Origin of the sequence: Ruegeria spongiae, assembly GCF_023502395.1 — a bacterium.
GTDB lineage: Bacteria > Pseudomonadota > Alphaproteobacteria > Rhodobacterales > Rhodobacteraceae > Ruegeria_C > Ruegeria_C spongiae.
On sequence record NZ_JAMFMB010000015.1, the window covers coordinates 1 to 55,556 of the forward strand.

General features: G+C 62.7%; 55 protein-coding genes, 1 tRNA gene and 1 riboswitch (1 of these 57 running past the window's edge). Of the genes, 25 read left to right on the forward strand and 31 right to left on the reverse strand.

Annotation, left to right across the window (positions count from 1 at the left end):
• Positions 1-409 (reverse strand): site-specific integrase (locus M3P21_RS12510; RefSeq protein ID WP_505973657.1); only part of this gene is annotated, 409 nt, incomplete at its 3' end.
• A gap of 141 nt (positions 410-550) precedes the next feature.
• Positions 551-637: transfer RNA gene (locus M3P21_RS12515), tRNA-Leu, on the reverse strand.
• A gap of 137 nt (positions 638-774) precedes the next feature.
• Here M3P21_RS12515 and M3P21_RS12520 point away from each other — a divergent pair.
• Both M3P21_RS12520 and lipB read left to right on the forward strand, forming a co-directional pair.
• A complete protein-coding gene (locus tag M3P21_RS12520; protein ID WP_249710370.1) occupies positions 775-1,434 on the forward strand; it encodes a DsbA family oxidoreductase in 660 nt (219 codons plus the stop codon).
• Positions 1,435-1,473: 39 nt separating this feature from the next.
• Entirely contained in the window at positions 1,474-2,151 is a 678-nt protein-coding gene (gene lipB / locus M3P21_RS12525; RefSeq protein WP_249710371.1) for a lipoyl(octanoyl) transferase LipB, read from the forward strand.
• A 14-nt stretch (positions 2,152-2,165) separates the two neighbouring features.
• Here the strand turns inward: lipB and M3P21_RS12530 are convergent, their stop codons facing one another.
• Positions 2,166-2,642: a hypothetical protein gene (locus tag M3P21_RS12530; protein WP_249710373.1), complete on the reverse strand. Its 477-nt coding sequence runs from the start codon at positions 2,640-2,642 to the stop codon at positions 2,166-2,168.
• 114 nt (positions 2,643-2,756) lie between these two features.
• Complete coding sequence (locus M3P21_RS12535) at positions 2,757-3,173, reverse strand: HIT family protein (RefSeq protein ID WP_249710374.1); 417 nt, start codon at positions 3,171-3,173, stop codon at positions 2,757-2,759.
• Between the two features lie 444 nt (positions 3,174-3,617).
• Between M3P21_RS12535 and ctaD the strand changes: the two genes are divergently transcribed.
• Positions 3,618-5,291: a cytochrome c oxidase subunit I gene (gene ctaD, locus M3P21_RS12540; protein WP_249710375.1), complete on the forward strand. Its 1,674-nt coding sequence runs from the start codon at positions 3,618-3,620 to the stop codon at positions 5,289-5,291.
• An 89-nt stretch (positions 5,292-5,380) separates the two neighbouring features.
• On the opposite strand, the gene M3P21_RS12545 is transcribed toward ctaD, so the two are convergent.
• The gene (locus M3P21_RS12545) at positions 5,381-5,770 is read right to left on the reverse strand and encodes a hypothetical protein (protein WP_249710376.1); all 390 of its coding nucleotides are present in this window, start codon (positions 5,768-5,770) and stop codon (positions 5,381-5,383) included.
• Positions 5,771-5,922: 152 nt separating this feature from the next.
• On the opposite strand from M3P21_RS12545, the gene M3P21_RS12550 reads away from it, so the two are divergent.
• Both M3P21_RS12550 and M3P21_RS12555 read left to right on the forward strand, forming a co-directional pair.
• On the forward strand, positions 5,923-6,522 hold the full coding sequence (locus M3P21_RS12550; RefSeq protein WP_249710377.1) for a 2-hydroxychromene-2-carboxylate isomerase: 600 nt from the start codon (positions 5,923-5,925) through the stop codon (positions 6,520-6,522).
• A 47-nt stretch (positions 6,523-6,569) separates the two neighbouring features.
• Entirely contained in the window at positions 6,570-7,052 is a 483-nt protein-coding gene (locus tag M3P21_RS12555) for a DUF2244 domain-containing protein (RefSeq protein ID WP_249710378.1), read from the forward strand.
• A 6-nt stretch (positions 7,053-7,058) separates the two neighbouring features.
• Here M3P21_RS12555 and M3P21_RS12560 read toward each other — a convergent pair whose 3' ends face one another.
• Positions 7,059-7,535 carry a GatB/YqeY domain-containing protein gene (locus M3P21_RS12560; RefSeq protein WP_249710379.1) on the reverse strand — a complete coding sequence of 159 codons (477 nt, stop codon included), beginning with the start codon at positions 7,533-7,535 and terminating at the stop codon, positions 7,059-7,061.
• Between the two features lie 183 nt (positions 7,536-7,718).
• Between M3P21_RS12560 and carA the strand changes: the two genes are divergently transcribed.
• Both carA and M3P21_RS12570 read left to right on the forward strand, forming a co-directional pair.
• Entirely contained in the window at positions 7,719-8,885 is a 1,167-nt protein-coding gene (gene carA, locus M3P21_RS12565) for a glutamine-hydrolyzing carbamoyl-phosphate synthase small subunit (protein ID WP_249710380.1), read from the forward strand.
• Between the two features lie 77 nt (positions 8,886-8,962).
• Positions 8,963-10,828 (forward strand): glycosyltransferase, encoded by a 1,866-nt coding sequence (locus M3P21_RS12570; RefSeq protein ID WP_249710381.1) that lies wholly within the window; start codon positions 8,963-8,965, stop codon positions 10,826-10,828.
• Here the strand turns inward: M3P21_RS12570 and M3P21_RS12575 are convergent.
• Positions 10,825-11,475 (reverse strand): GntR family transcriptional regulator, encoded by a 651-nt coding sequence (locus M3P21_RS12575; RefSeq protein WP_249710383.1) that lies wholly within the window; start codon positions 11,473-11,475, stop codon positions 10,825-10,827. The genes M3P21_RS12570 and M3P21_RS12575 overlap by 4 nt on opposite strands.
• Before the next feature lie 100 nt (positions 11,476-11,575).
• Here M3P21_RS12575 and M3P21_RS12580 point away from each other — a divergent pair, with 100 nt between their 5' ends.
• The 3 genes from M3P21_RS12580 (at position 11,576) to M3P21_RS12590 (ending at position 13,835) form a co-directional block, all read left to right on the forward strand.
• Entirely contained in the window at positions 11,576-12,220 is a 645-nt protein-coding gene (locus M3P21_RS12580) for a pyrimidine 5'-nucleotidase (protein ID WP_249710384.1), read from the forward strand.
• Positions 12,221-12,304: 84 nt separating this feature from the next.
• Positions 12,305-12,565: a hypothetical protein gene (locus M3P21_RS12585; protein ID WP_249710386.1), complete on the forward strand. Its 261-nt coding sequence runs from the start codon at positions 12,305-12,307 to the stop codon at positions 12,563-12,565.
• Between the two features lie 73 nt (positions 12,566-12,638).
• Positions 12,639-13,835, forward strand: coding sequence for a UbiH/UbiF family hydroxylase (locus M3P21_RS12590; RefSeq protein ID WP_249710387.1), 1,197 nt, complete (start codon positions 12,639-12,641; stop codon positions 13,833-13,835).
• Between the two features lie 7 nt (positions 13,836-13,842).
• On the opposite strand, the gene M3P21_RS12595 is transcribed toward M3P21_RS12590, so the two are convergent.
• Positions 13,843-14,970, reverse strand: coding sequence for an aminotransferase class V-fold PLP-dependent enzyme (locus M3P21_RS12595; RefSeq protein WP_249710388.1), 1,128 nt, complete (start codon positions 14,968-14,970; stop codon positions 13,843-13,845).
• Between the two features lie 306 nt (positions 14,971-15,276).
• Here M3P21_RS12595 and hutC point away from each other — a divergent pair, with 306 nt between their 5' ends.
• Positions 15,277-15,936, forward strand: a complete 660-nt coding sequence (hutC, locus tag M3P21_RS12600; RefSeq protein WP_249710389.1) for a histidine utilization transcriptional repressor HutC — start codon at positions 15,277-15,279, stop codon at positions 15,934-15,936.
• Here the strand turns inward: hutC and M3P21_RS12605 are convergent.
• Both M3P21_RS12605 and M3P21_RS12610 read right to left on the reverse strand, forming a co-directional pair.
• Positions 15,881-16,393 (reverse strand): Lrp/AsnC family transcriptional regulator, encoded by a 513-nt coding sequence (locus tag M3P21_RS12605; RefSeq protein WP_249710390.1) that lies wholly within the window; start codon positions 16,391-16,393, stop codon positions 15,881-15,883. The two genes, hutC and M3P21_RS12605, sit on opposite strands and share 56 nt — an antisense overlap.
• A complete protein-coding gene (locus tag M3P21_RS12610) occupies positions 16,390-16,845 on the reverse strand; it encodes an Lrp/AsnC family transcriptional regulator (protein ID WP_249710391.1) in 456 nt (151 codons plus the stop codon). The genes M3P21_RS12605 and M3P21_RS12610 overlap by 4 nt, the downstream gene beginning before the upstream one ends.
• A gap of 132 nt (positions 16,846-16,977) precedes the next feature.
• On the opposite strand from M3P21_RS12610, the gene ilvC reads away from it, so the two are divergent.
• Both ilvC and M3P21_RS12620 read left to right on the forward strand, forming a co-directional pair.
• Positions 16,978-18,000: a ketol-acid reductoisomerase gene (ilvC, locus tag M3P21_RS12615; protein ID WP_249710392.1), complete on the forward strand. Its 1,023-nt coding sequence runs from the start codon at positions 16,978-16,980 to the stop codon at positions 17,998-18,000.
• Positions 18,001-18,098: 98 nt separating this feature from the next.
• The gene (locus M3P21_RS12620) at positions 18,099-19,016 is read left to right on the forward strand and encodes a DMT family transporter (protein WP_249710393.1); all 918 of its coding nucleotides are present in this window, start codon (positions 18,099-18,101) and stop codon (positions 19,014-19,016) included.
• Here M3P21_RS12620 and glmM read toward each other — a convergent pair.
• From glmM to M3P21_RS12660, 8 genes are all read right to left on the reverse strand, one after another.
• Complete coding sequence (glmM, locus tag M3P21_RS12625) at positions 19,013-20,374, reverse strand: phosphoglucosamine mutase (protein ID WP_249710394.1); 1,362 nt, start codon at positions 20,372-20,374, stop codon at positions 19,013-19,015. The genes M3P21_RS12620 and glmM overlap by 4 nt on opposite strands.
• 39 nt (positions 20,375-20,413) lie before the next feature.
• A complete protein-coding gene (gene folP, locus M3P21_RS12630) occupies positions 20,414-21,412 on the reverse strand; it encodes a dihydropteroate synthase (protein WP_249710395.1) in 999 nt (332 codons plus the stop codon).
• Positions 21,409-22,329, reverse strand: coding sequence for a dihydroneopterin aldolase (locus M3P21_RS12635; RefSeq protein ID WP_249710397.1), 921 nt, complete (start codon positions 22,327-22,329; stop codon positions 21,409-21,411). Before M3P21_RS12635 ends, folP begins: the two co-directional genes overlap by 4 nt.
• Before the next feature lie 184 nt (positions 22,330-22,513).
• Positions 22,514-23,149 (reverse strand): cell wall hydrolase, encoded by a 636-nt coding sequence (locus M3P21_RS12640; RefSeq protein WP_249710399.1) that lies wholly within the window; start codon positions 23,147-23,149, stop codon positions 22,514-22,516.
• 186 nt (positions 23,150-23,335) lie between these two features.
• Positions 23,336-25,888 (reverse strand): putative PEP-binding protein, encoded by a 2,553-nt coding sequence (locus M3P21_RS12645; protein WP_249710514.1) that lies wholly within the window; start codon positions 25,886-25,888, stop codon positions 23,336-23,338.
• A gap of 100 nt (positions 25,889-25,988) precedes the next feature.
• The gene (gene glyS / locus M3P21_RS12650; RefSeq protein ID WP_249710400.1) at positions 25,989-28,439 is read right to left on the reverse strand and encodes a glycine--tRNA ligase subunit beta; all 2,451 of its coding nucleotides are present in this window, start codon (positions 28,437-28,439) and stop codon (positions 25,989-25,991) included.
• Between the two features lie 7 nt (positions 28,440-28,446).
• Positions 28,447-29,649: a sodium/glutamate symporter gene (gene gltS, locus M3P21_RS12655; RefSeq protein ID WP_249710401.1), complete on the reverse strand. Its 1,203-nt coding sequence runs from the start codon at positions 29,647-29,649 to the stop codon at positions 28,447-28,449.
• The gene (locus M3P21_RS12660; RefSeq protein ID WP_249710402.1) at positions 29,646-30,176 is read right to left on the reverse strand and encodes a DUF6446 family protein; all 531 of its coding nucleotides are present in this window, start codon (positions 30,174-30,176) and stop codon (positions 29,646-29,648) included. Before M3P21_RS12660 ends, gltS begins: the two co-directional genes overlap by 4 nt.
• A 93-nt stretch (positions 30,177-30,269) precedes the next feature.
• Here M3P21_RS12660 and M3P21_RS12665 point away from each other — a divergent pair, with 93 nt between their 5' ends.
• Entirely contained in the window at positions 30,270-30,902 is a 633-nt protein-coding gene (locus M3P21_RS12665; protein ID WP_249710403.1) for a MarC family protein, read from the forward strand.
• 14 nt (positions 30,903-30,916) lie between these two features.
• On the opposite strand, the gene M3P21_RS12670 is transcribed toward M3P21_RS12665, so the two are convergent.
• Entirely contained in the window at positions 30,917-31,846 is a 930-nt protein-coding gene (locus M3P21_RS12670) for a glycine--tRNA ligase subunit alpha (RefSeq protein WP_249710404.1), read from the reverse strand.
• Between the two features lie 208 nt (positions 31,847-32,054).
• On the opposite strand from M3P21_RS12670, the gene M3P21_RS12675 reads away from it, so the two are divergent.
• Entirely contained in the window at positions 32,055-33,776 is a 1,722-nt protein-coding gene (locus tag M3P21_RS12675) for a serine protease (RefSeq protein ID WP_249710405.1), read from the forward strand.
• Positions 33,777-33,828: 52 nt separating this feature from the next.
• Complete coding sequence (locus M3P21_RS12680; protein ID WP_249710406.1) at positions 33,829-34,500, forward strand: carbonic anhydrase; 672 nt, start codon at positions 33,829-33,831, stop codon at positions 34,498-34,500.
• 24 nt (positions 34,501-34,524) lie between these two features.
• Here M3P21_RS12680 and M3P21_RS12685 read toward each other — a convergent pair whose 3' ends face one another.
• The 5 genes from M3P21_RS12685 to metZ form a co-directional block, all read right to left on the reverse strand.
• Positions 34,525-36,099, reverse strand: coding sequence for a 5-guanidino-2-oxopentanoate decarboxylase (locus M3P21_RS12685; RefSeq protein ID WP_249710408.1), 1,575 nt, complete (start codon positions 36,097-36,099; stop codon positions 34,525-34,527).
• Positions 36,099-37,547 carry a TrkH family potassium uptake protein gene (locus M3P21_RS12690; RefSeq protein ID WP_249710409.1) on the reverse strand — a complete coding sequence of 483 codons (1,449 nt, stop codon included), beginning with the start codon at positions 37,545-37,547 and terminating at the stop codon, positions 36,099-36,101. Before M3P21_RS12690 ends, M3P21_RS12685 begins: the two co-directional genes overlap by 1 nt.
• A gap of 51 nt (positions 37,548-37,598) precedes the next feature.
• The gene (locus M3P21_RS12695) at positions 37,599-38,372 is read right to left on the reverse strand and encodes a hypothetical protein (protein WP_249710410.1); all 774 of its coding nucleotides are present in this window, start codon (positions 38,370-38,372) and stop codon (positions 37,599-37,601) included.
• Positions 38,373-38,651: 279 nt separating this feature from the next.
• Positions 38,652-39,755 (reverse strand): GTP cyclohydrolase FolE2, encoded by a 1,104-nt coding sequence (gene folE2 / locus M3P21_RS12700; protein WP_249710411.1) that lies wholly within the window; start codon positions 39,753-39,755, stop codon positions 38,652-38,654.
• Between the two features lie 188 nt (positions 39,756-39,943).
• Positions 39,944-41,134: an O-succinylhomoserine sulfhydrylase gene (gene metZ / locus M3P21_RS12705; protein ID WP_249710412.1), complete on the reverse strand. Its 1,191-nt coding sequence runs from the start codon at positions 41,132-41,134 to the stop codon at positions 39,944-39,946.
• 66 nt (positions 41,135-41,200) lie between these two features.
• Positions 41,201-41,278: riboswitch (SAM riboswitch) on the reverse strand.
• 134 nt (positions 41,279-41,412) lie between these two features.
• Here metZ and M3P21_RS12710 point away from each other — a divergent pair.
• Complete coding sequence (locus M3P21_RS12710; protein ID WP_249710413.1) at positions 41,413-42,348, forward strand: alpha/beta hydrolase; 936 nt, start codon at positions 41,413-41,415, stop codon at positions 42,346-42,348.
• 27 nt (positions 42,349-42,375) lie between these two features.
• The gene (locus tag M3P21_RS12715) at positions 42,376-43,071 is read left to right on the forward strand and encodes a glutathione S-transferase N-terminal domain-containing protein (protein WP_249710414.1); all 696 of its coding nucleotides are present in this window, start codon (positions 42,376-42,378) and stop codon (positions 43,069-43,071) included.
• A 6-nt stretch (positions 43,072-43,077) separates the two neighbouring features.
• Here the strand turns inward: M3P21_RS12715 and M3P21_RS12720 are convergent, their stop codons facing one another.
• Both M3P21_RS12720 and M3P21_RS12725 read right to left on the reverse strand, forming a co-directional pair.
• The gene (locus M3P21_RS12720) at positions 43,078-43,680 is read right to left on the reverse strand and encodes a pyridoxamine 5'-phosphate oxidase family protein (protein WP_249710415.1); all 603 of its coding nucleotides are present in this window, start codon (positions 43,678-43,680) and stop codon (positions 43,078-43,080) included.
• 107 nt (positions 43,681-43,787) lie between these two features.
• Positions 43,788-44,234 (reverse strand): nucleoside deaminase, encoded by a 447-nt coding sequence (locus tag M3P21_RS12725; protein ID WP_249710416.1) that lies wholly within the window; start codon positions 44,232-44,234, stop codon positions 43,788-43,790.
• Between the two features lie 243 nt (positions 44,235-44,477).
• Here M3P21_RS12725 and M3P21_RS12730 point away from each other — a divergent pair, with 243 nt between their 5' ends.
• Together M3P21_RS12730 and M3P21_RS12735 are read left to right on the forward strand one after the other, a co-directional pair.
• A complete protein-coding gene (locus M3P21_RS12730; protein ID WP_249710418.1) occupies positions 44,478-44,801 on the forward strand; it encodes a 2Fe-2S iron-sulfur cluster-binding protein in 324 nt (107 codons plus the stop codon).
• Entirely contained in the window at positions 44,801-45,589 is a 789-nt protein-coding gene (locus tag M3P21_RS12735) for an FG-GAP repeat domain-containing protein (protein ID WP_249710419.1), read from the forward strand. Before M3P21_RS12730 ends, M3P21_RS12735 begins: the two co-directional genes overlap by 1 nt.
• A gap of 119 nt (positions 45,590-45,708) precedes the next feature.
• Here the strand turns inward: M3P21_RS12735 and purD are convergent, their stop codons facing one another.
• The gene (gene purD, locus M3P21_RS12740; RefSeq protein WP_249710420.1) at positions 45,709-46,971 is read right to left on the reverse strand and encodes a phosphoribosylamine--glycine ligase; all 1,263 of its coding nucleotides are present in this window, start codon (positions 46,969-46,971) and stop codon (positions 45,709-45,711) included.
• An 85-nt stretch (positions 46,972-47,056) separates the two neighbouring features.
• Between purD and xseA the strand changes: the two genes are divergently transcribed.
• Positions 47,057-48,544, forward strand: a complete 1,488-nt coding sequence (gene xseA / locus M3P21_RS12745; RefSeq protein ID WP_249710421.1) for an exodeoxyribonuclease VII large subunit — start codon at positions 47,057-47,059, stop codon at positions 48,542-48,544.
• On the opposite strand, the gene M3P21_RS12750 is transcribed toward xseA, so the two are convergent.
• Complete coding sequence (locus M3P21_RS12750; RefSeq protein ID WP_249710422.1) at positions 48,541-48,939, reverse strand: hypothetical protein; 399 nt, start codon at positions 48,937-48,939, stop codon at positions 48,541-48,543. The genes xseA and M3P21_RS12750 overlap by 4 nt on opposite strands.
• Before the next feature lie 155 nt (positions 48,940-49,094).
• Here M3P21_RS12750 and ftsY point away from each other — a divergent pair, with 155 nt between their 5' ends.
• The 4 genes from ftsY (at position 49,095) to M3P21_RS12770 (ending at position 52,576) form a co-directional block, all read left to right on the forward strand.
• Positions 49,095-50,201 carry a signal recognition particle-docking protein FtsY gene (ftsY, locus tag M3P21_RS12755; RefSeq protein WP_249710423.1) on the forward strand — a complete coding sequence of 369 codons (1,107 nt, stop codon included), beginning with the start codon at positions 49,095-49,097 and terminating at the stop codon, positions 50,199-50,201.
• Positions 50,202-50,287: 86 nt separating this feature from the next.
• The gene (locus tag M3P21_RS12760) at positions 50,288-51,190 is read left to right on the forward strand and encodes an EamA family transporter (protein ID WP_249710424.1); all 903 of its coding nucleotides are present in this window, start codon (positions 50,288-50,290) and stop codon (positions 51,188-51,190) included.
• Between the two features lie 16 nt (positions 51,191-51,206).
• Positions 51,207-51,833 carry an inner membrane-spanning protein YciB gene (locus M3P21_RS12765; RefSeq protein ID WP_249710425.1) on the forward strand — a complete coding sequence of 209 codons (627 nt, stop codon included), beginning with the start codon at positions 51,207-51,209 and terminating at the stop codon, positions 51,831-51,833.
• Positions 51,834-51,907: 74 nt separating this feature from the next.
• Positions 51,908-52,576 carry a Crp/Fnr family transcriptional regulator gene (locus tag M3P21_RS12770; RefSeq protein ID WP_249710427.1) on the forward strand — a complete coding sequence of 223 codons (669 nt, stop codon included), beginning with the start codon at positions 51,908-51,910 and terminating at the stop codon, positions 52,574-52,576.
• 263 nt (positions 52,577-52,839) lie between these two features.
• Here M3P21_RS12770 and M3P21_RS12775 read toward each other — a convergent pair whose 3' ends face one another.
• From M3P21_RS12775 to hflC, 3 genes are all read right to left on the reverse strand, one after another.
• Complete coding sequence (locus tag M3P21_RS12775; RefSeq protein ID WP_249710515.1) at positions 52,840-54,276, reverse strand: Do family serine endopeptidase; 1,437 nt, start codon at positions 54,274-54,276, stop codon at positions 52,840-52,842.
• A 190-nt stretch (positions 54,277-54,466) separates the two neighbouring features.
• The gene (locus M3P21_RS12780; protein ID WP_249710429.1) at positions 54,467-54,664 is read right to left on the reverse strand and encodes a DUF2065 domain-containing protein; all 198 of its coding nucleotides are present in this window, start codon (positions 54,662-54,664) and stop codon (positions 54,467-54,469) included.
• 121 nt (positions 54,665-54,785) lie between these two features.
• Positions 54,786-55,556, reverse strand: the 3' portion of a protein-coding gene (gene hflC / locus M3P21_RS12785) for a protease modulator HflC (protein ID WP_249710430.1). 105 nt of this gene lie beyond the right edge of the window; 771 of the gene's 876 nt are visible here — the last part of the coding sequence; its start codon lies beyond the right edge, outside the window — the gene reads right to left on this strand; its stop codon occupies positions 54,786-54,788.

Below are 55,556 nucleotides of genomic sequence, written 5' to 3' on the forward strand. Positions count from 1 at the left end.
AGCCCCACTCTTTGCGGGCAGTATTCAAGACAGATGACATAAGCTGCATTTCTCGGATCACCGAGGCTGGCGCAACTTCCCTAAGCCTTCGGTCTCGCCAGTCTGCGAAGTCCCCCGCAGCCAAATCCTCAAGCTGAATCTTTGCGATGCTGTCGCGACCCAACTTCTCAAGCCGTATCGTCTCCCATCGCGCGCCTCTTTTGCGGGGCGAAACCTCGCGGGCGTACCGGTCGAACAACGCGCCAAGCTCCATCCTGGAGGCAATCTTGTCGCCGTTCATTATCTTGTATTCGGTATCGGTCGCCCACTCCTTGGCGTCACGTCGAGTCGCAAACACCTTGGATTTACGCACACCTTTACGCGCGACTTCAGCGCGATATCCTGTCTTTAGTTTTCGTATTGAGGCCATGATTTACGCAATATGCGGGAAATTTGCGTAATTGGTTGCACAGTTTTGACGCTCATGGATACCCAAAACTGAACGGGCGCGGTCGAGGAGGCCCTATTTTAATAGTTTTTGATGGTTTTTGATATCTGGTGATAAAGTTCTTGGTGCGGTCGAGAAGACTCGAACTTCCACGGGTGTTACCCCACAGCGACCTCAACGCTGCGCGTCTACCAATTCCGCCACGACCGCACTGTCAGGCTTGGTAGAGCGGCATATAGACGAGGGGTGCAGGGATGTGAAGAGGGAAATCCACACTTGAGTTTGATTTCCGCCAACCCGCGAAACTTGCTATCCAAATGCCTGTAGCACCACAGGAAACCCCTACCATGAGTGATCCCCGACACCGTCCTGTCATCCAGATCGATATCGTCTCGGACGTGGTCTGCCCCTGGTGCATCGTGGGGTTCAGGCAGCTGGATCAGGCGCTTGCCCAGTCCGGCGTTCTGGCGCAGCTCAGATGGCATCCGTTCGAGCTGAACCCCGACATGCCGCCCGAGGGGCAGAACCTGCGCGAACATATCGCCGCAAAATACGGCACCACTACCGACCAGAGCCAGCAGATGCGCCAGCACCTGACCGGGTTTGGGCAGGACTTGGGGTTCACGTTCAACTTCCATGAGGACAGCCGCATCGTGAACACGTTTCAGGCGCATCAGGTGCTGGATTGGGCCGAGGCGCAGGGGCGGCAGCATCCGTTGAAGCTGGCTTTGTTCGAGGCGTATTTCACCGATGGTCAGGATGTCTCGGACCCCGAGGTTCTGATCGCGGCCGCAGACCGGGCCGGGCTGGAGTCCGATGCCGCGCGGGCCGTGCTGGCCGCAGGCACTCACGCGGCGGCTGTGCGAGAGAAGCAGCAGTTCTGGACCAGCCGGGGCATAACCGGCGTGCCTGCGATGGTCTTTGGCGGCAAGTACCTTCTGACCGGCGCGCAGGGCCGCGAGACCTATGCCGAGATATTGCAGCGCTGTCTGGCCGAGGTCGCCTGACCCCTTCCCTCGCCAGCGATCCGGGGGTAAGCACGGGCCATGGATTGGATCACTTCAGACGGCTTGACCGATTACGACGAGGCAGTCGCCTTTATGGAGGCCCGCGCCGCGGCAATTGCGACCGGCGAGGCCGAGGAATGCATCTGGCTGCTGGAACATCCGCCGCTTTATTCTGCCGGCACCTCGGCGCGACGCGAGGATCTGACCGATCCGGACCGGTTCCCCGTCCATGAGAGCAAGCGCGGCGGGCAATATACTTATCACGGGCCGGGCCAGCGCGTCATCTATGTGATGCTGAATCTGGGCGAGCGCGGCAGGGATGTGCGCCGCTTCGTGCAGCAGCTTGAACATTGGGTGATCGCCACCTTGGACGAATTCAACCTGCGCGGCCATATCCGCGAGGGGCGTGTCGGTGTCTGGATCGAGCGGGACGACAAACCGCTGACCGCAACCGGCACCAAACCCGAGGACAAGATCGCCGCCATCGGCATCCGCCTGCGCAAATGGGTCAGCTTTCACGGCATATCGATCAATGTCGAACCCGATCTGAGCCATTTCGACGGGATCGTGCCCTGCGGTATCGCCGAACACGGCGTGACCTCGCTGGTCGATCTTGGGCTGCCGGTCACTATGGCTGATCTGGATGTCGCGCTGCGCAAGACCTTCGACGAGGTCGTTGGGGATCTGCCTGAAGAGGCGCTGGCGCAGGGCGACTGAAACCGCCCGGTGCGTCAAGGAAGCGTGATCGCCCCCGTTACATCGTTGCGATAGTTGCCGTCGTCGCGGATGCCGGCCCGGAACGCCCCCCCGCCCGAGGCGCGGTCCCATTTGCCGGTACCGCCCTCGACCGACCAGATGCCGAGTGTCAGACCGTCGCGCCCGATCCCCTGCGGCACCCAGCTGATGATCGCCATGTCGCCATCGTGATCGGTATAGTTGCACACGCCCCCGCCCGAGACCTGCCCGGCCTTGATCATGATCGCTCCGAAACAGGGCCCCTTGACCGTTGTCAGCGGGTTCTGCGGATCGACGGTATCGAATTTCTCGTAGTCGGTATGAACATCGACAACAACAAGACCTTCGGAAACCTTGGTGGTAACCGAGCTTGATGTGGCGATCCCGGTGCCATGGGCGTCATAGGAATTCGCCCATGCCACCTGGGAAAACACTGTAAAAAAGGACACCAACAACAGCTTTGAACTATGCATCGTAAACCCCTAAGAAATCACTCTGATTGCCCGCCAAATCAAAAACGGCGGCTGCCGCGAGGGTAGCATAGTTTCAAGTTGAGATAAATTTCGCTGCGGCGGTTTGCGAAAATCTTAATCTAACGCTGCGCGAATTTTCCCGGCATGCTCCGCGATCAGGTCAAAATCGCCCATAGTCCCGGGTGGGCGCAGCGATTTCCCCTCATGCCGGGGCAGCACATGGACGTGCAGGTGGAACACCTCCTGCCCGCCTGCGGCTTCGTTGAATTGCTGGATCGTGACACCGTCGGCCCCAAACGCCTTCATCACGGCTTGCGACAGTTTCTGCGTGGTCGCGATCACCGCCGAGAGTTGTTCGGGCGATGCATCCAGCAGGTTGCGGCATTGGGTCTTCGGGATCACCAGCAGATGCCCGTCGGCGCGCGGCATGATATCCATGAAGGCCAGCGTCTGCGCGTCCTCATAGACGCGGTTGGCCGGAATCTCCTCGCGCAGGATCTTGGCGAAGATGTTGTCGGGATCGTAAGCCATGGCGCACCTGATTGAACTGTTGATGATTCTGTTTCTGACAGCCGGGGGCGCAAGGTCAACCCGTCATCGGGCCTCGTCGACTTCAAAGCGTTCTTTTGCAGAATCGGCAAGACGAACGCGTATTGAGGCTGGCACGCTGCCCGAACCCTTCTGTTGCGAGGCGTGAAAGCCTGATCGTTCTGCGTGGTGCTGCCATCGGCGCGACGTCCCTCTTCGACGTGATCCTGCTGCGTGCCCGGCACAACGTGGCATGGCCTTCAGGCAACCAATCGCCCGACCGAAAGGTCAAAGCAGCCCCTGATTCAAGGGGGTGCGGCCATTTTACTTGATGCAGATCAAACTCTGCCATTGAAGGGGACGCCGCCACCCACTAAAACCGGCTGGAATCCGCGCGGTCCGGAGCCAACCGGCTGCGCGTCAAAGTCGCAACAGGAGGCACCTATAATGGCAGATGCAGCCATTCATGGTCACGAGCATGAAGATCAACGCGGGTTTTTCACCCGCTGGTTCATGTCAACGAACCATAAGGATATCGGGATTCTCTACCTGGTATTCTCGGCACTTGCTGGTTTCATCTCGGTCGCACTGACCGTATTCATGCGGCTCGAACTGATGGAGCCGGGGGTGCAGCACATGTGCCTCGAAGGGTTCCGCCTGTTCGGCAGCGGTGCCGAGGTCTGTACCCCGAACGGCCATCTGTGGAACGTGATGATCACCTATCACGGCGTCCTGATGATGTTCTTCGTGGTCATCCCCGCCCTGTTCGGCGGTTTCGGCAACTATTTCATGCCGCTGCAGATCGGCGCGCCGGACATGGCCTTCCCGCGGATGAACAACCTCAGCTTCTGGCTTTATGTGGCCGGGACCTCGCTGGGGGTTGCGTCGATGCTGTCACCGGGCGGCAATGACCAGCTTGGGTCTGGTGTCGGATGGGTTCTCTACCCGCCGCTTTCGACCACCGAAGGCGGCATGTCGATGGATCTGGCGATCTTTGCGGTGCACGTATCGGGTGCCTCGTCGATCCTGGGTGCGATCAACATGATCACCACCTTCCTGAACATGCGGGCCCCGGGCATGACACTGTTCAAGGTGCCGCTGTTTGCCTGGTCGATTTTCATCACAAGCTGGCTGATCCTGCTGTCCCTGCCGGTTCTGGCGGGCGCGATTACCATGCTGCTGATGGACCGCAACTTCGGTTTCACCTTCTTTGATCCCGCTGGCGGTGGCGACCCGATCCTGTATCAGCACATCCTGTGGTTCTTCGGCCACCCGGAAGTGTATATCGTGATCCTGCCCGGATTCGGCATCATCAGCCATGTGATCGCAACCTTCTCGCGCAAACCTATCTTCGGCTACCTGCCGATGGTCTGGGCACTTATCGCAATCGGTGTTCTGGGCTTTGTCGTCTGGGCGCACCACATGTACACGGTCGGCATGACGGTGAACCAGCAGGCCTATTTCATGCTGGCCACGATGGTGATCGCGGTGCCCACAGGCGTGAAGGTGTTCAGCTGGATCGCCACCATGTGGGGTGGTTCGATCGAGTTCAAGACGCCGATGCTGTTTGCCTTCGGTTTCCTGTTCCTGTTTACCGTGGGCGGCGTGACCGGCGTTGTGCTGTCTCAGGCGGGCGTCGACCGGGCCTATCACGACACCTACTATGTGGTTGCACACTTCCACTATGTGATGTCGCTGGGCGCGGTGTTCGCGATCTTTGCCGGGGTCTACTTCTATTTCGGCAAGATGACCGGGCGGATGTATTCCGAGTTCTGGGGCAAGATCCATTTCTGGCTCTTCTTCATCGGTGCGAACCTGACCTTCTTCCCGCAGCACTTCCTGGGCCGTCAGGGCATGCCACGCCGGTATATCGACTACCCCGAGGCATTTGCCTACTGGAACTACATCTCAAGCTGGGGTGCGTTCATTTCCTTCGCCTCGTTCCTGCTGTTCTTCGGCATCGTCTTCTACGCGCTCTTGCGTGGCGCCAAGGTGACCGAGAACAACTACTGGAACGAATATGCGGATACGCTGGAATGGACCCTGCCGTCGCCGCCGCCTGAGCATACGTTCGAAATCCTGCCCAAGCAGGAAGACTGGGACAAGGGCCACGCCCACTGATCCCCGCCGATACCCCGAAAAGCCCCGCCTTCGAGCGGGGCTTTTTCTTGCGCGGGTCGGGGGACCGCCCAGGTCCGGTCGCGCCCCGTTCAGCGCGACGGCAGCGCCTTGACGCGCCGCTGAACCTCGGCCCGGAACGCCATGTTGTCCTGGAATTGCTGCTTCTGCCGGTACTGAATGAAGATCACGGTTGCCACGCTGCCAATCAGGGCCGCGCCCATCTCGAACACCAGGTCCGACACGACGTTGAAGAAAAAGAGATCGAATTCGTCGCCATAGGACACCGACAGAATCTTTGAGACGCTGACCAGAAACACAGCGATCCAGAGGATGCGCCAGAGATTGCGCAACCCCAGCGTCTCACGATCGCCGATAAGGTCGAGCATTTCGGGGTGGTCGCGAAAATACCCGATCTGTTCATCGGTGAGACTGGATGCGTCCTCTGAAAACAATAGTTCGCTGATGGCGGATGTGGTCACTGGTTTTCCTCATGTTGTTGTCCTGTCGGACAGGCGGCGTCACAGGCCGCCAGGGACGAATCGCCCGTCCGCCGCCATCATCGCAAAGAACCATCGAAATTGGCGACGATTTGGCTTACCATGGCGTCGCCCTTAAGTGCCGGAGCAAACCCATGCCCGAGATCGATTTCTGGTTCTCCATCGGCAGCACCTATTCCTTCCTGACGGTGATGCGTCTGCCCGACTGGGCGCGCGAGCGCGACGTGACCCTGCGATGGCGGGTCTTCAACGTACGCCATGTCATGACCGAGCAGAACAATATCCCCTTCGCCAACAAACCGCAGAAATCGGCCTATATGTGGCGCGACATCCAGCGGCGCACCGCGAAATACGGGCTGCGCTGTACCCTGCCCGCGCCCTATCCGATTTCAGACCTGCCGCTGGCCAATCGGGTGGCGCTGCTGGGCTTGCGAACGGAGTGGGGCATCCCCTTTGTGCGCAACTGCTATCGCCTGTGGTTCGAAGACGGGGTCGAGGCAGGGTCCGAGGCCAACCTGACCGAGGCGCTGCACCGTGCCGATCAGGACCCGATGCAGGTCCTGGCGCGGGCGCAGGACCCCGAAACCGTCGCGGCCCTTGCTGCCGAAACCGAGGCCGCCACCGCCTTGGGCGTGTTCGGCGCGCCCAGCTTCGTGGTGCGCGACGAAGTGTTCTGGGGGGATGACCGGCTTGAGGATGCACTGTCCTGGTCGCGCCTTGGACATGTGGCCTGAGCGACTTTCCCCTTCGACCTGTGGTGCCGCCATGCTAGGCCACTCCAATGCCGTATCGCTGGACATCTTCGTCTGAAACCACTTCCGAACTGCGCCTCTGGCCGCATAACTCGCTACCAGCCAAGGGTTTCGCGGCGACCGTTCTGGCAATCTTCGCACTGGCCACGGTGCCGCTGATCATGCTGCTGGGGTCGGTCCTGCTCTGGGGGCTGCTGCCTTTTGTCCTGCTGGCCGTTGCCGGGATCTGGTGGGCGCTGCAGGCGAATTACCGCAGCCGCCGCATTCTCGAGATTCTGACGCTCTCGGATGCCGATGCCCGTCTGGTCCGGCACGATCCCGGCGGCAAGGTGCAGGAATGGCACTGCAACCGCCACTGGGCGCGACCCGCGCTGCATCCCGATGACGGCCCGGTGCCAAATTATGTGACGCTGAAAGGGGCCGGGCGCGAGGTTGAGATCGGCGCCTTTCTGTCCGAAGACGAGCGCAAGGCGCTCTACGACGATCTGCGGGCCCGTCTCAGGCCCGCCTGAGGCAGATCACCCCGCAGATGCGCAGAGGTGATCCTTGACCATCGGGCCAACCTTGCCGAAATCCATCCGGCCGGTATAGCGCGACTTCAGCTCGCCCATGACCTTGCCCATGTCGCGAATCGAGCCCGCGCCGGTCGCAGTGATGGCGGTCTGAATCGCCTTGGCGACCTCATCCTCGTCCAGTTGCTTGGGCAGGAATTCCGCGATGATCTCGACCTCGCGGGTTTCCCGCTCGGCCAGATCCAGCCGCCCGCCCTCTTCATAGGCGCGCGCGCTTTCCTGCCGCTGCTTGGTCATTTTTCCAAGGATCGCAAGCACATCACCCTCTTCGCAGCCGGTCGCCTCTTCGGCACCGGCGCCGCGGGCGGCGATATCCTTGTCCTTGATCGCCGCGTTGATCAGCCGGAGCGTCGAGACACGCTCGCTGTCCTTGTCTTTCATCGCCTGTTTCAGGGCCGCATTGACCCGAGACCGCAGATCCATCTGTTTGTCCATCCCCATGGAAACGCCAGACCTGACCATACCCAAAGAAAAACTCTGACACAACCGGAAGCGGCATCACCTAACGTGTTGAAATTAAAGGATAGCCCAAAAAACCACTGCTCTTGACCGGGGCGATGAACCCCCTTAGGAACAAGCCGGTTTACCCAACAGGAGAGTCGCGCCATGGCCCACCCCGCCCCGTCAAAGCCCACCGCATGTCTGGCATTGGCGGATGGGACGCTGTTCTATGGCATCGGCTTCGGCGCAACCGGCCAGACCGTGGCCGAGCTGTGCTTCAACACCGCGATGACCGGGTATCAGGAAATCATGACCGACCCCTCTTATGCGGGCCAGGTCGTGACCTTCACCTTCCCCCATATCGGCAACGTCGGTGTGAACGCCGATGATGACGAAACCGCCGACCCGGTGGCCGAGGGGATGGTGGTCAAATGGGACCCGACCACATCCTCGAACTGGCGTGCCACGGAAGAGTTGAAGGATTGGCTGGCCCGGCGCGGTCGCATTGCCATCGGCGGTGTCGACACAAGGCGGCTGACCCGCGCGATCCGCCAGCAAGGCGCGCCGCATGTGGCGCTGGCCCATGATCCCGAGGGCAATTTCGATATCGCCGCGCTGGTTGCCGCCGCCCGCGCCTTTGCCGGGCTCGAAGGCATGGATCTGGCAAAGGAGGTCACCTGCGCGCAATCCTATCGCTGGGACGAGATGCGTTGGGCCTGGCCCGAGGGTTATACAAGGCAAGAGGCCCCGCAGCACAAGGTGGTCGCCATCGATTATGGCGCGAAGCGCAACATCCTGCGCTGCCTGGCCTCGGCGGGCTGTGATGTGACCGTCCTGCCTGCCACGGCAAGCTCGGCCGAGGTTCTTGCCCACAAGCCCGACGGTGTCTTCTTGTCCAACGGTCCCGGCGATCCGGCGGCCACCGGCGAATACGCGGTGCCGATGATCCGCGAGATCCTCGACAGCACCGATCTGCCGGTCTTCGGCATCTGTCTCGGTCACCAGATGCTGGCGCTGGCGCTTGGTGGCGAGACCGTCAAGATGAACCACGGCCATCACGGTGCCAACCACCCGGTGAAGGACATGGAAACCGGCAAGGTTGAGATCACCTCGATGAACCACGGCTTCGCAGTGGATGCGCAGACCCTGCCCGAAGGCGTGGTGGAAACCCACCGCTCGCTCTTTGACGGCTCGAATTGCGGGATCCGCCTGACCGACAGGCCGGTCTATTCGGTGCAACACCATCCCGAGGCCTCGCCCGGACCGCAGGACAGCTTCTACCTCTTCGAACGCTTCGCCAGCGCCATGTCCGCCCGCAAAGCGGCAAGCTGACGCGCTCCGGACGTAGTTAACCCAGCGTTAACCTTGGTGAGAGAGCCTGCCATCCGGGGGCTTTGCCGAGGCACGCGATGAGCGATCTGAAATTGAACTTTCAGCGGAGGGCCGCAGCCGTTCCCTCCGCTGCGCCGCATGTGCCGCTGGGGCGCATTCTGGTCAGGAACGGCGCGATCACCCACGCACAGCTGCACGCCGCGCTTGAGCTGCAATTGCGGCTGAACGCCCCGATTGGCGAGATCATCGTGGCCGAAGGCTGGGCCAGCGAGGATCAGGTGCAGGCCGCCCTGGTCGAGCAGCGCGGCCTCGCGGTGGTCGACCTGTGCCGGGACCGGCCCGAACCCACGCTCTGGGATCTGCAGCCACGCGAGTTCTGGCAGCGCACCCGCAGCGCGCCCTTCAAACGGACCGGCGCGTTCCTGCAGGTGGCAACCGCACGCCCGGACCGCTTTGCCGAGGTTGAGGCCGGATTTTCCGAAACCGGTCTGATCCCTCTGCCGGTCCTCGGACATGCGGCCGCAATCGACACCGTGTTCGCCGATCACTTCGCAGGCCCTCTGGTACACCGGGCGGAAACCCGGGTCGCGCCCGAATTCAGTTGCCGCGGCTACGCCAGAACCTATGGGCTGTGGGGCGGTGGCGCGCTGGCTGGTCTCGCTGCGATCGCGTCGATTGCGCCCGCAGCATTGGCCGTCGCCGCCTTTGCCGCTGCCTGCCTGACCTTGCTGATGTTCTTTTCGCTGCGCTGCGTCGGGTTTCTGGCCCATATCCTGGCCCCAACCGCCGATACCGATGGCGATCTCATCCGGGCGAAGCTGCCGAAGGTCTCGGTCATCGTGCCGCTTTACAAGGAGCGCGAGATCGCAAACGCGCTGATCCGGCGGCTTGGCCGCCTGACCTATCCAAAGGCGCTGCTCGATGTGATCCTGGTGCTTGAGGCCAAGGACGCGGTCACGCGCGCCGCACTTGAAGACCTCGTCCTGCCCCACTGGATGCGGGTTCTGGAAGTGCCCGATACCGGTGGCCTGACCACCAAGCCACGCGCGCTGAACTATGCGCTGGACTTCTGCGCCGGTGAGATCGTCGGCATCTGGGACGCAGAAGACGCGCCCGAATCCGACCAGATCGAAAAGGTGGTACAGCAGTTTGACCGGGCCGGACCGGATGTCGCCTGCCTGCAGGGCATTCTGGATTACTACAATCCACGCACCAACTGGCGCGCGCGGTGTTTCACCATCGAATATTGCAGCTGGTTCCGCGCCGTGATGCCCGGTATCGCCCGGCTGGGACTGGTGGTGCCGCTGGGTGGCACCACGCTGTTCATGCGCAAAACCGTACTGGAAGAGCTTGGCGGCTGGGACGCCCACAATGTCACCGAAGATGCCGATCTGGGCGTGCGGCTGTGCCGGGCGGGCTATCGGACCGAGTTCATCCGCACCAGCACCTATGAAGAAGCGAACCACCGGCTCTGGCCCTGGGTCAAGCAACGCTCGCGCTGGCTCAAGGGGTTCATGATCACCTATCTGGTACATATGCGGGCGCCGCGCCAGCTTTGGCGCGACCTGGGGGTATGGCGTTTTCTGGGTGTGCAGGCCTTTTTCCTTGGCACGCTGGGGCAGTTTCTGCTGGCACCGGTGCTCTGGACCTTCTGGCTGGGCGCACTGGGTGCGCCGGGTCCGTGGACCGGTCTGATCGACACGCAGGTGCTGACCATCGCAGCGACTTTGCTGCTGGCGGTCGAAGGGATCAGTTTCGCCATCGCCGCCACCGCCCTGTCCACACCGGGTCGACGCTTTCTGCTGCCCTGGATCCTGGCCATGCCGCTTTATTATCCGGCGGGAGTCATCGCCGCCTATAAGGCGCTCTATGAACTGGCGGTAAAACCCTATTTCTGGGACAAGACCCAGCACGGGCAAGTGGTTGAGGGCGTCACCCCTTAGGAGCGTTCACGTTCATCCGCATCCTGCTTGAGCCGGGTCACGAAGGCGACCGAGATATGGTCCTTGAGCGCGCGGCCCGCCGCCTCTTCGTCACGCGCGGCAATCGCCTCGACGATGGTTTTGTGTTCGGCCTGCGCGATCTCGCCCCGGCCCTGCGCCGCCAGCGAAGTGGTCGCCATCAGCGCCATGGTGCGATGCACCAGGTCCAGTTGCTGCACCAGATAACGGTTATGCGAGGCCAGGTGAATCTGCTCGTGGAACCGCCGGTTGGCGCGGCTGAGCGCGGGCGGATCATCGACCAGCGCATCGTCGGCCTCGACCATTTCGCGCAGCACCTTGATTTCCTCTTCGGTGGCGTGGCGCGCGGCAAGGCTGGCGGCCAGCCCCTCCAACTCGCTGCGCACCACATAAAGCTCGGCCATCTGGTTGTGGTCCAGCGACGCGACGATCAGAGAGCGGCCGTCGCGTTCCAGCAGCGATTGCGTCTCGAGCCGCTGCAACGCCTCGCGGATCGGGGTGCGCGATACGCCGAAACGCTCCGCCAGATCGCTCTCGACCAGCCGGTCACCGGGTTTGAACACCCCGACATCAATGGCTTCGAGCACGAGGTGATAAGCATCTTTCTGGTTGGAATGGGTGCGGTTCATTCAGGCGGCTTTCCTTGTTCGGACCTGTCTAGCGCCCCCTGCCCCCGCCAATCAAGCCAAAGCGTTGAAAACCTGCGCCGACTGGCCTAGACCCGGCCCCATGGTCAGGCACAATTTCTCACATGTGGCGCATTGGGTGTTCGATCTGGACAACACCCTCTACCCGCCACAGATGCAGCTTTTCGATCAGATCGAAGTGCTGATGACGCAATATGTGATGCAGGCGCTCTCGGTCAGCGAGGCCGAGGCCGACCGGCTGCGCAGCCATTACTGGCACACTTATGGCACGACACTGGCGGGGCTGATGCGCGAGCATGACCTGGATCCGGACCCCTATCTGCATGCGGTCCACCAGATCGACACCACTCATATGGTACCCGATGCAGAACTGGCCGCGCATATCAGCGCGCTGCCCGGGCGGCGTATCGTCTATACCAACGGTTCTGCGCCTTATGCCGAACGTGTGCTGGCCGCGCGCGGGCTGAGCGGGCTGTTTGACGCCATCTACGGGGTCGAACATGCCGGATATCGCCCCAAGCCCGAGCGTGCCGCATTCGAGGCGATCTTTGCCCAGGACGGAGTCACGCCCAATGCCGCTGCCATGTTCGAGGATGATCCCCGCAATCTGGCGGCCCCTTTCGAAATGGGCATGCGTACCGTTCACGTCGCGCCAAACCCGACCGGGGCACAGCATATTCACCATCATACCGATGACCTGACCGGGTTCCTCGCAGGGCTGGTCTGAGCGCCAAACCGCTACGTCATTCCGCACCGCCGCCTTGCACGAAATCGGGTGTTGTGAGAAAAAGATGTATCAGAGAGGTTTCTTATGAGCACCAGCACACCCCATCCCCCGGTCTCCTTTTTGCGTCGTGTGGCCATGGCGCTCCCGTTTGGCGCTGGCATCGTCAGGCAAATCGACGCGGGCACGCTTGACCGCGGCGCGGCAAAGGCCTGGGGTCTGGTGGCCGCCGGGGTGGCGATCTGGGCGTGCTCGACTGCCCTTTTCGGCGTGCCCGGCTTCTATATTCCGGCGCTGATCATGGTGCCGGTCATCTGGGCCATCCTCCTCATCATCACGCTGGGCTAAGCACCGGGACAGCTTGTCGCTTGGCCTTGTCCCACGGCGCGGATTACAGTCCGCCCGAACGGAGGGCCGTACGATGGCTGAGACCTGCGATATCCTGATTTCCGGCGGCGGCATCGCCGGTCTGACCGCTGCTGCCGTCTTTGGCGCGGCAGGCTTTGACGTGACCTGCGTCGACCCCACCCCGCCGGTGACCGAACGCGATGCAGCAGGCTCAGACCTGCGCACCACCGCGTTTCTGCAGCCTGCTCAGGCGCTGCTGGAACACTGCGGGCTCTGGGCGCGGTTGTCGGATCATGCCGCCCCGCTGCAAATCATGCGGATCGTCGATGCCGGCGGCGAGGTGCCGGAACCGCGCATTGTGCGCGATTTCAACGCCGCCGACATCTCTGATCAGCCTTTTGGCTGGAACCTGCCGAACTGGCTGCTGCGCCGCGAGATGATCGCCCGACTGACCGAGTTGCCGAATGTCGATTTCCGGCCCGGCACCGGCACCACCACGCTGTTCACGCGTACCAGCGAGGCGCGGGTGGGTCTGAGCGATGGCACCCTCCTGCGCTGCAAACTGGTCCTTGCTGCGGACGGGCGCAACTCGCCCATGCGCGAGGCCGCCGGGATCAATGTGAAAACCACTCGCTATGGGCAAAAGGCGCTGGCTTTTGCCGTCACCCACCCGACTCCGCATGACAATGTCTCGACCGAGATTCACCGCTCCGGCGGGCCGTTCACCATGGTGCCGCTGCCCGACTGGCATGGATCGCCCTCCTCCGCGATTGTGTGGATGGAGCGCGGACCGGTGGCACAAGACCTGCTTGTCATGCCAGATGCAGGCTTCGAGGCGGCGATGACCGAACGCTCCTGCGGGTTGCTCGGGCCGCTGAAACTGGCCTCGCGCCGCACGATCTGGCCGATCATCAGCCAATCCGCCACCCGGCTTGCGGGCGAGCGGATCGCGCTGATGGCCGAGGCCGCCCATGTGGTGCCTCCGATCGGCGCGCAGGGGCTGAACATGTCGCTGAACGATCTGCGCAGCCTGCTGGATCTGGCCGAGGCGCATCGCGACGATCTCGGCAACGCCACCATGCTCGAGGCCTATCACAAGGCCCGCATCCGCGACGTGGAATTGCGGGTCACCGGGATCGACCTGCTGAACCGCGCCTCGATGGTCGAGGCCCGGCCGCTGCGCGACGTGCGCGCCCTGGGTCTGGACGCGCTTTATGCCCTGCCCGCCGTGCGCCGCACGCTGATGCAGATGGGACTGGGCGTGCGCTGAGCGGGTCCTACAAAACCTTGTCCAGCACCCGCTTCAATCGGGCAATGGTGCCATCCACGTCATAGAGCTTGTCGAGGCCGAACAGACCCAGCCGGAAAGTGCTGAAGCCTTCGGGTTCGTCACATTGCAGCGGCACCCCGGCAGCGATCTGCATGCCTTCGGCGGCGAACTTCTTGCCGCTCTTGATGTCGGGATCACCGGTATAGCTGACCACAACCCCCGGCGCACCGAAGCCCTCGGCGGCAACCGAGGTCACGCCCTTGTCCTTGAGCATCGCGCGCACGCCATTGCCCAGCGCCCATTGCGCCTCGCGCAGCTTTTCAAAGCCGTAATCGCGGGTTTCCAACATCGTGTCGCGGAACGCTTTCAGCGCATCGGTGGGCATCGTGGCGTGATAGGCATGGCTACCATTCTCATACGCCGCCATGATCTCGCGCCATTTCTTCAGGTCCACCGCGAAACTGTCCGAGGTGGTTTCCTGCAGGCGCTGCTCGGCACGGTTCGACAGCATCACCAGCCCGGCACAGGGCGAGGCGCTCCAGCCTTTTTGCGGGGCCGAGATCAGCACGTCGACCCCGGTGGCCTTCATGTCGATCCAGATGCAACCCGAGGCGATGCAATCCAGCACCATCAGCGCGCCAACCTCATGCGCGGCGGCGGCCAGCGCGGTGACATAATCGTCCGGCAGGATCACCCCGGCCGAGGTTTCCACATGCGGGGCAAAGACCACATCCGGCTTCTGCGCGCGGATCGCGGCGACAACCTCGTCGATCGGGGCGGGTTCAAAGGGGGACGGGCTTGCATTGCCGGTCTGGCGCGCCTTCATCACCGTGGCGTTTGCCGTCAGCCCGCCACATTCGATGATCTGGCTCCAGCGGTAGGAAAACCAGCCATTGCGCACCACCAGCACATTTGCGCCGCGCGCAAACTGCCGCGCGACAGCTTCCATCCCATAGGTGCCACCGCCTGGGATCACCGCCACACCATCGGCGTTATAGACCGATTTGAGCAGGTCCGAGATGTCGTGCATCACCTGCTGAAAATCGGCGGACATGTGATTGAGCGAGCGGTCCGTGAAAACAACGGAGAATTCCTCAAGCCCGTTTGGGTCGACAGTATCAAGCAATGCAGGCACGGCAGCGATCCTTCTGATGTATTCAGCCTTGTAGTTACCGGCTGTTTGACGTTAGGGAAACCGGGAAACGCGAAGAGCGACAGGTCTTTCGCGCAATCGCATTACCATCATTGTCATGTGAACAATCTGACAGAAACGTCAATATCAATCATGAAATAGGGGCTTCCCCAAGGGCATGACGCCAATTAGTGTCAATTTAACTTTACACCATAAGATGTTTGCGAACAGATTAGCACACGCAAAGAAAGATAAGGTCGTAGCCAGTTGCAGGAACGTAAAAGAACCAGCTTCCAAGCGGTTCGCCAGTTGGTACAGAGCAGGATTGAAAAGGGTATCTGGCCGCAAGGCACATTGCTTCCCACCGAGTCGGAACTGGCCGAGGAATTCGGCTGCGCCCGCGCCACGGTGAACCGGGCCCTGAGGGAACTTGCCGATGGCGGCTTTGTGGAACGCCGCCGCAAAAGCGGAACACGGGTCACAACCGCGCCGGTCAAACTGGCCAAATTCGAGATCGCGCTGGTCCGCAAAATGGTCGAAGAACAGAATGCGGCCTATCGCTATGCGCTGGTGAACCGCTCGATCGATCCGGCCCCGGCCTGGTTGCGTTCGCGGCTGGGTTTGTTGCCCGATCGCCGTGTCCTGCACGTGCTCTGTATGCATTATGCCAATAACCGTCCCTTCCAGTTCGAGGAACGATGGGTCAATCTGGATGTTGTGCCTGGGATCGAACAGGCCGACCTGTCCCAGGCAGGTCCGAATGAGTGGCTGCTGGCCAATGTGCCCTTCACCGATGCCGAGATGATCCTGTCCTCGGTACCAGCCGATGCCCGCATAGCCGAGTTTCTGGCCACTTCGGCGGGCACTTCGGTCATGCAGATCGAACGGACCACCTGGAAACAGGGGGTCCCGGTCACCTTCGTGCGGATGACGCACCATCCGGGGTTTCAGGTCCGGGCGCGCTACTGACCCCGATCGGGCCGGGCAGCCGTTCTTCGCTCAGCAATACATTTGCCTCAACGTCACCGGCACCGGGCAGAGTCATGATCCGGCGACGCAGCACCCGTTCGAAATCGGACAGGTCGCGCGCCACGACGCGCAGGCGATAATCATAAAGCCCCAGAACATGCTCGACGGTCTGCACCTCGGGAATGGCGCTGACGGCGCGTTCGAAATCCTCGAGGCTGATCTGCCCCTTGCGGGCCAGCTTGACCCCCAGAAAGACGGTCACGCCAAATCCCAGCGCCTCGGCATTCAGCCGTAGCCGACGGCCCTTGATCGCACCGCTCTCATGCAACCGCTTGATACGGCGCCATGTGGCGGGCTGCGACAGACCAAATCGCCGCCCCAGCGCGCCCGCGCTTTGGGTGGCGTCCTGGGTCAGCGCGTGCAACAGCTTGCGGTCGATCTCGTCAAACTCGATCATACCGGCAGCGCCTCGTCCCGCTTCACCCGTGCGATATGCATCAGCGCCTCGATATCGGCGATATGCGGCAGGGTCAGGATGCGGTCGCGATAGATCTGCTGGTAATGCGACATATCCCGCGCAATGACGGAGAGCCGCACATCAACCCGTCCAAGAAAGGTCTGGATCTCGATCACCTCCGGAACCCCACGCGCCTGCGCGGTAAACTCATCAAAGGCCCGCGCCTGCGTCTTGTCCAACGTCACCCGCAGCGACACCTCGACCGCATAGCCCAACGCCGTCCAGTCGATCACCGCCTCCTGCCCTTGGATGATACCGTTTGCCTCCATCTTCTCGATCCGCCGCCAGCAGACACCCGAGGTGATACGGCAGCGCTCGGCCAGTTCCGCCGTGGAAAGGCTGGGGTCGCCCTGAAAGTGACGCAGAATGCGCCTGTCGATATCATCAAGCATGATTTTGTCAGTATCACTTACATCGGAGAATGAAAATCTCATTTCAAGTGCAAATTTGCCGGTAATCACCCTCCAATCCCGCCGCTGCCTGACCTAAAACGACGCCAGACATTCACATGGAGGAACGCCGATATGCGCGTCTATTACGATCGCGATTGCGACATCAACCTGATCAAGGACCTGAACGTGGCCATTCTGGGCTATGGCAGCCAGGGCCATGCCCACGCGCTGAACCTGCGCGACAGCGGTGCCAAGAACCTCGTTGTTGCCCTGCGCGAAGGCTCGGCCTCGGCCAAGAAAGCCGAAGCTGAAGGTCTGCAGGTCATGGGCATCGCCGAGGCCGCAGCCTGGTGTGACGTGATCATGTTCACCATGCCCGACGAATTGCAGGCCGAGACCTACAAGAAATACGTGCATGACAACATCAAGCCGGGTGCTGCCATCGCGTTCGCCCACGGCCTGAACGTGCATTTCGGCCTGATCGAGCCGAAAGAAGGCATCGACGTCATCATGATGGCCCCCAAAGGCCCCGGCCACACCGTGCGCGGCGAATATGTCAAAGGCGGCGGCGTGCCCTGCCTGGTGGCCGTTGACCATGACGCCACCGGCAAAGCGCTGGAAATCGGCTTGTCCTATTGCTCCGCCATCGGAGGCGGTCGTTCGGGCATCATCGAGACCAACTTCCGCGAAGAATGCGAAACCGACCTGTTCGGCGAGCAGGCGGTTCTGTGCGGCGGCATCGTCGAACTGATCCGCATGGGCTTTGAAACTCTGGTCGAGGCCGGTTACGCGCCCGAGATGGCCTATTTCGAGTGTCTGCACGAGACCAAGCTGATCGTCGACCTGATCTATGAAGGCGGCATCGCCAACATGGATTACTCGATCTCGAATACGGCTGAATACGGCCAATATGTAACCGGCCCGCGCATCCTGCCCTACGAGCAGACCAAAAAGGCGATGAAAGAAAGCCTGGCGGATATTCAGAGCGGCAAGTTCGTGCGTGATTTCATGTTGGAAAACGCCGTGGGGCAACCGACCATCAAGGCCGCGCGTCGCGCCAACGACGAGCACCAGATCGAGGTAGTCGGCAAGAAGCTGCGCGACATGATGCCCTGGATCTCGGCTGGCAAACTGGTGGACCAGGAAAAGAACTGATCTGTCCGCTCCTGTTGTGACAGACAAAAGGGCGGGCCTGCGGGTCCGCCCTTTGTTTCTGCGCAATCTGCGCAGGTTGAAACGCGCGAGGCAATTGAATGACGCAAGCCCCTGACATCACCGCCAAAAGCTGGCTGATGATCGCAACGCTGGGGTTGGTCTGGGGCGCGACGTTCATGGTGATCGAACTGTCCCTGCGCGGGATCACGCCGTTCTGGCTGGCCACCGCGCGGATCAGCTTTGCGGCGCTTCTCACACTGACGATCTGGCGGATAATGGGTGGGCGCATCTGGCTTGGCGAAGGCAGCGCCTGGGGGGCGCTCGCCGTCACTGGTGTGCTGAGCACCGCCCTGCCCTTCATGCTGCTCAGTTGGGGGCAGCAATATGTGACCAGCGGATTTGCCGGGGTGTCGATGGCGGCGGTGGTGCTGATGGTGCTGCCGCTGGCGCATGTCTTCGTGCCCGGCGAGCGCATGACCCAGCGCCGGGTGCTGGGCTTTCTGATCGGCTTCGCCGGTGTGGTTGTGCTGATCGGCGGTCAGGCTTTCGATACCACCGGTGCGAAGCTTGAGGGCTGGGGTCGCCTTGCCTGCCTGTCGGCGGCCTGCTGCTATGCGACCAGTTCGGTGATGATGCGCAAACTGCCCGCGATCGACCCTTACGCGCTGGCCGCGCTGCAATTGAGCATCGGGACTTGCGTTGTTCTGCCCGCCGCGCTGATTGTCGAGGGCCCGCCTCCGCTGCCCTCTTCCGAAACCCTGTTCTATCTGGCGTTGCTCGGCCTTGTTCCCACGGCGGCGGCCAACCTGTTGCGTGTACTGGTGATCCGCAGCGCCGGGCCGGTCTTCATGGGGCTCACGAATTATCAGGTGCCGCTCTGGTCGGTCATTCTGGGAGCCGTTTTTCTGCACGAACCCCTGCCCCAGAGCCTTTTGTTGGCGATGATCCTGATCCTTGGCGGCATGGGGCTCAGCCAGTATGGCGCACTGAAACGGCTCTTCTTCGCAGGGCGCTAAGCCACCGGAGTTTCAACCCCAACCGCCTGTTCGACCGCGTCCACAACCGAACCGACGCTCGCTTCCAACAGCGCCTCATCCTCGCATTCGGCCATCACACGGATCAGCGGTTCGGTGCCCGATTTGCGGATCAGCAGGCGGCCCTTGCCAATCAGCGCCGCCTCGGCGTCCCTAATCGCGGTTTTTACAATCGCCAATTCCAGCGGAGCCTGCCCCTCGGCAAAGCGCACATTGCGCAAGAGTTGCGGCACCGGCTCGAACCGGCGCGCAAGCTCGGAAGCCGGTTTGCCGCTGCGCACCATCTCGGCAAGGAAATGCAGCCCCGCCATCAGCCCGTCGCCAGTGGTGGCAAAATCGCTCATCACGATATGGCCGGATTGTTCACCGCCCAGGTTAAACCCGCCTTCGCGCATCCGTTCGACCACATAGCGGTCGCCAACCGCCGTGCGCTCCAGCCCGATGCCCTGCGCCGCCAGATGACGCTCGAGCCCGAGATTGGACATCACCGTCGCCACCAGCGCCCCGCCCGAGAGCATGCCATCGGCGTTCCAGCGCTCGGCCAGCAGGGCCATCAGTTGATCGCCATCGGCCACGCTGCCGGCCTCATCCACCAGGATCACCCGGTCCGCGTCGCCATCCAGCGTGATGCCCACATCTGCGCCATGCGCCACAACCCTCTCGGCGGCGGCCTCGGGATGCGTGGAACCGCAGCCGAGGTTGATGTTCAGACCATCCGGCGCCACGCCGACCGGAATGACCTCGGCGCCCAACTCCCAGAGGATCTCGGGGGCGGCCCGGTGTGCCGCGCCATTGGCGCAATCGATCACCACCTTAAGCCCATCCAGACGCAGCGCTCGCGGCAGCGAGGATTTGACCCGCTCGCCATAGCGGAACCTTGCATCATCGACCCGGCGCGCCCGGCCGATATTGTGCGCCTGCGCGGGGTGGACCCCGGCTTCAAGCAGTGCCTCGATCTCTTCCTCGGCCTGATCCGACAGCTTGAACCCGTCGGGACCAAAGAACTTGATCCCGTTGTCTTCGGCCGGGTTGTGACTGGCCGAGATCATCACCCCCAGATCAGCCCGCATCGAGCGGGTCATCAGCCCGACAGCAGGTGTCGGCACCGGCCCCAGCAGCAGCACGTTCATGCCGGTCGAGGTCAGCCCGGCGGTCAGCGCGCTTTCGAACATGTAGCCCGACAGTCGTGTGTCCTTGCCGATCACCACGCGGTGCACGCCCTTGGCGTCGCGCCGGAAGTACCGACCGACAGCCGCACCAAGACGCAACGCCAGATCGGCGGTCATCGGATGGGTGTTGGCCGTGCCCCGCACCCCATCGGTTCCAAAAAGCTTCCGCATCCTGCCCCTCGCCGAGTGTTCTTGTTTCTCTGCCCGAAATTAGCGGACGGCGGACCACAGGCGCAAGGCCTGAGCGGTCTCACCCACGTCATGCACGCGAATGATCTGCACCCCCTGCGCCAGCGCGGCCAGCGCGACGGCGATCGAACCCGGTGCACGCGCGTCAGCGCGCGGTTCCCGAGCAATCGTGCCAATGAAGCGTTTCCGCGACGCGCCCAGCAGGATCGGCACGCCCAGATCATGAAACAGGCCGATATTGCGCAGCAGCGTCAGGTTATGATCAAGCGTTTTGCCAAAGCCGATTCCGGGATCGGCAACGATCTGCCCGCGCGGGACGCCCATGGCTTCGAGATGGCTGATGCGATTGTTCAAGAAATCGAACACATCCAGCAGGACATCGTCATAATGCGGATCGTCCTGCATCGTTTCCGGGTCGCCCTGCGCATGCATCACGCAGACCGGAATGCTGCGTGTCGCGCTCAGCGGTGCGAGACCGGAATCGAAGGTGAATCCCGACACGTCATTGACCATGCCGGCGCCCGCATCCAGCGCGGCGGCGGCGACCTCGGATTTTCGGGTGTCGATGGAAATCAGCGTGTCACTCTCGGCAGCTATGGCCGATATGACCGGCGCGGTGCGCGCGATCTCGGTCTCTACGGGCACGAAATCAGCGCCGGGCCGGGTGGATTCGCCGCCAACGTCCAGAATACTCACGCCCTGCGCAACCATCTGACGCGCTGCGGCGCGTGCGGCCTCGACCGTGGCATGCTGGCCACCATCGGAGAAACTGTCCGGCGTGGCGTTCAGGATACCCATGATATGCGGTCGACCCATGTCCAGACCAGCGATCGGCGCACGGGTGCCGGACAATCGTGCCTGTATGTCACTGGCCAGGTCCAGCGCCGCGACCACACGGGGATCACCCTGCCGCGACAGAATCTCGACATGGGTGAACCAGAGCGGGCCACCGGCAACTGGCAGCGCTTCCGCCGGGCGTGCGGACCCGTGCTGGACAATCGGCCGGTGATACGCGCTCACAGGTCAGCCTGATCTGCCGCGCTGTGAAGCAGGGCGACGCCAGTTTCATCCGGCAATTCTGCCCCGATCACCAGCATCTCACCCGCCTCGAAGGTCGCAGCAAACCAGGCGGCCAGCGCAACCGCGTCCGAAGGGTGCGCCGAGGGGCCATCCACCGCGTCCAGAACCACCTTGGAGGGCGCCCAGACGCTGATCTGGCCGTTCTTCATCGCCCAGTCCAGCTCGGTCCGGGTCGAGACCACGACACAGCGCGGATCGCGCGCCGCCAGCACCCACGCGTTCTGTTCGATGGCCAGCAGGTCGATCCGCCGCTGGGTCATGGCATGACCGGTCTGCGGCGCAGCCAGGTCCGAGGCCCCGACACACAGGATCAGCGGGCGCGCGCGCGCCTCCAACTGGTCGATCCAGCCGGGCAGATAGGGTGAAGCAATGGCCGGGTTCGACAGATAGACCAGGCGCGGATGCGGGCGGTCTTCTTCCTGCGGTTCGCTTTGCGCTTTGTCGCGGGCGCGCACGATCTCGACCCCCAGCGCGCCGGGGCCACGGTCCAGTTTCTCGATCCGGACAAAGGCGCGCACCGCCTGCGGTTCCAGCAGGATGCGTTCGGCAACGCGTTCGGCCAGCGTTTCCAGCAGGTTCAGCCGTTCTTCCGACAATTCATGCGCAATCGCTTCGGTCACGCGGTCATAGGACAGAATCCGATCAACATCATCGTCGATCGGCCCGGTCAGAGGCGTCACCTCGACCACAACATTGAAGCAGATGCGCTGGGTGTTGCCACGTTCGGCCTGAAACGCCCCGATCTCGACCTCGACGATGTGGTCGCGCAGGGAAATCCGGTCGAGTGGCGCACGGGGTGCCGTGGCCTCGGACCGCTCCGAGGGATGCGCAAAGGCAAGGCGGATTTCCGAACTCATGAAAGGGTCCTTCGGCTATGCGGCGATCACCGGTTCGGCGGGCTATAGCAGCCCGCGCGCGGTTACGCCAGCATAGGAAATCGGCCCGACATCGGAATTCGCGATCCCGCGTCTGCGGGTCAACACCGCCTGCCTAGACGCGTCACATCAGCAGGCCATGCCAGCCTGCTGATTTCCAAAGGTTTCAGTTGCTCGCAGTGCGATAGTTGTGGCGGTAGAACAGGTGTACGCCGATCTTCGCCGTCCGCTTGTAAACGCGCGACCACTTCGGGTTGACCGCCGTGGTATGGTAATGGGTCGCCCCATCGGTCAGATCCTCAGAGATACCGTCGATGGCGGCACGCGCAATTTTGGTCGCGCGCTGATAGGCCTGCTTTTCAGCGATGACCTCTTTATGCCCATCGCAGGTATAGGTGAACTGGCACTGGTACTTGCGCCCGGTTCCCTGATTGATCACACCGCAGAGCGTGTCCGGAAAGCGGCTACTCTCGACACGGTTCAGGATGACCTCGGCCACGGCGAACTGGCCTTTCACGGATTCACCGCGCGCCTCGAAATAAAGCGCCTCGGCAAGACACTGCCAGTTCTCGTCGCCCTTGGCCTTGGGCAGATCATCCACCCAGGCACGCGAATAGGTCACCTCGACCGGGCGCGCCTTGGGTTGCACATAGGTCAGATATCTGCGGAACTGCGCCCCGGGCAATTCGCCGAGGGACGCCTGTTCATGTTCAATCAACGAGGAGAACCCCGTATCAGCAGCAGTTACAGTAGGCAGCAGCACAGCCACCGCTAAAGCGGCCGTCTTCAAAAATCGGTTCATTTCTAAAACCCCACCAGGTTTATAACGCGCGCCTACCGATCCCCCCGAAAAGCAAACGCAGGCTGCCCTCTAGCCCAGAGTTTGGCGTAGGTCCAGTTCGCAAAAAATTGCAAGCGCAAAAGCAGTGGATTCTTGCCGATGGCAAGATTTTTCCGACGCCACGTCATTCTATATCTTGTGTGGTTCCTAGGGGCCTACCCCTACCTGATGAGAGATGGCCAATTGTGCTGCGGCCAATCGCGCCACCGGCACCCGGAAGGGCGAACACGAGACATAATCGAAGCCCGCCGCCCGGCAAAAGGCAATCGATTCGGGGTTTCCGCCATGTTCGCCACAGACGGACAGGGTGATTCCCGGCTGCGATTCGCGGCCCCTCTGCACTCCAAGCTGCAGCAGCTCACCCACGCCATCCGTGTCCAGCACGTGAAACGGATCTTCGGTAAAGACGCCCTGATTGACATAGGCCGACATGAACCGGCCCGCATCGTCGCGCGACAACCCGTAGGTCATCTGGGTCAGGTCGTTGGTGCCGAAGCTGAGGAACGCGCAATGCGGCGCGATCTCGTCCGCGCGCAGGCAGGCACGCGGGGTCTCGACCATCACGCCAAGCCGGTAGTCGAAATCCCGGCCCTGCTCTGCGGCGACCGAGGCCGCCACCGCATCTATCCGCGTCTTGACCAACTCGACCTCGCGACAGGCAGAGACCAGCGGGATCATCACCTCGGGCACCACCGGTTCGCCCTTTTCGCTGGCTTCAAGCGTCGCCTCGAAGATGGCGCGCGCCTGCATGTCGTAGATTTCCGGCACGGTCACGCCCAGCCGCACGCCGCGCAGGCCCAGCATCGGGTTGTATTCGCTCATCGCCGCAACCCGGCGTTCCACATCCGAGACCGGTATATCCAGCGCCTCGGCCAGTTCGCGCTGACCCGTGCGGTTGGTGGGCAGGAATTCATGCAGTGGCGGGTCGAACAGCCGGATACAGACCGGCTTGCCCCCCATGATCCGGAAAAGCTGCACGAAATCCTTGCGCTGGATCGGCAGCAGCCGCTCCATCACTGCCGCGCGGCCCTTGGGGGTCTGGGCAAAGATCATCTCGCGCATCACCGTCAGGCGGCCTGGCTCGAAAAACATATGCTCGGTCCGGCACAACCCGATGCCCTGCACGTTGAAATTCTGCGCCATCTGCGCGTCGGCAGGCGTGTCGGCATTGGCCCGGATACCGATATCGCATTCCGCCTCAGCCCAGCCCATCAGGGTTCGGAAACTGTCGTCCAGCGCCGCCTCAAGCATTTCCGGCTGTCCGGCCAGCACCTGCCCCGAGGTGCCATCGATGGTCAGCAGATCGCCGGTCTTGAACACGCGCCCATCCTGCGTCATCAACTGCCGCTTCTTGGTCACGAAGCGCAGGCCAGAAGCACCGACGATACACGGCAGGCCCAGCCCACGCCCGATCACCGCGGCATGGCTTGTCATACCGCCTTTTTCGGTCAAAACGGCGGCGGCGGCATGCATGCCGCGCACGTCCTCGGGCGAGGTTTCGCGCCGCACCAGAATGCAGGGCTCGCCGCGCGACGCGCTGGCCTGCGCCTCGGCCGCGGTGAACACGATCTGGCCGGTGGCCGCGCCCGGACTGGCGGCAATGCCGGTGGTCAGTACATCGCGACTCGCATCCGGGTGGACCTGCCGGTGCAAAAGCTCGTTCAGCGCATGCGGATCGACCCGCATCAGCGCCTCTTGCGCCGGAATGATGCCATCCTCGGCCAGCCGAACCGCGATCTGTACCGCCGCGCGCGAACTGCGCGTCACCCGTACCCCGTCCAGAATATGGGCATGGCCGTTTTCGATGACGAACTCGACCTGCATTTCTTCGCGCAGCTTGCGGCGCATCAGCTCGGCATGCTGCTGAAGCTCGGCATAAGCCTCGGGCGCGACCTCCTCCAGCGAGGGGCCACGCTCGTCACGCGCCAGATAAAGCGCGCCGGTCCCCGCCCCCAGCGCATCGCGGCCCTGGCTCTGGCTCAGGTAGCGCCCGGTGATCTGCGGCTGGCCGGTGGTGCTGTTGACCAGTTGCATCACGCCCGAACCGCATTCGCCGCGCCCCAGACCCGGGATCATCTCCTGCACCACAAGGCCCAGCCCCGCATCCGCAGGCGCGCCCTTGGCCTGCCGCAACAGCCGCGCGGTGGTGCCATCCCAGGCGCGGGCCATGGATTTCAGCACCGCCGCCAGCTGCTCGCCCGGGTCCTGCGGAAAGCTCTCGTCGGTTTCGGCTTCATAGGCGTGCAGCGTTTCGCTCAAGCCCTGCTGGCCATCGTCCATCACATCGTCGAACACATCCGGGTCCAGCCGCGCCACATGCAGCGCATAGGTCTGCACGAACCGCAGATATAGCGCCGCCGCCGCATCGGCCCCCATCGTGTCGCTGATGTCCACATAACGGGCATCGTTCATGCCCACATTCAGAACCGCCCCCGGGCCGCCCCAATCAGGGTCCTCCGAGGACGGCCGCACGCAAAGCAGCGCCGTCGGATCGAACTGTTCGAGAATGCGGGCCATGTCAGGCACATGACCATCCGCGATCCCCTGCACGGTCTCAAAGGACAAGGCCACCGTGCGCGGCACCGGCATATCCAGCCGGACCAGCCGCTGCAGGCATTTGGCCCGTCCGCCATGGGTGTTGGTCGCCACCGGGGCGGCAGGGGTGATCAGGGTGGTATGCGGGTTATTCTGCACGGCTATTCTGCACTGCGGCACCTTTTTGTGTTGGCCGCAGCATAAGAAGGATTGGGATCGACGCAAGGGAGAGCTTGGGGATGCGTATTACTACGCATCCCCTGATTTATCCCTCGATCCGGGTCAGATCGGCCACGCTGGAGCAGATGCTGCGGATCTGGCTCAGCAGGTTGAGCCGGTTGCGGCGCAGCACCTCATTGTCGGTATTGACCTGCACCTCCTCGAAAAACGCATCAATCGGCCCGCGCAATTCGGCCATGGCCGCCATCGCCGCCGGGAAATCCTCGGCCTTGAGCGCGGGGGTGATTTTGGCCTGCCCGGCCTCCAATGCGGCAAACAGCGCCTTTTCGCTGTCACTCTCGGCGAATTTGAGGTCCGCGCCATAGGAGTATTCAACCCCATCCTTCTCCTCGGCCTGGGTGAGGATGTTGTTGGCGCGTTTGAAGCCCTGCACGAGGTTTTCGCCGTCTTCGGTGGCAATCACCGCATTCAGCGCCCGGGCGCGCTTGACCAGCAGGGTCAGATCGTCATTGCCCTCCATCGCGATACAGGCGTCGATGATGTCGTGGCGAATGCCCTCATCGCGGAGGAAGACTTTCAGGCGGTCATGGATGAAGGAGAGGAGGTCAACAGCGAGCGATTTGTAGTAAGAACTAACCTTCTCGACGGATTTTGATCTATTCTCGATTTCTTCCTGACTGGTTTCGTTTTCAAGGGGAGAAGTCTTTTCATATTGATGAACCAGCCACAGATCGGAAATTTGATCAAAGTGGTCGTTCGATCTAGCTTCGAAAGCGTCCGCTAGTTTCTTGCGTTCGTCGCCAGAAATCTTGTCATTCGACGCTGATTTGATGGCAGCTATCAATTCCATAAGGTACGGGCGAACGTCATCCCCTCTATTTGCAGAGTAGCTTAGGAGGAATGTATCGCTTAGCAATCCAGCCGCTACACCCTCCTGAAACTCGAAGTCACCAAACCCAGAAATTGCGCTAAAATAGGCATTCCAACGAGAGTAATCGTGATTATCAAATAGCGAGAAGATGCTTTCGTACACTATATCGCCGAGTTTGACCTTCAATTCGCTTTCCAAAGTCAACCGAATGACCCCAAGTGCAGACCTCCGCAACGCAAACGGGTCTTTCGAGCCAGTCGGTTTCTCCTCAATCGCCCAGAACCCGGTCAGCGTGTCGAGCTTATCGGCCAGTGCAACGGTCACCGAAAGCGGTGCGGTGGGGACATCGTCGGAGGGGCCGAGGGGCGAGTAATGCTCTTGCGCCACGGCAGCGACGGCGGCGTCTTCGCCTGCCTCTTCGATGTAATACCGCCCCATAAGCCCCTGTAGTTCCGGGAATTCATAGACCATTTCGGAACTCAGATCGGCCTTGGCCAGACGCGCGGCCTTTTCGGCTTGTTTCGGCTCAGCACCGGTAACAGACGCCAATTCGCCAGCCAGTGCGGCAATGCGGTCGATGCGCTCGGCCTGGGTGCCCAGCTTGTTGTGGAAGGTCACGTTTTCAAGCGCGCGGGTCCATTGCGCCATGTCCGACTTGGCGACGCGCAGGTCATTCTCCCAGAAGAACTTGGCATCGGCCAGCCGCGCCGAAAGCACCTTTTGATTGCCCGCCAGAATGGTCGCGCCATTGTCGGCGGTCTCGCGGTTGGCGACGGTGATGAACCGCTCAATCCGGCCCGTCTTGGGGTTCTTCACCGAAAAGAATTTCTGGTGTTCCTTCATCGAGGTCTGCAGCACCTCGGGCGGCAGGTCGAGGAACTCATCGTCGATCTGCCCCATCAGCACCACCGGCCATTCCACCAGCCCGGCAACCTCGGCCAAAAGGCCCTTGTCCTCGACCACCTCAAGCCCCGCGGCGAAGGCCATGTTCTGGGCATCGGCCCAGATGTGATCGGCGCGCTCAGAGGGCGACAGCACCACATACGCGCGCTTGAGCTGTGTCTCGTAATCCTCGAAAGAGGTGACAGAAATTGTGCCCGACGCCATGAAGCGGTGACCTTCGGTCTTGTCGCCCGCCACGATGCCGTCCACCTCCAGCGGCACCACCTGCGCGCCGGCCTCATCGCTGAGAATGCACAGGATCGAGTGCAGGGGCCGCACCCAGCGCAAGGACCCGCTGCCCCAGCGCATCGACTTGGGCCAGGGGAAGTTGCGGATCGTCGCCTCAAGTACCTCGGCAATGATCTCCGCCGCCGGGCGGCCCGGCTTTTCGATGCTGGCGAAATAGACCGCGCCCTTGGGGGTATCGCGTTCTTCGAGTTGGTCGCGGGTCAGGCCCGCACCGCGCAGGAAGCCCTCGATCGCCTTGTCGGGCGCGCCCACTTTCGGACCTTTGCGTTCCTCGCGAATGGTCGGGCTTTCCGCCAGCAGGCCTTGAACTGTCAGCGTCAACCGGCGCGGTGTGGTCAGCGCCGCCGCCCCGGCATAGGTCAGCCCCGCCTCGACCAGACCATCGGTGATGCGCTTTTTGAGATCCTCACCGGCGCGGGTCTGCATGCGCGCGGGGATTTCCTCGGAAAACAGTTCGATCAGCAGGTCGGGCATGGTGTCCTCAGAAATTCACGATCATCTGGATGACGATGGCGTTGGCGATGTCCACAAAGAACGCGGATACAAGGGGGAGTACGATAAAGGCAATAGGCGACGGGCCATATCGCTTGGTGACGGCGGTCATGTTGGCGATGGCGGTGGGGGTGGCACCCAGCGCGAAGCCTCCGAACCCGGCGGCCAGCACCGCCCCGCGATAGCCCGAGCCCATCACCGGGAACAGCACATAGATCACAAAGAGCACGGTAAAGAGCGTCTGAGCGGTCAGCACCACCAGAATGGTCATGCCCAACTCGGCAATGGTCCAGAGCTGCAGGCTCATCAGCGACATCGCCAGAAAAGCACCAAGTGCAAATTCCGAGGCCAGCGCCAGTGCCGGTGTTCGACTGACCGGGACGGCGTCGGGGGCCAGCCAGCTGCGCAGGTTGGCGATCAGGATGGCGACGATCAGGCAGGGCACGAAGAGCGGCAGTTTCAGGCCCGCCTCGGCGATCAGGATATTCGCGCCATAGCCGAAGATGATCGCCAGATGCAGGTAGAGGATCACCCGCATGAAGCCAATCGGCGTGATCGCGGCATCTTCTTTCTCTTCGGCCGGGATACCGACGGTAAGCTCTTCGTCGGGGCGGTCGGGGGTCAGGTTGTTGCGCTCGACCAGGAATTTCGCCACCGGACCGCCCACTAATGCGGCCAGCACAAGGCCCAGCGTCGCCACCGCGACGCCCAGTTCGGTCGCGCCCTCAAGCCCGGTTACTGCGCCCACATCGGGCGCCCAGGCAATCGCCGTTCCGTGCCCGCCGATCAGCGCGGCGGAACCAAACAGCACGCCCGATTGCGCCGGATAACCAAAGGCCACCGCCCCAAGCGCGCCGATCAGGTTTTGCGCAAGGATGGTCAGGACCGTCAGGACAAGCAGCAGGATCAGGGGTTTGCCACCCTTGATCAGGTCGGAGAACCGGGCGTTCAACCCGATGGCGGCGAAGAACAGCACCAGCAGATAGTCGCGGGTCTCCATCTCGAAGGTGAATTCGATCCCGGCGATCAGATAGATCGCCAACGAGAGGCTTGCCGCCACCAGCCCGCCGCTGACCGCTTCGGGAATGTTGAAGCGGCGCAGGAAGTCGATGCGGGCATTCAATTCGACCCCCAGCAGGAACACCGCCAGCCCAAGCGTCGCAGAAATCATGTCAGGGACAAACAGGGTCATTTCGCTGCCTCCGGCCGCGGTGGGCAGGCCTCGCCCACGACGGTCCCGTCATAGGATTTGCGCCCGCAATCATTGAGAGCGTGCCAGACATAGCCTTTGCCATCCTTGGTCACGGCGACGATCCGGTCCACGCCGTAGTGGATGTTCTTGGCCCCGAGGTAGGCCCGCGCCGCGCCGCTCGACAGTGCCTCGGCCAGTGCCTGCTCGTCAAAGCAATCGAACCAACCCGGCGTTGTCAGCGGCTCGGCCCCTTCGGCGGCACGAAAGGCGGCGCTCAGTTCATCAAGGCTCTGGTCGGTTTCAAAGCAGGCCCGGTAGCGGATCGGGGAACTGTCGGCGTCGATTGCCCGAAACCCGCTATAAGAGATGGCTTGAGGCGTCTCGCCCGCAATCGGCAGCAGGGCAACATCACGCCCCGGTTGCGGCTCAACATCGTAGTAGAAGCCATAAATCTGCATGTAATACATCAGCCCACCGGCGGCGGCGGCGCTGACAAGAATGACAATGGCGAGCAGTTTTCCTTTCATCTCTGGTCTCTTACCTCACGCAACCTCTTTCAACGGACCGCGAAATCGGTCAGCATGCCCGCCACAGGCAGCAATCGCGGGCAATGAATTCTCATGGACACTACATTTGTCATTTCGTTGTTCGGAGCGCTTTTTGCGATCATGAACCCGATCACCAACCTGCCGATCTTCCTGAGCGTCACCGAAGGGGCCAGCACCGCCGACCAGAAGAAGGTCGCGATCAAGACCGCCACCTACAGCCTGATCATGGGCGGCATCGTGGCGGTGGCGGGCAGCCAGATGATGGACCTGTTCGGCATCAACGTCGACGACTTCCGGGTCGCGGGCGGGCTGGTGGTGCTGCTGATCGCGCTCAACATGCTCAACGGCAATGAGAGCAGCTCGCACCACGGCACCGACGGAGAAAAGCGGGACTATCCTGCACCCGAGACGGTGGCCTTCTACCCGCTGACCTTTCCGATCATTGTCGGCCCCGGCACCGTGGCGACGCTGATCGTCTACGCCAATCAGATCAAGACCCTGCCACATGCCCTTGTCTTTGCTGGTATTTTCATCGGCATGGTGCTGTTTGTCGGGCTGGTGTTTTGGAACGCGGCCTCGCTGGCGCGGTATCTGACCGGATCGGCCCGCGTCATCATGAGCCGCCTGATGGGTATGATCCTGGCCACCATCGCCGTCAGCATGATCGTGGCGGGCCTCAAGGCGCTGCTGCCCGGACTGGCATAGGGGGCCAACCGGCATCAGCCCACGTGCCCCCCTGCCGTGGTCTGGACGAAGGCATCCGCACATTGCTTGGCCAGCGCCCGCACCCGGCCGATATAGGCCTGCCGCTCGGTGACCGAAATCACGCCGCGCGCATCCAGCAGGTTGAAGATGTGGCTGGCCTTGATGCACTGATCATAAGCGGGATGCGCCATGATGATCCGCTTGCCGGTCTTGGGGTCGTCATGTTCCTGCGCCAGGATGGTGGCACATTCCGCCTCGGCCTCTTCGAAATGACGCAGCAGCACCTCGGTATTGGCCACGTCGAAATTCCAGCGGGCGTATTCCTCTTCGGTCTGCTTGAAGATGTCGCCATAGCTTAACGGGCTGGGCGATTGCGGGTCGTTGAAGGGCATGTCCATCACGTGGTCGATGCCCAGCACATACATGGCCAGACGTTCCAGACCATAGGTCAGCTCGCCCGAGACCGGCGCGCAGTCATAGCCGCCGACCTGCTGGAAATAGGTGAACTGGCTGACTTCCATGCCGTCACACCAGACCTCCCAGCCCAGACCCCAGGCGCCCAGCGTGGGGCTTTCCCAGTCATCCTCGACAAAGCGGATATCGTGCAGGTCCATGTCGATACCAATGGCCTCAAGCGAGCCCAGATAGAGCGCCTGCAGATCGGGCGGGCTGGGTTTGATCAGCACCTGGAACTGGTAGTAATGCTGCAACCGGTTCGGGTTTTCGCCGTAACGCCCATCGGTGGGGCGGCGCGAGGGCTGCACATAAGCCGCCGCCCAGGGGTTGGACCCCAGCGCACGCAGCGTGGTCGCGGGGTGGAAGGTGCCCGCACCGACCTCCATGTCATAGGGCTGCAGGATGGCGCAGCCCTTTGAGGCCCAATAGGTCTGAAGCCGCAGGATAATCTCCTGAAACGAGCGCGGTGCGCCGGATGTGTCACTCATGGGCCTGCCTTCATGGACGCGTCGATGGGATCAGAGCTTTCCTATGCAAGCAATCAAGGAGGGTCAACGGCCCTTCTGGACGCATGCCCGCCCCGGCTGTCGTCCATAGACCACACACGCTGCGTCGCATCATTGCAGGCATGGTGTTTCCGGTGGGTTCCCGCGTATGTTGCACGAAACAGACAAGAGTTAAGGCAAGAGTTCCCCCATGATCCGGTTTTTCGTCGCATTCCTCCTTGCGGTCACCTTTGGCCTGCGCGCCGCCACGGCCCAGCAATCCGGCGCCGAGGGCGTCTGGGTCCAGATCGAGGCCCATTCCGATTTCCCGGTGGCAGAGCAGCGCGCGCAGTTCTTCTCCGGCAGCCTCGCCGATGTGCAGGGCTTTGCGCTGGGTGGTGGTTGGTACGGGATCATGCTTGGCCCCTACACCCGCGCCGATGCCGAGCAGGTGCTGCGGGTCTACCGCGCCGAGCGGCAGATCCCCAGCGACAGTTTCCTTACCTTTTCCCGTTCGCTGGGTCGGCAGTTCTGGCCACCCGAGGGCGGTGCAGTTGCGGTGACCACCCCTGCCCCGACAGCACCTGCGGTGCAAACGCCCGTGGTGATCTCGGATGAAACACCGGCGCAGGCCCGACGCAGCGAGCGACAGCTCAGCGCTGCGGAACGCCGCGGTTTGCAGACCGCGCTCAAGGCCGAAGGGTTCTACAATTCGACCATCGACGGGGCGTTCGGGCCCGGCACCCGCCGCTCGATGGCCGACTGGCAGAGCGTCAACGGCTATGAGCCCACCGGCATTCTGACCACCAGCCAGCGCATCGTGCTGATGGACCAGTATAACGCGCCGCTGCTGAGCGTCGGCATGGCACGCCGCTCGGATGAAAAGGCCGGGATCTCGGTCGATCTGCCCTTGGGCGAGGTTGCTTTCAGCCGCTATGATCCACCATTCGCGCATTATGACGCGCAAAGCGATCTGGGCGCGCGGGTCCTGCTGATCAGCCAGCAGGGCGAGCGGGCCGACCTGTTCGGGCTGTATGATGTGATGCAGACGCTGGAGATCGTGCCGCTGGACGGACCCCGCCAGCGTCGGAAGGACAGCTTCACCATCGAAGGGCGCGGCAACGGCATCGTGTCTTATACCGAGGCCACCCTGCGCGATGGTCAGATCAAGGGCTTCTCGCTGATCTGGCCCGAGGGCGACGAGGGTCGCAGGGCGCGCGTGCTGCAGGCCATCAAGACCAGTTTTGCGCGCACCGATGGCGCGCTTGATCCGGCCGAAGGGGCAGATGCGGCGCAAAGCGTTGATCTGGTCTCGGGGCTTGAGATTCGCAAACCGCGCCTCTCGCGGTCGGGGTTTTATGTGGACCGGTCCGGCGCGGTGCTGACCGTGGCCGAGGCGGTGCAGAACTGCACACGGATCACGCTGGACAACACCTATCGCGCCGATCTCGTCAGCCAGGACGAGGGGCTTGGCGTCGCCATCCTGCGTCCGATCCAGCCACTGGCCCCGATGGCGGTGGCCGAACTGCACCCGAGCGAGCCCAAGCTGCAATCGCCGGTCACGCTTGCGGGGTATTCCTACGAAGGCGTGCTGGGCGCGCCGACGCTGACATTCGGCACTCTGTCCGATGTGGCCGGGCTGCGCGGCGAGGTCGAATTGTCGCGCCTGGCCCTGGCCCCGCAGGAAGGCGATGCGGGCGGGCCGGTTTTCGACACCGGTGGCTCTGTTGTGGGCATGTTGCTGCCCGATCCGGCCAACGGCCAGCAACTGCCCCGCGATGTGAGCTTTGCCGCAGATGCGCAGGCGTTGCGCAACGTGCTGGAGGCGTCAGGGCTGACGGTGGAGAGCGCCTCGGACGCGACAGATATTACGCCGGATGAGCTGAACCGCCGGGCAAATGGCATGACCGTTCTGGTAAGCTGCTGGGACTGAGGAAGGCTGGCGCGCGCCGTCGCGCCACAAGATGGAAAAGCGCAGGTCTTTGATGTTGAACAGGCGGGGTTTGATCACCGCAAGCATGGCAGCGGCCGCCGCGCCGTTTGTGCGGTCGGTTTCTGCCAAATCCCCGGCGGTTCCACCGGACGACGCGCTTCGGCGTTTGAGGGATGGCAATGCGCGCTATGTGGCGAATACGCCGGTCAACACCGATCATTCGGTCGGGCGCAGCGCCCGCGCGCTGGGGCAGCAGCCCTTTGCAGCCATCGTCAGCTGCGCCGATTCCCGCGTAGCGCCGGAACTGATCTTCGATCAGGGGCCGGGCGAATTGTTCGTGATCCGTGCGGCGGGCAACGTCATTAGCGACTATGGGCTGGCAAGCCTGGAATACGGCACGACGGTGCTTGGCATCTCGACGATCCTGGTGCTTGGGCACAGTTCATGCGGGGCGGTCGAGGCGACGATCTCGGCCATTCGGGATGAAACCATGCCGGGCGGCCATCTGCCGGGGCTGGTGAAGGCGATCCGCCCTGCCGTGCAGCAGGCCATGCGCGAAGACCCACCCGACCTGCTGGCCGCCGCGACAGCGCGCAACGCCCAGTTGGGCGCTGAAAAGGCGCAGCGGGCTGACCCGATCCTGTCGGAGTTGAGCAAGACCGGCGACCTGACTGCACGCGCGGCGGTTTACGACATTGCCACTGGCAAGGTGGAATTCCTTTAGGGCCACCTGCCCTGTGGTGCCCCGTCAGACGATATCCGGTGTCAGGTAGATGAGTGTGGGACCATCGGCCTCGAAGGCGGCGCGCACGGCCTCCTGCATCTCGGCAAGGGAGGCGGGCGCGGCTGAGGACGCCCCGAACGCCTCGGCCAGCTTGCAGAAATCGGGATTGCGGGCGATGACCGCGTTGGGGGCAATCTGCGCTGCCTGCATGCTGTCCTCGATCTCTTTCAGCTTGCCATTGTCCCAGATGATGATCGGCAGTTTCAAGCCAAGTTCAACCGCCACGCCAAGTTCCTGCATCGTATAGTGGAAGCCGTAGTCACCCGCGATCACAATCGTGGGTTTGCCGGCGCGGGCGATGGCGCCGCCGATCCCGGCGGGCAGCGCATAGCCCAGCGTGCCGAACCCGGTCGGGTGATGCCAGTGATGCGGATAATGCATGTCCCAGACCTCTTTGGCGAGATAGGCCAACTGGGTCATATCGGAATAAATCATCGCATCCTGCGGCACCGCCGCGCGCAATGCGTCGATCACCGGCAAGAGACCGGGGCGTTCCGCATCCGCCTCGGCGCGCCAGCGGGCGCGCATTTTGGCCACCTCGTCAGCCGACCAGCCGGTGGCGGGTTTGGCCCCTTCGGTGGCCGCCCAGAGCGCCTTGGCAAAGCTTGTTGCATCGGCCTGCAGCTTGACCAGCGCGCGCTGCGGGTCCGACAGCACCTGCGGGTCCAGATCCACGCGCACCAATGTGGCGCTATGACCCAGTTGGTCGCGCCAGAGGTCCACCTCGGCCAGTTCCGTGCCCACCGCGATCACCAGATCGGCGCTGCCGATCACCTCGGCGCTGCCGGGCCGCGCCAGCGTTGCGCCGAAATCGAGCGGATAGCCCGCGCCGACCAGTCCGCGCCCGGCATAGGAGGTGAAGGTGGCAGCGCCCAGCTGCGTCACGATCTGCCGCCACAGGTTCGAGCGCGCGCCGCCGCCCAGAATGAACAGCGGGCGCCGGGCCAGATTCAGCAGGGACAGCACCGGCGCAATATCCGGGTCCTGTGCCTTGAGGCGCAACGCGGGCTGGTTGGGAAACGGGGCCGGTTCCGCCGGTGTTTCCAGCTGCGCAATAGGCACCTGAATGTGCTTGGGCCGGGGCCGCGCCAGTTCGAACTCTTCAAAAGCGCGTTCGATCAGGCCGTAAGCCGCCTCTGCCGAGCCCGCATTTTCGGACCAGTCGCAGACGGTTGCGGCAGCGGCCCGCTGGTCGCGCATCTGGTGCAGCTGCCCCTTGCGCGACGCGGTTTCCTCCAGACAGGACGAGATCGCCAGAACCGGCACCGAATCCGAATAGGCCTGCCCCAGCGGCGTCATTGTATTGGTCAGCCCCGGGCCGGTGATCACATAAGCCACACCCGGCTTGCCCGAGGCCCGCGCATAGCCATCCGCCATGAACCCCGCCCCCTGTTCGTGACGGGCAAGAACGTGACGGATGCCTGCCTCTTCGATGCCGCGATACATTTCCTGATTATGCACCCCCGGTATCCCGAAGATCACGCCAACACCCCGGTCGCCAAGCATATGGGATATCTGCGCCCCAAGCGGTTTCTTCATCAGGCTCTCCAGAATTGCACGGTCAGGATCACGTAGACGGCCATCAATTCGAGCCGACCGATCAGCATGCCGATGGTCAGCATCCATTTTGCGGTGTCGTTAAGGTTCGCGAAATTGCCCGCCGGGCCGATCTGGTCACCCAGGCCCGGCCCGATATTGGCAAGCGCTGCAGCGGCCCCTGAGACGGAAGTGGTGAAATCCAGCCCGGTCAGGCCCAGCCCCCAGGACAGGATGCCCATGGTGACGATGAAAAAGACGAAAAAGCTCATCACCGAGCCCAACACATCCTGGCTCACCGCGCGCCCGCCATAGCGCGGGATGAATACACCGCTGGGTTGGCGAATGCGCTGAAGCTGGGCACGAATCGAGGCGAACAGCAACTGATAGCGGAAGATCTTGATCGAGCAGGCAGTTGATCCGGCGCATCCGCCGATCAGTCCGATGAAGAACAGCATGGTGACCGGAAAGCCGCCCCAGGCCATGTAATCTGTGCTGGCATATCCGGTCCCGGTCATCAGCGACACCGTGTTGAACAGCGTTTTGCGGATGGCCCCCTCGCCAGCCGTAGGGGTCTGCAACAGGTTCCAGAGCGTCAACACCGCCACCAGCACCATCGCGGTTCCGATAAAGGCCCGCACCTGGCTGTCGCGATAAAGCGGCTCGGCGGTGCCCGCGATCATCTGCACATAGCGCACGAAAGGCAGCGCCGCGAGAACCATGAACAGAACGGCCACATACTCGGTCGCAGGCGGGAAAGCCCCAAACGAGGCGTCGTAATTGGCGAACCCTCCGGTCGCCACCGTTGTCATGGCATGCACCGACGCATCGAACGCATCCATCCCCGAGGCCGCATAGGCCAGCGCGCAGGCCATGGTCAGCGAGATATAAACGACAGAGATTCTGGACGAGATTTCGGTTGCGCGGGGCAGAATTTTACCAAAGGTGTCAAACCCTTCCGAGCGGAAGATCTGCATCCCGCCGACCCGCAGCTCGGGCAGAAACACCATCGCGACAACAATGATACCGATGCCGCCCAGCCATTGCAGCAAGCCTCGCCACAACAGCAACCCGCGTGGCAATTCGTCGAGCCCCGAGATCACGGTCGACCCGGTGGTGGTCAGGCCCGACATCGATTCGAACAGCGCATCGACAAAGCGCAGCTCGGTCTCGCCGAACATGAACGGGATCGCGCCAAAGATCGGCAGCGCCACCCAGACGCCGGTGGTCAGAAGAAAGGTCTGCTGGATGGTCAGGCCTTCGCGCACGCCATTGGCGCAGCTCATGGCCATCAGAACGCCCACCAGCGTGGTGATCAGGGCGCTTTGAAGAAAGACATGCCATTCGCCCCGCCCTTCGGCGAAATCCGACATCATCGGCAACAGCATGGTCAGGCCAAGAATGGCGACCAGCAGGCCGATCACATATCCGACGGGGCGAAGGTCCAACATGACGCGCAGCGTTGTCGCGCCATGGGTTCGCTGTCAAGCGCTGGCGCGGGGTCAGCTCTTGGGATTGGCCTTGGCAGCGGGCATTGCCGGCGGGGTGGACGGCGTCCGCTTGGTGGCGCGAGCCGGTTCGGACTTGGGCTTGGCCGTGTCCGCAGCCGGTTTTGCCACAGCTTTGGCCGGGGCCGGTTTGGCGGGGGCCGGTTTGGCAGCAGGCTTGGCCGGGGCTGCCTTGGCGGCGGGTGCTGCAGCCTTGGGCGCCGGTTTCGCGGCTTCGGCTTTGACCGGAGCGGCTTTGGCCTTGGCAGCAGGCGCGGGTTTGGCGGGAGCCGGTTTGGCGGCAGGCGCTGCGGCTTTGGGCGCGGGTTTCACGGCATCGGCCTTGACCGGAGCGGCCTTGGCGGCAGGCGCGGGCTTGGCCGGGGCCGGTTTGGCGACAGGCGCTGCGGCTTTGGGTGCGGGTTTCACGGCTTCGGCCTTGACCGGAGCGGCCTTGGCAGCAGGCGCGGGTTTGGCCGGGGCCGGTTTGGCGACAGGTGCTTCGGCTTTGGGCGCGGGTTTTACCGCTTCGGCCTTGGCCGGTGCTGCTTTGGCCTTGGCGGCAGGCGCAGGCTTGGCAGGTGCAACCGGTGCTTTCGGTGCCGCTTTGGCAGCAGGTGCCGGGGCGGGTTCCGCCGCTGCAAACTGCATGGCGCTTATCTGGCAGAACGGCGACTGAAACGCCGATCTGCTCACAAGCTCGACGATCTTGAGCTGATTCGCGATCAACTGGCCTGCCACGCGGATGGCGGCCATCTGAATGTCCAACGGTGTCTTGATGAAGCTCATTTTGTGCTCCCCTGTGTGTAAAATTCGGGAAAAAGTGAAGACATAGAGGAGGTTGCAATGGCCTTGCAAAGGCCACCGGCCTGATTGCCCGGCGTTGAATTCATGACTCGCATTGCCGTCCTCTGCCTGTATCGGCCTGCCCGGCGAACATCATGCTCAACGGCGCAAAACCTGATCTGACCCCGAGTATATCGACAAAACCGAGCAGACGCAGCAAAAAATGCTGCGCCGCAGCGTCACGTGTGGGCGGGCGATCGGCAAACTGTGTCTGGCAGAGCGCTATCCAGCGTGTATCAACGTGCTGAACAGGCGCGGTTCGAGACTGTCGGAGGCAAAGGTGTCGCCATCGGTCAGGACCGAAACCGCATCATGGCTGTGCAGGCTTTCCTGATGGCTTGCCACCACCCGGAAATTGCCAATGCGGTGGTCGGCGCGCAATTCGGCGCAGAACAGCCGCACCGCGTCTTCGACGAAGATCGGGTTCGCCGCGTTCAGCTCGGCGAAAGCCTGCTCATCCTCGCGCTTGACCATCACCTGCGTCTCTGTGGGCACCGCCTCGCGGCAGAGCGCGATCAGGTCTTCGAACCACAGGCAACTGGCATCAGGATCCAGCACGACCGAGACCCGCGCCACCGAGCGTTGCGAATGCGGCGTCGCCATCTGGCCGCGCATTACGCGGGCATGTTCGGACAGTTCCAGCGAGCAGGGGCAGGTCGACGAATAGACATAGTCCAGATGCATGATCTTCTTGCGTGCGCCCGCGACCTCGATCAGTTCGAGCGCGAAATCGTAATACTGATACCCCTCCAGCCCCGAGCGCAGGCTTTGTACCTTCACCGGGTAGGAAAACCGCATCTGGATGCGGGCATCGAAACTGTCCAGATCGGTCTTGTAGTCGTCCAGCGCGGCCTCGATGGTTTCAAAGCTGAAGCTGCGCTCGGCATGCTTGTAGAAGGACCGCATGATCCGGGACATGTTGATGCCTTTCTTTTCGGCATCCAGGCTCACCGTGCCGGTCACCGAAGTTTCCAGCGTCAGGTCGGACCCGCCTTTGGAGTGGAACCGGACCGGCAGGCGGAAATTCGAGATTCCCACATGCTGGATAAGCTGCCTGGCCCCCCGGATCAGACTGGACGGCCCGTTCTGCAAATCCGGCAGTGTGGCGCGATAGGCGTCGCCCGCTTTGAAATCTGCCGGGTAATCCCGCGACAGTGCCGGATAGTTGAGGCCGGTCTGGCCAGGGATGAGCCGTGCAACCGCCGGGTCCAGCGCCGCAATCTCGGCATCGGTGGCCCCTGTCGCCCAGGCCCGCAACACCTCAAGCGCCGCTTCTGCGGCCTTGCGGTTCGGCGCCTCGTCCAGATCGCGCGGTTGGAAATTCATGGGTCCGTCCCCTGTCTTTCGCCTGTGGCTTGAGATGGTTTGCACCGTCAGCAGGCCCTAATCTAGCTGGTATACGGGTTCGATAGCAAACCGGATCGCAGAAAATCGCCACAATTCGACGCTTTGCGCTCTGACAGCGCATTGGGCGGGTCTGGCAGGCCCCCTTGCGGGGCACCTGCCCTGCCCGCTCAGGCCTGCGCTGCGGCCAGCGCAGCCAGCAGGTCGGCGATCAAATCATCCGTATCCTCAAGCCCGACCGACAGACGCACCAGGCCCGGTGTTATGCCCAGCGCGCTGCGCTGCTCTTCCGACAGCCGCTGATGGGTCGTGGTGGCCGGGTGCGTTGCGATGGATTTGGCATCACCCAGATTGTTCGAGATCACCGGGATGGTCATCGCGTTGAGAAACGCAAACGCCGCGTCCTTGCCGCCACGGATGTCCAGCGACAGCACGGTGCCGCCCTTGCCGCCCAGCTGTGTCTGGATCAGCGCATTCTGGGCATGAGCCTTGAGCCCCGGATAAAGCAGCCGGTCCAGCGCCGGATTGCCATCGAGCGCCTCGGCGATCTTCTGAGCGCTGTCGGTCTGTGCATTCACCCGCAGAGCCATGGTCTCAAGCCCCTTGAGCATGACCCAGGCGTTGAACGGGCTCAGTGCACCGCCGGTATGTTTCAGGTAGGGCTCGACGGTGCCGCGAATAAAGTCGCGTGTGCCCAGGATGATGCCGCCCAGCGCGCGGCCCTGCCCGTCAATGTGCTTGGTCGCCGAATAGACCACCACATCGGCACCCTGCGCGATCGCCCGCGAATAGACCGGGGTCGAGAACACGTTATCGACCACCACGGTCGCACCCACCGCATGGGCCAGTTCTGAAACCGCTTCGATATCAATGACTTCCAGCGTGGGGTTCGACATGGATTCAAAGAATACCGCCTTGGTGTCAGGCCGCAGCGCCGCCCTCCACTGGTCCAGATCGGTGCCGTCCACAAAGGTGACCTCGACGCCATAGCGGGACAGGATGTTCTCCAGAATATAAAGGCACGAGCCAAACAGCGCGCGCGCCGACACCACATGGTCACCGGCCTTGAGCATCGCGGTTAGCGCGCCGTTCACCGCCGCCATGCCGCTGGCGGTGGCAAAGCCGTCTTCGGCCCCCTCCAGCGCCGCGATCCGTTCTTCGAACATGCGCACGGTGGGGTTGCCGTAGCGGGCATAGATGAACTCGTCATCGCCAGCCTGAATGAACCGGGCCTCGGCCTGTTCGGCATTGTCATAGACAAAACCCTGGGTCAGGAAAATCGACTCGCTCACTTCGTTATATTGGCTGCGGCGGATACCGCCATGAACGGCCTGGGTACGCTTGTTCCAGCTCTTGCTCATCTTGTCCTCTTCCGCGCCGGTCCTGCGGCGCCAATAAAAAACCCCCAAACGCGGTCAAGCGAAAGGGGGGCTTCCATCCTGACCTTTTAGCGGTGTTGTTTAGCGTGGCCCGCAATCCGGTAACAAATCGCCACGTCGTCTGAGCGTTGGCTTTACGCCGCACCTGGCAGAGCGTCAACCCCGCAACACGGATCGTCACAGCTTTGCAATCATTTATTCATCTTCGTTTCATATGCTTCGAGCAGAAGGCAGCCACAACATCTTGTGTGAGGCGACGCATGCCATTGATCAGGATAAATGCCCAAGGCGACCGGCCCGCACTGCATGGCAGCCCGCAGGCCCTGTCAAATGTGCTGGCACGGGCGCAAACCGGGGCGGGTCCGGCGATCGTGATGACCCATGGCTGCAAATACCAACCCGGTAACGCCCGACATTGCCCGCATGACAACATATTTGCCCTGCCCCGTCCCGGAACACTCCGACGCGCCTGCCAATGGCCCAAAAACCTGGGCTTTGGACAGGGCAACGCGGATGAGGGGCTGGCGATCGCCTTTGGCTGGGACGGGCGCGGCGGGCTGTGGCAGGCGCGGCGGCGGGCGGTCGAGGCCGGGCGCGCGCTGGCAGAGGTTGTCACGCATCTGTGCCGGATCGCCCCGGACAGGCCGGTGCATTTCATCGGTCACTCGATGGGTATCGAACTCGTGCTTGAGGCGCTGCATCATCTGCCACCGGGCGCGCTGTCGCGGATCATCTCGCTGACCGGTGCCGCCTATCGCTGCCGGGCACTGGCGGCGCTGGACACGCCCGCGGGACAGGCGGCGGCCTTCATCAATGTCACCAGCCGCGAAAACGATCTGTTCGATTCCCTGTTCGAACGGCTGATCACGCCGCCCGAGCGTGGCGACCGCGCACTGGGTTTCGGGCTGGACGCGCGCAACGCGGTCACGCTGCAACTGGATTGCCGCCACACGCTGAAACATATCTCGCGCTTTGCCGGGCCGGTGGGCGGGCCGGAACATCGCATCTGCCACTGGTCCAGCTACCGGCGCCCGGGTGCCCTGGGTTTCTACAACGCCCTGCTGCGCGCGCCCGAGGGGTTTGACCTGTCGCTGTTGCGCATGGGTCTGCCACCGGCGGTCGCACCGCGCTGGTCCCGGCTGCTGAGCCTGCCATTGCCGCAACTATCCTTGCCGTTCCTCCAGAAAGCGTCATGATCCCCGATTGACGGCGGAGGATGACGGATGCGGCCCATTGATTTCTATTACTGGCCCACTCCGAACGGGTGGAAAGTATCAATCGCGCTTGAGGAGATGGGGCTGGATTATGCGCTCCACCTTGTCGACATCGGCAAGGGCGATCAGTTCAAGCCGGAATTCCTTGCGATCGCGCCCAATAACCGGATGCCCGCGATCACCGATCCGACCGGACCGGAAGGCAAACCGGTGTCGATCTTTGAAAGCGGCGCGATCCTGACCTATCTGGCCCGCAAGACCGGGCGATTTTTCGGAGAAACCGAACGCGACCGGATCGCGGTCGAACAATGGTTGATGTGGCAGATGGGCGGGGTCGGACCGATGGCGGGTCAGGCGCATCATTTCCTGAAATACGCCCCGCTAATGGAGCCGCCGCAAGACCTGCCCTATGCCAAGGATCGCTACCGCACCGAGGTCGGCCGGCTTTATTCTGTGCTGGACCGGCAATTGGCCGAAACCGAATTTGTGGCCGGTGATTTCTATTCCATCGCCGACATGGCGATCTGGCCCTGGGCCAGCCTGTGGGAAGGTCAGCAACAGGTCCTGCATGACAAACCCCACTTTGCGCGCTGGCTTGAGACAGTCGGCAACCGGGCTGCGGTACAGGCAGGCCAGTCCCTGAGGATCGAACTGCGCGGCGGGCACCAGGGCAAAGACGCGCAATCGGTGCTGTTCAAACGCTAAGGCCTGTCACCACATGCGCCCCTTGGCATATTCCGCATATCCCGCGTCATAGGCCTCTCCGTCAAAGCTCTGGTCTTCTTCCTTGACGAACTGCCCGGCGGTCGGAAGCAGATGCCCTTCGTGTTCGCGGGTCCAAAGACCTGAGCGCATCAGGGCTTTCGCGCATTGGAAATACACCTCGCCCAGTGTGATGACGGTCACGGTTCTGGGGCGTTTGCCGGATTTCTCGAAACCGGCCAGAATCGCCGCATCCGCAGTCAGCACGGCGGTGCCGTTGATCCGCACCACGTTGTTGCAGCCCGGCACCATGAACATCAGGCTGACCCGCCCGTCGCGCAGGATATTGCGCAGCGAATCGATGCGGTTGTTGCCCATCCAGTCAGGCAGCAGCAGGGTGCGGTCATCGGCGATCCGCACCACGGGGCCATCTTCGCCACGGGGGCTGGCATCTGTCCCTTCCGGCCCGACGCTGGACAGCACCACAAAACGTGCCTTGTCGATCCAGGCGCGGTAGAGCGGGGTCAACCGGGTCCGGACCTTGGTCAGCGATCGCGGTACCGCCGCCCCGTAGAGGGCCTCGAGCTCGTCGATATGGGTGAGAGTCTGCATCGGGCGCTCCGTCTGTTCCTGTGGGAATGGCTTGTCTCAATTGTCCAATGAGGTCAACGGCTCAGGGCTGTGCTGCAATGGCTGGCGCGGCGTGTTTCAGTGGCCATTCACTCGGCGATATCTTCGGCCCAAAGCGCGGGCTTTTCCGCGATGAACCGGTTCATCAGCGCAATACAATCGGGATCATCCGCGATCACCACCTCGACGCCATGCTGGCGCAGAAACCCCTCATTGCCGCCGAAATTCACCGCCTCGCCGATTACCACGCGCGGGATGGCGAACTGAACAATGGTGCCCGCGCACATCATGCAGGGCGACAGCGAGGTATAGAGCGTGGTGTCGCGATAAGTTTTCTGACGCCCTGCCTTGCGCAACGCATCCATCTCGCCATGCGCGATGGGGTCGCCACGCTGCACCCGCTGGTTGCGCCCGCGCGCCAGTTCTTCACCGCCGCGCGCCAGCACCGATCCGATCGGGCAGCCGCCCTCGTCGAACCCGGCCTGTGCCTCGTCATAAGCGATGCGCAGGAAGCGTCGATCCTCTTCGGTCATCATCTGAATAGCTCCTGCCTGTTCAAAGCCGACGCTGCCGATCAATGGCGCCACAGTCAAGCGCCACCAGCCGACCCAGCCCCAGCGCGCTGGGCCCTTTGCTCCGGCGGCCTGATATGAGAACAAACATGGAAAATCGGCAAAGAAACCGCACCGATGCGCCACCGGATCGCAATTGAGGCTGGAAACGTGGCACCGGCTTGTCTAAGGACTCTGCCGAAACACCGCCGCAGGAGGGGAACGTCCATGGCCAAGATCACCTATATCGAGCACAACGGGACCGAACATGTCGTCGAGGTCGCCAACGGGCTGACCGTAATGGAAGGCGCGCGCGACAACAACATTCCCGGCATCGAAGCCGATTGCGGCGGTGCCTGTGCCTGCTCCACCTGCCATGTCTATGTCGATCCGGCCTGGGTCGAGAAAGTGCCTGCCAAGGACGACATGGAAGAGGACATGCTGGATTTCGCCTTTGAACCCGACCCTGCCCGCTCGCGCCTGACCTGCCAGATCAAGGTCACCGACGCGCTGGACGGGCTGGTGGTGCAGATGCCCGAAAAACAGATCTGATGCCGAACAAAGTGCCGCGACGACCGCTCCGCCCGTGGCGCGGATGGGTCCGCGGCGCGCTGACAGGTCTGAGCCTGTGGCTGGCCGTTCCCATTGGGCAGGGTCACGCCCAGAATATCACCCATTGGTCGCCGCCAGCCGTCATCATCGAAGCGCGCTTTGCGGAACCCAACGCGGCATATGCCCACGGCGTGCTGGGCGATGCGATGGAGTGGTCTGCCCTCCACCTCACCCACGCGGGTCGCGATGGAAGGTCGGCGACCGTCAAGATTCGACTACCATCGGACCATGTATTCGAAGATCTCGCACCGCGCCTGGTTGATCTGTCGCTTGACGGTCATCCCGATGCGGTGATGGTCGTGGAAACCGATATCGCTCTCGGCGCGGCGCTGGCGCTTTATGGCGCAGGTGGCAAGATCGCCGAAACGCCGCATATCGGCATTCCGTTCCGCTGGCTCGCACCCGTCGGCGCGGCTGATCTGGATGGTGACGGTCATATCGAGATCGCCTATATTGATCGCCCCCACCTCGCCAAGACCCTGCGCATCTGGCGGTTCAAAGGCGGCGACCTTACCGAGATCGCCACCATCCCGGGTCTGACCAATCACCGCATCGGCGAGGATTTCATTTCCGGCGGATTGCGCGATTGCGGCACCGGCCCCGAATTGATCATGGCCAGCGGCGACTGGTCCCGGGTCATGGCGGTGTCCCACACCAAGACTTGGATCAAAACCGACATTGGCCCCTTTCACGGCCCCGACAGTCTCACCTCTGCCCTGGCCTGCTGATCCGCGTTTTCATCTGGCCAGATTTATCCTGGGGTGAATTGGCCGCAGGCCAAGAGGGGCAAAGCCCCTGCCAAAACCAATAGAGACGGGCACAGCCCGGCACTTGGATCAAAATCGCCTCATAGCGCCCGCCAGCCGATATCTCGGCGGAAATAGCCGTCCTGCCAGTCGACCCGATCCACCATCTCGTAAGCCCGCTCGCGCGCTGCGCGCAGGCTGTCGCCCCGTGCGGTGACGTTAAGAACCCGCCCCCCCGACGCCAGCACCGCCCCGCCCTGGGATTTTGTCCCGGCATGGAACACGATGTTGCTGCTGTCCTCGGGCAGATCGTCCAGCCCGCCGATCTCGGTGCCTTTGCTGTAGTCGCCCGGATAGCCCTGCGCTGCCATCACCACCGTCATCGCGTGGTCATCGGCCCAGTTCACCTGCGCCGCGCTCAGACGGCCCTCGGCGGCGGCGTGCATCAGGTCCATCGCCTGCGCGCCCAGCCGCATCATCAGCACCTGACATTCCGGATCGCCGAACCGCACGTTGTATTCCACCAGCCGCGGCTGGCCGTTTTCGATCATCAACCCAACATAGAGCACGCCCTGAAACGGCATGCCACGCTTGGCCATCTCGGCCATTGTGGGCCGGACAATCTGATCCATCGCCCGCGCCTCGACCTCGGCGCTCAGCACCGGAGCCGGAGAGTATGCGCCCATGCCGCCGGTATTGGGTCCGGTATCGCCCTCGCCGATGCGCTTATGGTCCTGGGCGGTGCCGATCGACAGGATATCGCGGCCATCGCAAAGCACAAAAAGCGAGGCCTCTTCGCCTGTCATAAACTCCTCGATCACCACCTCGGCCCCGGCGCTGCCAAAGGCACCGCCCAGCATGTCGTCCACTGCCTCAAGTGCGGCCTCGACATCCATCGCCACGATCACACCCTTGCCCGCCGCCAGACCATCGGCCTTGACCACGATCGGCGCGCCCTGCGCGCGGATATAGGCCTTGGCCGGTTCGGCCTCGGTGAAGCGCGCGTAAGCGGCCGTAGGCGCATTGGCGGCATCGCAGATCTCTTTGGTGAAACTTTTCGAGGCTTCCAGCCGCGCCGCCGCCGCCGAAGGGCCAAAGACCAATACACCCGCCTCGCGCAAGCGGTCCGCCACCCCGGCGGCCAAGGGCGCTTCGGGGCCGACGATCACGAACTCCACCGCGTTCTCTTCGCAGAACCGCGCCACTGCGCCACCATCCATGATGTCGAGATCGGCGCATTCCGCGATCTGCGCGATCCCGGCATTGCCCGGCGCCACGATCAGCTTGTCGCATTTGGGGTTCTGCATCACCGCCCAGGCCAGGCTGTGTTCGCGCCCGCCGCCACCGAGGATGAGGATATTCATGAAATGCGCTCCGATCTGCTTGGCCCTGCTGTCGCGGCGTTCTAAGCTGGCCCGAGCAGTGACACAAGACCAACAGGCGCGCGCAATGTCCGACCTTCTCGACGATCCCACCCCCGGCCAGAACATGCCCGAATTCACCGTCTCGGAAATCTCGGGCGAGGTGAAGCGTACACTTGAAGGCACCTTCGGGCGCATCCGCGTGCGCGGCGAGGTGGGGCGGGTGTTCAAGGCGCGGTCCGGGCACCTCTATTATGACGTGAAGGACGACCGGAGCGTGCTGGCCTGCACCACCTGGAAAGGCCAGATCGCCGGGCTGTCGGTGGTGCCCGAGGAAGGGCTGGAAGTGGTGGTCACCGGCCGCCTCACCGCTTTTGGCGCGCAATCGAAATACAACATGAATGTGGACGAGGTCGCCGTCGCGGGACAAGGCGCGCTGATGGCGCTGCTGGAAAAGCGCAAGAAACAGCTTGAGAGTGAGGGGCTATTTGCGCCCGAGCGCAAGCGGACCCTGCCCTATCTGCCACAGATCATCGGCGTTGTGACCTCGCCCTCGGGCGCGGTGATCCGCGACATCCTGCACCGGCTGCGCGACCGGTTTCCGTGCAAGGTGCTGATCTGGCCCGTTGCGGTGCAGGGCAACGCCTGCGCCCCGGAAGTAACCCGCGCCATCGAAGGTTTCAACGCGCTTACCCCCGGCGGCGCGCTGCCCCGGCCCGATCTGATCATCGTGGCACGTGGTGGCGGGTCCATCGAGGATCTCTGGGGGTTCAACGAGGAAAGCGTGGCGCGCGCGGCAGCGGGTTCGGAGATTCCGCTGATTTCGGCCGTCGGGCATGAGACCGACACCACCCTGATCGATTATGTCTCGGATCAGCGCGCGCCGACCCCCACCGCCGCTGCCGAATTGGCCGTCCCTGTGCGACTGGACCTGCTGGCCTGGACCGGAGAACAAGGCGCACGCCTGAGTCGGGCCGCAAGTGACGCGGTGCAGCGCCGGGCGCAGCGGCTGGCTGATCTGGCCCGCGCCCTGCCGCGCCCCGACACGTTGCTGGATGGCCCGCGTCAACGGCTGGACCAGAGCGCCGAGCGCCTGCCCAACGCGTTGATCCGCGGCGTGCAAAACCGGCGGGTGAAGCTCCTGGACATGTCCGCCCATCTGCGCCCCGCCACCCTGCGCGGCATCGTCGAGACCCGCCGGGACCGCTGGACCAACCTGTCCTCACGCCTGAGCACACGGCCGATCCAGCGCGAGCTCACGGCCCGCAGCGATCAGTTGCAGCGGTTGACCGAGCGGCTGAACGCGGCACAAGCTCTGCGTATCGACCGGCTGCGGCAACAGCTCGACGCGACTGACAGGCTGCGTGAGACGCTCAGCTACAAGGCTACGCTGGAGCGCGGCTATGCCGTCGTGCGGGCCGAAGGCACGGTCGTCACCCGCAAGGCGCAGGCCGAGAAACATGGCGCGCTTCAGATCGAGTTTGCGGATGGCGAACTGACGACCGGGGACAATGCGGCGCGACCTGCGGTCAAGAAATCCAAATCGGGGCCACCGTCACAGGGTTCGCTGTTCTAGACCCCCACATCCGGCCCGTAACACAGCATCTCTTCGCCGATATCCTCGGCCTCATAGAGCTCGGTGGCCTGCGGGTCATTCTCGAACCGGGCGATCAGGCCCTGCGTGCCCTGACTGAAGCTCCAGCATTGCGGGTCCAGCCGGTCCTCGTAGAGGAAACAGATCTGGCCGTCCTCGCGTTCATACCAGAGGCCATGCTTGCAATCGCCGTCCAGAAACGACCAGATCACCCGGCGGTCGGGCAAATAGCGCTCCACCCCATAGGCCTGCCCACCCTGCCCGTAAAACAGCGTCTTGCCCAAGGTATAGCGGTCGAACTCTTCCGCCGACATGTCGGATTGCGCCAGAACGGGCAGACCAACACAGCAGGCGAGAATCAGGACAAGACGCAACATGGCCCGATCTTTGCAGATCAGGACAAGGCCCGCCACTCACAGGACACAGAAGCGGAGTTTTGCGCGGCTTCCCGTTCGGTCTCGCGCGCGTGACCCTTTGCAACCCGGCGCGATCCGCATTAGGTGAAGAAAAACCAATGCGAGGACCCGGCCGGATGGCGTTATTCTCAAAGCTCAAGGACCGCCTGTTCAAATCTTCCTCGAAGCTGGAAGAGGGGCTGGACGCGATCGTCGAGGATGGCGGCGAGGTTGACACCACACCCGCCGCACCCTCCCCCGCGCCCGAACCGGTGCCTCAGGCCACCACTCCAGAAGCCCCCGCGCCCACCAAGGCCCCACCGCCGCCGGAGCCCACGCCAGAACCGCCCGAACCCGCCAAGGGCCTGTTGGGCCGTCTGTTCAAGAAGGCCGACGACACCCCGATCATTCGCCGCACCCTGGACGATGACATGCTGGAGCAGCTCGAAGAGCTGCTGATCGCCTCGGACATGGGCGTCGATACCGCGCTGCGGGTGACCGCCAACATGGCCGAGGGACGGTTCGGCAAGAAGCTCTCGACCGAAGAAATCAAACAATTGCTGGCGCAGGAAGTCGCCCGCGTGATGGAGCCGGTCGCCCGCCCGATGCCAATCTATCCCAAGCGCCCGCAAGTGGTGCTGGTGGTGGGGGTGAACGGCTCGGGCAAGACCACCACGATCGGCAAGCTGGCCAGCCAGTTCCGCGCCGCCGGCAAGAAGGTGGTGATCGCGGCAGGCGACACGTTCCGTGCCGCCGCCGTCGAACAGTTGCAGGTCTGGGGCGACCGCGCAGGAGTGCCGGTGCTGACCGCGCCCGAGGGCTCGGACCCCGCCAGCCTTGCCTTTGACGCGATGACCCGTGCACAGGAAGATGGGGCCGATCTACTGATGATCGACACTGCCGGACGGCTGCAGAATCGCGCCGACCTGATGGAGGAGCTGGCCAAGATCGTCCGCGTCATCCGCAAGAAGGACGAAAGCGCGCCGCATAACACGCTGCTGGTGCTGGATGCCACAACCGGCCAGAACGCGCTGCGGCAGGTGGAAACATTCAGGGCGATCTCTGATGTCTCGGGGCTGGTCATGACCAAACTGGACGGCACCGCCAAGGGCGGCGTGCTGGTGGCGCTGGCCGACAAGTTCGGCCTGCCGATCCATGCCATCGGCGTGGGCGAACAGATCGACGATCTCGCGCCGTTTGATCCCGAAGACTTCGCCGCCGCCCTGACCGGCCTCAAAACCTGATCCGCCCTTCATCGGGCCAAGAATATCCTCGGGGGTCCAAGGGTGGGAAACCCCCAGCCTCTCACTCCAGCACAAAGATCTGACATTTGAGCGACTGGCTGATCTCTCTCGAAGGCACCGAAGCGGGCCATCAATTGGCGCTGGGGCTGGCGCTGATGGCTGCCTTCCTGCATGCGGTGTTTGGCGCGCTGCAAAAGGGTCGCCATGATCCCTGGTTGTCGCGGGGGGCAATCGATGCCTCTTATATGCTGATGGCCGCCCCTTTCGCGCTTTTCGTGGTGCCCTGGCCCGAGGCTCATATGTGGCCGATCTTCGCCACCGTCTGGGTCATCCATATGGGCTACAAGCTGCTGCAGGCGCAGGCCTATACCAAGGGCGCCTATACGGTCGTCTACCCGGTGGTGCGCGGCACCGGGCCGCTCTTTACGGTGATCGGGGCCTATCTGCTGTTCGGCGAGGTCTTTACGCCCGTCCAATGGCTCGGGGTGGGGGTTCTGTTGATGGGTATCTTCGGCCTGGCCATCTACAATCTGCGCCACCTCGAGGCCAATCGCGAGACGCTGCCAACCGCTCTGGCGCTGGCCTTTGCCACCGGCCTTTTCGTGGCGCTTTATACCACCTATGACGCTTATGGCATCCGGGCCACCGCTGATCCGTTCACATTTCTGGCCTGGTTCTTCATGATCGACGGGATCGGGATGCCAATCATCGCCTGGCTGCGCTGGCGCAACATGGCCGATCCGCCCACGCCCGGCCCGCTGATGCTGCGCGGATTCGCAGGCGGGATCGCGGCGTTTTTATCCTTTGGGTCGATCATGCTGGCCACACGGCTCGACAAGGTGGGCGAGGCGGCGGTGCTGCGCGAGACATCCACCGTCTTTGCCGCGCTGATCGGCTGGCTGGTGCTGAAAGAAACGGTCGGACCGCGCCGCATCGCATTGATGAGCTTGATCGCGCTGGGAGCCGTGATAGTTGAGATGGGCGGATAACAGAGCAAGGCGCGACATGACGCAGACCAAAGACATCAACCCGATTCTGAAACAGGTGCTGGAACTGGGCCCGACCCTGGCCTTTTTCTTTATCTACCTGCGCATCAAGGATGACGTCTTTGTCATTGGGAACACGGAATATTCCGGCTTTATCGTCTCTGCGCTGATCTTTGTGCCGATCCTGCTGGTGGCGATGGCCATCCTGTGGATGCTCACCGGCAAGCTGAGCCGGTTGCAGATCTTTACCGCCTTCATCGTGATCTTTTTCGGCGGGCTGACCGCCTATTTCAACGACAAGCGATTCTTCATGATGAAGACCACGCTTGTCTACGGCACATTCTGCGTGTTGCTGGGTATCGGGCTGCTGCGCGGCAAATCCTATCTGGCCTATATCCTGAACGACATGCTGCCGATGGAGCAGGAAGGCTGGATGATCCTGACCCGCCGCCTCTGCGGCTGTTTCGCGGTTCTGGCGGCGGCCAATGAATATGTCTGGCGCACCATGTCGGAAGAGGCCTGGGTCAAGATCGAAACCTTCGGCTTTCCACTGGCGCTGATGGCTTTTTTGATGATGCAATTCAGCCTGCTGCAGCGTTTCCTGATCGAACCCGACGCCGATGGCGCCGGCAAATCCGAAGACTGACTGTTTCTGTCGCTTAGCACAGTTGAGTTTTGCGCGATTGCCCCTTAGACCGGTGGGCAAGGGAGGATCTGCGCATGGTTTCACTACCCGAAGCGGGTTTTCTGGCTCAGGCATCCGATCGCCTCAAACTCATGCTCGAAGAAGAAGCGATCGAAGCGCGGCTGGGCACTGGCGACGTGCTGTTTCAGCATGGCGATACCGGCGATGCGCTTTATGTCATTCTGCAAGGCATGATGGAGGTTTCGATCCTGTCGCAGAACGGCCGCAAGCTGTCGATGGATCTGATGGGGCCTGGATCGGTTTTTGGCGAGATTGCGCTGTTTGATCCGGGGGAACGCACCGCAACGATTACCGCAACGCAACCCTGCCGCGTGCTCAAGGTGCAGAATGCCGACGTGATGCGACAGGTGCGACGCAACCCGGAACTGGCGGTCGACCTGACGCGGCTGGCCGGGCAGAGGATGCGCTGGATCAACATGCAATTGCACGAACAGGTCTTCCTGACCGTTCCAACCCGGCTGGCGCGCAAGTTGCTGCATCTGGCGCAACTCCAAAGCGAGGACAACTGCTCAGTCAGCCTCAGCCAGAGCGAGCTGGCCGAATATGTCGGTGCCACCCGCGAGGCGGTGTCAAAGACCATCTCGGTCTGGAAAAAACAAGGCATCATCGAAGCGACACGGGGCGGGCTGGAAATCCTCGATACCGACACGATGGAAGAACTGGCCGATCCCGAGCAGATCTGAATTTCGCGAGAAAATGCAATAATATAAGCGGGTGTGTAAAAGTTCACAGACCCCGGCACGGTTGCCGTGTGACTCTATAGGCGGTTACTCGGCGGACCGGATACGATCCCAGTCGCTCGGCCCGTCCGGGTGCCAAACCCAAGAGCCATGCGCCCCCGCGCATGGCTCGCCTTTTTTTGCCCGGGGCGATCCGGCCACCCCGCCTCTCGCGCAACAAAAAACGGCCGGGCAATGCCGGCCGTTTCAGAGATATTTCAAATGGCTCAGCCTTCGAGGTTCAGCGCGACAAAACGCGGCTCACCGTTGCGGCGCACCAGCAGCAGCAGCGATTTGCGCCCCGCCTCCTTGGCCTCTTCGATACGGGCATCCAGATCGGCAAGCGAGGTGACCTTCTGCTGGCCCGCCTCGGTGATCACGTCACCGGCACGCAGGCCCTTTTCGAAGGCTTCCGAGCTTTCGTCGACATTTGTCACTGCAAGACCGGTCTCGTCTTCGCCCAGCCCCAGTTCCTCACGCAGAGCGTCGTTGAGCACCTGAAGCGTCAGGCCCAGCACGTCCTTCTCGCTGACGCCAGGCGCGCCGTCCTCGGTGGTTTCCTCTTCGGTTTCCTCGCGCTCGGCATCCTCGCGCCGGCCCAGCGTCACCAGAACCGTCTGGGTGCCGCCCTCGCGGAAGACAACGACGCGCACTGCCTTGCCGACGGTGGTTTCGCCGACCTGCCGCACCAGACCGCGCGTGTCATCCACGTCGACCCCGTCAAAGCTGAGGATCACGTCACCGGCCAGCAGCCCGGCCTCTTTGGCCGGTCCCTCCGGCACATCGGTGATCAGCGCGCCCTTGGCCTCGTCCAGCCCCATCGCCTCGGCCACGTCATCGGTCACGTCCTGAATACGCACGCCCAGCCAGCCGCGGCGGGTCTCTCCGAACTCGCGCAGTTGGTCGACCACCTTGGTGACCACGTTTGAGGCCATCGAGAACCCGATGCCGATCGAGCCGCCATTGGGGCTGAGGATCGCAGTGTTCACGCCGACCACCTCGCCATCCATGTTGAAGAGCGGGCCGCCCGAGTTGCCCCGGTTGATCGCCGCATCGGTCTGGATATAGTCGTCATAGCTGCCGCTCAGCGCGCGGTTGCGGGCCGAAACGATCCCGGCAGACACCGAGAACCCCTGCCCCAGCGGGTTGCCCATGGCAATCACCCAATCGCCCACCTTGGCGGTGTCGCTATTGCCGAATTTGACGAATTTCAGCGGGATGTCCGCCTCGACCTTGAGCAGCGCAATGTCGGTCTTGGGGTCGGTGCCCACCACGGTCGCTGTCAGTTCTTCGGGCTGGCCGTCACCAGGGAAGAACTCGATCACGATCTCGTCGGCGCCTTCGATCACGTGGTTGTTGGTGACGATATAGCCATCCTCGGAAATCACGAAGCCCGAGCCCAGCGCCGAGGACCGACGTGGCCGGGGCACACCGTTTTCGCCGTCATTGTTACGATCCTGAAATTCGCGAAAGAAATCCTCGAAGGGCGAGCCTTCGGGCACGATGCCCTGCGGGCCGGTGCGCCCTTCGACCAGCGTCGAGGTGGTGATATTGACCACCGAAGGGCTGATCCGCTGGGCCAACGGCGCCAGGCTTTCGGGCCGCGCCTGCGCAATCAGCGTCTGCGCCAGCACAAACAGCACGCTCAGCAGCGCCAGCCACATCAGGCGGGTCCTTTTGATCGTGCTGTTCTGTCTGAGTGAAACGGTACGGGCCTCGGCCTTCACGGGCGCTCTCCTTGTCCTCACGCGTTTTCCCCCTCCGGTCGTGGAACCGGTGGCTTGGGCAGTAATGTAGTCAGTTTGTGACCGCCCGCAATGTATGATCGCGCGGTTTTCATCCGATGCGACGAGATCAGCCGAAACCCAGCTGATAGGCACTCCAGACCAGGATCAATCCCAGCACCATCGACAGGATGCCCACCTGTCGCCGCGCTGCATCCGGCAGCGTGCGCAGCATTTCCAACATCCGCTCGACCAGCGAGGGGGCCAATGCATAGACCAGCCCCTCGACAATCAGCACCAGCCCGAAAGCCATCAGGATCATGGTCATTCGCATACCTCATCCACAAGAGAGTGCCGCATTGTGCCGGTGATGCGTAGCGCGGCGCAATCCAAAATGAAAAGGGCCAACCCGTGGGTCGGCCCTTTGAGATTTGGTTTTGGCTGTCAGATCACTGTCCAGCGCCGTTGGGCGATTTCAGGTAGTTGAAGAAATCCGAATCCGGGCTGAGCACCATCGAGCTGTTGCCGCCCTGGATCGCCCGGCCATAGGCCGTGAGCGAGCGGTAGAACTCGAAGAACTCCGGGTCCGCGCCATAGGCTTCGGCAAAGATCATGTTGCGTTCGGCATCGGCCTCACCGCGGATGATCTCTGCCTCGCGCTTGGCGTCCGAGACCAGTTCGACCACGGTCCGGTCGGCCTGCGCGCGCACGCGCTGCGCGGCCTCGTTACCACGGGCGCGTTCGTCGGTCGCTTCCCGTTCCCGTTCGGCGCGCATCCGGTCGAAGGTGGCCTCGAGGTTCTGGGTCGGCAGGTCGGTGGCCTTCAGGCGCACGTCGATCACCTCGACGCCCAGCGCGCGGGCCTGAGCGATAGCTGCATTCCGGATGCGCAGCATCAGCGCAGCCCGGTCCGAGCTCAGGATATCCTTTGAGCTGACAGAGCCCAGCACTTCGCGCGTTTCGGCCCGCAGAATGCTGTCCAGACGATCCTCGGCCGTCCTGATGCCACCAACGCCAACCGCTTGCCGGAACTGTTCGACATCGGTGATCCGGTAGCGCGAGAAGGCATCCACAACCAGTCGCCGGTCATCGAGCGGTGTCACCTCAAGAGGCTGCACGTCGATCGACAGGATACGGTCATCATAGCGCACAACTTCTTGAATCAGCGGGATTTTGAACGCCAGACCCGGTTCTTCCTTGACCGCGACTACGCGACCAAA

What these genes read in the sequence shown, in the direction of transcription:
- M3P21_RS12520 (WP_249710370.1), top strand. Translation starts at nt 775, where the DNA reads ATGAGTGATCCCCGACACCGTCCTGTCATCCAGATCGATATCGTCTCG.
- lipB (WP_249710371.1), top strand. Translation starts at nt 1,474, where the DNA reads ATGGATTGGATCACTTCAGACGGCTTGACCGATTACGACGAGGCAGTC.
- M3P21_RS12530 (WP_249710373.1), bottom strand. Translation starts at nt 2,642, where the DNA reads ATGCATAGTTCAAAGCTGTTGTTGGTGTCCTTTTTTACAGTGTTTTCC.
- M3P21_RS12535 (WP_249710374.1), bottom strand. Translation starts at nt 3,173, where the DNA reads ATGGCTTACGATCCCGACAACATCTTCGCCAAGATCCTGCGCGAGGAG.
- ctaD (WP_249710375.1), top strand. Translation starts at nt 3,618, where the DNA reads ATGGCAGATGCAGCCATTCATGGTCACGAGCATGAAGATCAACGCGGG.
- M3P21_RS12550 (WP_249710377.1), top strand. Translation starts at nt 5,923, where the DNA reads ATGCCCGAGATCGATTTCTGGTTCTCCATCGGCAGCACCTATTCCTTC.
- M3P21_RS12555 (WP_249710378.1), top strand. Translation starts at nt 6,570, where the DNA reads ATGCCGTATCGCTGGACATCTTCGTCTGAAACCACTTCCGAACTGCGC.
- M3P21_RS12560 (WP_249710379.1), bottom strand. Translation starts at nt 7,535, where the DNA reads ATGGATCTGCGGTCTCGGGTCAATGCGGCCCTGAAACAGGCGATGAAA.
- carA (WP_249710380.1), top strand. Translation starts at nt 7,719, where the DNA reads ATGGCCCACCCCGCCCCGTCAAAGCCCACCGCATGTCTGGCATTGGCG.
- M3P21_RS12570 (WP_249710381.1), top strand. Translation starts at nt 8,963, where the DNA reads ATGAGCGATCTGAAATTGAACTTTCAGCGGAGGGCCGCAGCCGTTCCC.
- M3P21_RS12575 (WP_249710383.1), bottom strand. Translation starts at nt 11,475, where the DNA reads ATGAACCGCACCCATTCCAACCAGAAAGATGCTTATCACCTCGTGCTC.
- M3P21_RS12580 (WP_249710384.1), top strand. Translation starts at nt 11,576, where the DNA reads ATGGTCAGGCACAATTTCTCACATGTGGCGCATTGGGTGTTCGATCTG.
- M3P21_RS12585 (WP_249710386.1), top strand. Translation starts at nt 12,305, where the DNA reads ATGAGCACCAGCACACCCCATCCCCCGGTCTCCTTTTTGCGTCGTGTG.
- M3P21_RS12590 (WP_249710387.1), top strand. Translation starts at nt 12,639, where the DNA reads ATGGCTGAGACCTGCGATATCCTGATTTCCGGCGGCGGCATCGCCGGT.
- M3P21_RS12605 (WP_249710390.1), bottom strand. Translation starts at nt 16,393, where the DNA reads ATGATCGAGTTTGACGAGATCGACCGCAAGCTGTTGCACGCGCTGACC.
- M3P21_RS12610 (WP_249710391.1), bottom strand. Translation starts at nt 16,845, where the DNA reads ATGCTTGATGATATCGACAGGCGCATTCTGCGTCACTTTCAGGGCGAC.
- ilvC (WP_249710392.1), top strand. Translation starts at nt 16,978, where the DNA reads ATGCGCGTCTATTACGATCGCGATTGCGACATCAACCTGATCAAGGAC.
- M3P21_RS12620 (WP_249710393.1), top strand. Translation starts at nt 18,099, where the DNA reads ATGACGCAAGCCCCTGACATCACCGCCAAAAGCTGGCTGATGATCGCA.
- glmM (WP_249710394.1), bottom strand. Translation starts at nt 20,374, where the DNA reads ATGCGGAAGCTTTTTGGAACCGATGGGGTGCGGGGCACGGCCAACACC.
- M3P21_RS12635 (WP_249710397.1), bottom strand. Translation starts at nt 22,329, where the DNA reads ATGAGTTCGGAAATCCGCCTTGCCTTTGCGCATCCCTCGGAGCGGTCC.
- M3P21_RS12640 (WP_249710399.1), bottom strand. Translation starts at nt 23,149, where the DNA reads ATGAACCGATTTTTGAAGACGGCCGCTTTAGCGGTGGCTGTGCTGCTG.
- glyS (WP_249710400.1), bottom strand. Translation starts at nt 28,439, where the DNA reads ATGCCCGACCTGCTGATCGAACTGTTTTCCGAGGAAATCCCCGCGCGC.
- gltS (WP_249710401.1), bottom strand. Translation starts at nt 29,649, where the DNA reads ATGACCCTGTTTGTCCCTGACATGATTTCTGCGACGCTTGGGCTGGCG.
- M3P21_RS12660 (WP_249710402.1), bottom strand. Translation starts at nt 30,176, where the DNA reads ATGAAAGGAAAACTGCTCGCCATTGTCATTCTTGTCAGCGCCGCCGCC.
- M3P21_RS12665 (WP_249710403.1), top strand. Translation starts at nt 30,270, where the DNA reads ATGGACACTACATTTGTCATTTCGTTGTTCGGAGCGCTTTTTGCGATC.
- M3P21_RS12670 (WP_249710404.1), bottom strand. Translation starts at nt 31,846, where the DNA reads ATGAGTGACACATCCGGCGCACCGCGCTCGTTTCAGGAGATTATCCTG.
- M3P21_RS12675 (WP_249710405.1), top strand. Translation starts at nt 32,055, where the DNA reads ATGATCCGGTTTTTCGTCGCATTCCTCCTTGCGGTCACCTTTGGCCTG.
- M3P21_RS12680 (WP_249710406.1), top strand. Translation starts at nt 33,829, where the DNA reads ATGTTGAACAGGCGGGGTTTGATCACCGCAAGCATGGCAGCGGCCGCC.
- M3P21_RS12685 (WP_249710408.1), bottom strand. Translation starts at nt 36,099, where the DNA reads ATGAAGAAACCGCTTGGGGCGCAGATATCCCATATGCTTGGCGACCGG.
- M3P21_RS12690 (WP_249710409.1), bottom strand. Translation starts at nt 37,547, where the DNA reads ATGTTGGACCTTCGCCCCGTCGGATATGTGATCGGCCTGCTGGTCGCC.
- M3P21_RS12695 (WP_249710410.1), bottom strand. Translation starts at nt 38,372, where the DNA reads ATGAGCTTCATCAAGACACCGTTGGACATTCAGATGGCCGCCATCCGC.
- folE2 (WP_249710411.1), bottom strand. Translation starts at nt 39,755, where the DNA reads ATGAATTTCCAACCGCGCGATCTGGACGAGGCGCCGAACCGCAAGGCC.
- metZ (WP_249710412.1), bottom strand. Translation starts at nt 41,134, where the DNA reads ATGAGCAAGAGCTGGAACAAGCGTACCCAGGCCGTTCATGGCGGTATC.
- M3P21_RS12710 (WP_249710413.1), top strand. Translation starts at nt 41,413, where the DNA reads ATGCCATTGATCAGGATAAATGCCCAAGGCGACCGGCCCGCACTGCAT.
- M3P21_RS12715 (WP_249710414.1), top strand. Translation starts at nt 42,376, where the DNA reads ATGCGGCCCATTGATTTCTATTACTGGCCCACTCCGAACGGGTGGAAA.
- M3P21_RS12720 (WP_249710415.1), bottom strand. Translation starts at nt 43,680, where the DNA reads ATGCAGACTCTCACCCATATCGACGAGCTCGAGGCCCTCTACGGGGCG.
- M3P21_RS12725 (WP_249710416.1), bottom strand. Translation starts at nt 44,234, where the DNA reads ATGATGACCGAAGAGGATCGACGCTTCCTGCGCATCGCTTATGACGAG.
- M3P21_RS12730 (WP_249710418.1), top strand. Translation starts at nt 44,478, where the DNA reads ATGGCCAAGATCACCTATATCGAGCACAACGGGACCGAACATGTCGTC.
- M3P21_RS12735 (WP_249710419.1), top strand. Translation starts at nt 44,801, where the DNA reads ATGCCGAACAAAGTGCCGCGACGACCGCTCCGCCCGTGGCGCGGATGG.
- purD (WP_249710420.1), bottom strand. Translation starts at nt 46,971, where the DNA reads ATGAATATCCTCATCCTCGGTGGCGGCGGGCGCGAACACAGCCTGGCC.
- xseA (WP_249710421.1), top strand. Translation starts at nt 47,057, where the DNA reads ATGTCCGACCTTCTCGACGATCCCACCCCCGGCCAGAACATGCCCGAA.
- M3P21_RS12750 (WP_249710422.1), bottom strand. Translation starts at nt 48,939, where the DNA reads ATGTTGCGTCTTGTCCTGATTCTCGCCTGCTGTGTTGGTCTGCCCGTT.
- ftsY (WP_249710423.1), top strand. Translation starts at nt 49,095, where the DNA reads ATGGCGTTATTCTCAAAGCTCAAGGACCGCCTGTTCAAATCTTCCTCG.
- M3P21_RS12765 (WP_249710425.1), top strand. Translation starts at nt 51,207, where the DNA reads ATGACGCAGACCAAAGACATCAACCCGATTCTGAAACAGGTGCTGGAA.
- M3P21_RS12770 (WP_249710427.1), top strand. Translation starts at nt 51,908, where the DNA reads ATGGTTTCACTACCCGAAGCGGGTTTTCTGGCTCAGGCATCCGATCGC.
- M3P21_RS12775 (WP_249710515.1), bottom strand. Translation starts at nt 54,276, where the DNA reads ATGTGGCTGGCGCTGCTGAGCGTGCTGTTTGTGCTGGCGCAGACGCTG.
- M3P21_RS12780 (WP_249710429.1), bottom strand. Translation starts at nt 54,664, where the DNA reads ATGACCATGATCCTGATGGCTTTCGGGCTGGTGCTGATTGTCGAGGGG.